We start from the raw sequence: 57,671 nt of genomic DNA, 5'->3' as shown, positions 1-57,671 counted from the left end.
TCTTAGAAAAAGTAAAAAAATTCAAAAAGCGCGAAAATTGTCCAAAAATTTCACTCATAACATCAATTTGCTGGATTTAGAGGAGCGAAAAGAACAAGATGAGTTTGCACATGATGTGGAACAGGCTTTAAAAAGTCAGCAACCAAGTTTTTTACAAGCTCAGACAGGTTTAGGCAAGACCTATGGTTACTTGCTCCCTGCTTTGGTTCAAACGAGCAAGCAAATTTTGGTAACGGTTCCTACGAAAGTGTTGCAAGATCAGATTGTGGCAAATGAAGGACAAAAGTTAGAAGAAATCTTTCATGTTTCTGTTCATAGCTTGAAAAGCCCTGCTAATTATTTAAAACTTGACTTCTTTTATGACAGTTTGCAGCAGGTAGATGACAATCGTTTGGTCAATCGTTGCAAGATGTTGCTTTTAGTTTGGCTCACAGAAACGGAATCTGGTGATTTGGATGAAATTAGTCAACGGCATCGCTATCAGACCTATTTTCAACAGGTGCTTCATGATGGCAAATTGAGCAAAAAATCCCTCTTTTATGATGCGGATTTTTGGCAAAAAGGTCAAGAAAAATCGAAATGCAGCCGTGTGTTAGTGACCAATCATGCTTATTTTTTGACGCGGCTAGAAGATGATAAATCTATAGCGGAAGATCGACTTTTGATTGTGGACGAGGCTCAAAAATTGTTTTTAGCTTTGGAAAATCTTTCTCGAAAATCTCTCAATATGACAAAATGCTTGCAGCAAATTCAATCAGAACTTGAAATAGCAGATACCATTTTGAAACGTCGTTTATTAGAAGATATTCAATTTGAGCTGGCTCATGCGGTGGAGCAATTCCAACACTACAAGAAAAATGAGTTAACGAAAGAAACCTGTTTCAAACTCCGACAAGATTTATCAGAGTCAGATCAAAGATCTCTTTCTGACTTACGCACTATTTTTGTCACAAAATACGACCAGTTCTGGTTAAAAGAAGAGCAGTTCGATGATTATCGAGTGACGGTGTTGGAAGCCGCTTGCCTAGAAGTGCTAGATTTTCGAGCTTTGCTGCCTGAAGAAGTTCAAGTCTTATTCGTTTCAGCCACGCTTGAAATCAGTAAAAAAGTGCATTTAGCGCATTTACTTGGTTTTGAAAATGCACCATTTTATCAGTTACCACAAAAGCAGAAACATCAGCAGAAAATATGGTTGGATAAGAATTTTCCAAATGTTGTAGACTTGGATGTGGACACTTATGCAGAATTGATTGTCAAATGGGTTCATAAATTAGCTACTCAGGAAGTTCCACTTCTCGTTTTATTTACATCGAAAGCGTTATTGTTAGCTGTTTCAGAACGCTTGCGCCTGCCTCACTTAGCCCAGTACAAGAATGGTGAAGCGGCTAATATTAAACGTCGTTTTGATAGAGGGGAAACGAGTATTTTACTAGGAGCGGGTAGCTTTTGGGAAGGGACAGATTTTTCTAGTCAGAAACAAATGATTGAAGTTATTACACGGATTCCATTTGACAATCCGAGTGATTTCTTTACGCAGAAGCTCAATCGCAAATTGCGGCAAGAAGGCAAGAATCCTTTTTATGATTATAGTTTACCTGTTGCGATTTTACGCCTAAAACAGGCTTTGGGACGTACAATTCGACATCAAGAGCAGCAGTCAGCAGTCGTCATTTTAGACAATCGCATGTTAACCAAACGTTACGGACGCCAAATTCAGACAGCCTTGGAAAAAATTGCTCCAATATCCGTCACAAGTATGAAAAAAATTCCAAAAGAAATCGAGCAATTTTTGAGGAAGAAATCTCCTTAACGTCAGCAGAGTAGAAGACTCAGTTAAAATGTAAACTGAGTTTTTTTGATAAAAGTACGAATTTCCTCCGCTGCTAGTTTTAAATTTTGTTATAATAGAAACAAAAAGAAAGAAGGTTCAATATGTATCAAAAATATCTTCCAGGAGTTGGTTTTGCTTTTGTACTAGCAGCAGTAGCAACTGTCTTGGGAAATTTCTTTCCCTTGATTGGCTCTAGTGTTTTTGCCATTCTTTTGGGAATTTTAGCCAATAATCTTTTTCAGATAAAGAAGATTTATCATGCTGGTCTAGCTTATTCAGGTAAGAAATTACTACAGTATTCCATTATTTTACTGGGGTTTAGTATGTCTATTGGTCGGGTTTCTGCTACAGGCATCTCCTCTTTAAAAATTAGCATTTTAACTATACTGATTGCTTTTATTTCAGCTTATGTGGTAGGACGTCTGTTGGGAATGGGCAAAGTTCTAACCACTTTAATTGGATTTGGAACGGCTATTTGTGGTGGTTCTGCCATCGCAGCAGCTTCGCCGATTTTAGAAGCAAAAGATGAAGACATCGCTTTATCTATTTCAACAATTTTTTTCTTTAACATTTTAGCGGTCTTTATTTTCCCATTTTTAGGGCATCTGATGCATATGAATAATGCAACTTTTGGAACTTGGGCAGGAACAGCTATCAATGATACGTCATCTGTTGTAGCAGCGGGCTACACTTACAGTCAGTCAGCAGGAGATTTAGCAACGATTGTGAAGCTCAGTCGTGCTTTAATGATTGTACCAGCTTGTCTCATCTTTGCAGGAGTCCGATATGTACGCTCACAAAACAGTCATCAAAAAGTCGATTTAAAGAAAATTTTCCCTTGGTTTATTTTGTGGTTTGTTGTGGCGTCTATTGTTACTAGTGTTGGGATTTTTCCAAGTTCGCTCGTTCCTGCAACGAAGTTCTTGTCACAGTGGCTCATGGCAATGGCTCTTGCTGGAATTGGTGCAAGAGTATCCTTTGGGCAATTTAGAAAAGCAGGCGCAGCGCCGTTGTTGACAGGAGTATTTGCTTGGTTTGCAGTTGCTGTATCTAGCTTAATTATTCAATACTTTTTCTCGTAAAAGTGCTTTAAAAGTGACTGACATTTATTACGTATGTTGGAGGAGATATGCCTTATCAAAAACGCTCGATTGATTCACGAGTGGATTATAGTTTAATATTACCGGTATTTTGTTTGCTTTTTATTGGTGTTGTAGCTATTTATATCGCTGTTAGTCATGATTATCCAAAAAATGTTTGGCCAATTGTAGGGCAGCAGATTGCTTGGATTGCTCTGGGAACGGTCATCAGTCTGGTTATCATGCTATTTAATACAAAATTTCTTTGGCAAATAACGCCATACTTATATGTGTTCGGATTGGCATTGATGGTGCTCCCGCTTATTTTTTATAGTTCAGAACTAGTCGCTTCGACAGGAGCAAAAAACTGGGTGACTATAGGACATGTGACCTTGTTTCAACCATCTGAATTCATGAAAATTTCTTATATTCTTATGCTATCGCGAGCTGTTGTTAATTTTTTACAGCGTTATAAAGATAGAGAGCGAAAGGTTCAATTGGACTTCTTCCTGATTTTTGAACTAGCCCTTTATACTTTACCCGTTCTGATTTTGTTGGCATTGCAGAGTGACTTAGGGACAGCTTTAGTTTTTATTGCCATCTTTTCAGGAATTGTCCTTTTGTCAGGTGTATCTTGGAAAATTATTGTACCAGTTGCTTTGACCGTTCTGGTTGTAGGTGGCGGCTTTTTACTTATCTTCATTTCAAAAGATGGGCGAGCTTTTTTGCACCAAATTGGGATGCCAACCTATCAGATCAACCGTATTTTTGCTTGGCTGAATCCGTTTGACTACGCTCAAACCACTACTTATCAACAGGCACAAGGTCAAATAGCAATTGGTAGTGGTGGTCTCTGGGGACAAGGGTTTAATGTATCCAATCTATTGGTGCCTGTACGTGAAAGTGATATGATTTTTACTGTCATTGCAGAAGATTTTGGTTTTGTCGGTGCAACGATTGTGATTGCCTTGTACTTGCTATTGATTTATCGTATGTTAAAAATTACGCTGAAATCAAATAATCAATTTTACACCTATATTTCTACTGGTTTTATCATGATGTTACTCTTTCATATTTTTGAAAATATCGGAGCAGTGACGGGAATTTTGCCTTTAACAGGAATCCCACTTCCATTCATTTCTCAAGGTGGTTCTTCGATTATTAGTAATTTAATTGGTGTCGGACTCTTGCTTTCGATAAGTTATCAAAATAATCTCTCAGATGAGAAACGCTCACATTATCCTACAAGGCGTAAAAAAGTAGTATTAAAACAATTAAAATAAAGGAGAAGAAGTATGACAAAAGTAGCTGTTATGTTAGCCAATGGCTTTGAAGAAATTGAAGCATTGACGGTTGTGGATGTTCTTCGCCGTGCAGGAATCCTATGTGACATGATTGGCTTTGAAAAAGCGGTAACAGGTTCTCACGGTATCGCAGTTCAAGCAGATAAAGTTTGGGCTGGAAAGTTAGATGATTATGAAGTGGTGATACTGCCGGGAGGAATGCCTGGTGCGACAAATTTGCGAGATGATGATCGTTTGATGTCAGCTCTACAGAAGATGCAAGAAGAAGGTAAGTGGATAGCAGCCATTTGCGCAGCACCGATTGCACTCAATCGTGCAGGAGTCTTAAAGAACAAACAATTTACCTGTTATGATGGTATCGAGTCAGATATTGATTCTGGTACTTATATCAAGCAAACAGTTGTTGTTGATGGGAAAGTGATTACCAGCCGAGGTCCCGCAACTGCTCTAACTTTTGCTTATGAGTTGGTTCATCAGTTAGGTGGAGATAGTGAGCAGCTTGCAACTGAGATGCTTTACAATGAGGTCTATGGTAATTGATTTTCTGGGATACTGAAACTTATTTGGAATTAACCAAGTAAGTTTTTTTATGGGAATTCATATCTAAAATAAGCTATCCTATCCCTTTTTACCGCCATTTTTTACAAAAATATGTTATAATAAAGAATATGGATTATCAAGATTATATTTGGGATTTAGGAGGAACTCTCCTCGATAATTATGAGACTTCAACGGCTGCTTTTGTAGAAACATTAGCCAGCTTTGGTATTCAAGCTGCCCATGATGATGTTTACAAGGCGCTAAAGATTTCAACTCCTTATGCAATTGCTCAATTTGCGCCCAACATTCCTGCATTTTTACAAACTTATAAAGTGAATGAAGCAAGAGAGTTAGCTCATCCAGTATTATTTGAAGGTGCTGCAGACTTGCTCAGAAATATCGTTGTACAAGGAGGGCGTAATTTTCTGATTTCTCATCGGAATGATCAGGTTTTAGAGATTCTTGATAAAACAGGGATTTCAGGCTACTTTACAGAAGTGGTGACTTCTAATCGTGGTTTTAAGAGAAAGCCAAATCCTGAGTCAATGCTGTATTTAAAAGATAAGTATCAGATTGAGAATGGGTTAGTCATCGGAGATCGCTCAATTGACACAGAAGCGGGTCAATCAGCTGGCTTTGCAACTTATCTCTTTGATGATATGAAAAATCTCAAGAAATTTATAAAAATATAGAAAAGGAATCGTATGTCAGAAGAGAATAAAGAACTGCAAGCACAGGATTATGATGCCAGTCAAATTCAGGTTTTAGAAGGTTTGGAAGCTGTCCGAATGCGTCCAGGGATGTATATTGGCTCAACTTCAAAAGAAGGACTGCATCATCTTGTTTGGGAAATTGTAGATAACTCAATTGATGAGGCATTAGCTGGTTTTGCAACACATATTCAAGTGTTTATTGAGAAAGACAATTCGATTACCGTTGTTGATGACGGTCGTGGAATCCCTGTAGATATTCAAGAAAAAACAGGTCGTCCTGCGGTAGAAACTGTCTTTACCATTCTTCATGCTGGAGGAAAATTCGGCGGTGGCGGGTACAAGGTATCTGGAGGATTGCATGGTGTTGGATCTTCTGTGGTTAATGCTCTTTCTACTCAACTTGATGTTCGGGTTTACAAGAACGGTCAGATTCATTTTCAAGAATACCGTCGCGGGCACGTCGTAGCGGATCTGGAGATTATCGGCGAGACTGATCGCACAGGAACAACTGTTCATTTTACACCAGACCCAGAAATCTTCACAGAAACGGTTGAATTTGATTTTGAAAAATTAAACAAACGGGTGCAAGAACTAGCATTCTTGAATCGTGGTCTGCGAATTTCTATTACCGATAAACGGGAAGGTTTGGAGCAAACAAAAGATTACCATTATGAAGGTGGGATTGCCAGCTACGTCCAATATATCAATGAAAATAAAGATGTTATCTTTGAAAATCCGATTTATACAGACGGAGAAATGGATGATATTACTGTTGAAGTAGCTATGCAGTATACAACAGGCTATCACGAAACTGTCATGAGTTTTGCTAACAACATCCATACTCATGAAGGCGGGACGCATGAACAAGGTTTTCGTACAGCGCTCACACGTGTCATCAATGACTATGCCAAGAAAAATAAACTTTTGAAAGAAAATGAAGACAACCTGACTGGTGAAGATGTCCGTGAAGGATTAACAGCTGTTATCTCTGTAAAACATCCTAACCCACAGTTTGAAGGACAAACAAAGACGAAGCTTGGAAATAGTGAAGTTGTTAAAATTACTAATCGTCTCTTTAGCGAAGCTTTCTCAGATTTCCTTTTGGAAAATCCTGCGGTTGCTAAGAAAATCGTTGAAAAGGGAATTTTGGCGTCCAAGGCTCGGATTGCAGCTAAACGTGCACGTGAAGTGACCCGCAAGAAATCAGGTCTTGAAATTTCAAATCTACCTGGTAAATTGGCAGATTGCTCTTCTAATGATCCGCATGAAACAGAATTGTTTATCGTGGAAGGAGATTCAGCAGGTGGTTCAGCGAAATCTGGTCGAAATCGGGAGTTTCAGGCTATTTTGCCAATTCGCGGTAAGATTTTAAATGTTGAAAAAGCCAGCATGGATAAAATTTTAGCCAATGAAGAAATTCGTAGTCTCTTTACCGCAATGGGAACAGGTTTTGGAGCAGATTTTGATGTGAGAAAGGCTCGTTATCAAAAATTAGTCATTATGACCGATGCCGATGTTGATGGTGCGCATATCCGAACCCTTCTTTTGACATTGATTTATCGTTATATGAAGCCTGTTTTAGAAGCGGGGTATGTCTATATTGCTCAACCGCCTATTTATGGTGTGAAAGTCGGCAGTGAAGTGAAAGAATACATCCAGCCCGGAGCCAATCAAGAAGAAGAGCTACAGTTGGCATTGGAGCGTTATTCTGAAGGGCGTTCTAAACCAAGTATTCAACGTTACAAAGGCTTGGGAGAAATGGACGACCACCAACTTTGGGAAACAACGATGAACCCAGAACATCGCTTAATGGCGCGTGTCTCAGTCGATGATGCAGCAGAAGCGGACAAGATTTTTGATATGCTAATGGGGGACCGTGTAGAACCTCGTCGTGAATTTATCGAAGAGAACGCCGTATACAGTACATTGGACGTTTAAAAAAATCTGAAAAAATTCACATTTACCAAGAAAATTATGATATAATAATCATGATTATTTTCAAGTAATATTTTGAAGGAGTTTTACATGTCTAATGGACTAATCATACTAATCATAGTGATAGCAGTTCTCTTGATTGTTGCTTACATAACTGCTGTCTTATTAAGAAAAAGAAATGATGCTTTACTTGCTAAGTTAGAAGATCGTAAAGAAGAGCTTTATAATCTTCCTGTGAATGATGAAGTCGAAGCGGTTAAAAACATGCATTTGATTGGACAAAGTCAAGTGGCTTTTCGTGAATGGAATCAAAAATGGGTTGATCTTTCTCTGAATTCCTTTGCAGACATTGAAAACAACCTTTTTGAAACGGAAAGTTACAATAATTCGTTTCGGTTTCTAAAAGCAAAGCATGGTATTGATAAAATTGAGAGCCAAATTGACTTGATTGAAGAAGATATTACTGCTATTCGCAATGCACTTGCTGAATTAGAAAAGCAAGAGTCTAAAAATAGCGGTCGTGTCTTGCATGCTTTGGATTTATTTGAAAAGTTGCAAGTGTCTGTGGCAAATGATACAGAAAGTTATGGATCAGCGCTTCCTGAGATTGAAAAGCAATTAGAAAAAATTCAATCTGAATTCTCTCAATTTGTGACCTTGAATTCATCAGGAGACCCTGTTGAAGCAGCGGAAATTTTGGATAAAACAGAGGATCACATCCTTGCTTTGACACATATTGTTGAAAAAATCCCAGATCTTGTATCAGAATTAGATCAAAAGTTACCAGAACAGTTAGAAGATTTGGAATCTGGTCATCGCAAATTGCTAGAATCTGGTTATCATTTTATTGAAACTGATATTGAATCTCGCTTCCAACAGATGCATACTAGTTTGAAACGCAACAGTGAAAACATTGCTAGTTTGGAATTGGATAATGCGCAATATGAAAATACGCAAATCCAAGAAGAAATGGATGCTTTATATGACATGTTCAACCGTGAAATCAAGTCACATAAAGTAGTTGTCAAATTAGTCAATAGTTTACCAGGTTATTTAGGTCATACAAAAGAAAACAATCAAAATCTTTTGACAGAGATTGCTCGCCTTTCAAAATTGTATCTCTTGACAGAAAGCGATACAAATCATGTTCGCCGACTTCAAAGTGAACTTTCTAGCTTGGATGATGTTGTTTTAGAAGCAATTGAAGATTCTTCAGAAAGAAAACAGGCTTATTCTGTTCTTCAAGAAAACCTTGAAACCATTCAAAAACGAGTCAAAGAAATTGAAGATGAACAATTAGTACTGAGTGAAAAATTGGCTAAAATTGAAAAAGATGATGCCAATGCTCGACAAAAAGTTACTATTTATATAAACAAATTGCACACGATTAAGCGTTATATGGAAAAACGCAATTTGCCGGGTATTCCACGGAGCTTCCTGACCACTTTCTTTACTGCAAGTGATAACACAGAAGCTTTAGTAGCAGAATTGGAACAATATCGTGTCAATATCGAATCAGTAAACCGTATGCTAGAGATTTTGACAAATGATATGAATGAACTGGAAAATGAGACTTATCGGATTGTTGAAAATGCTACTTTGACAGAGCAATTGTTACAATATTCAAATCGCTACCGTTCATTTGATGAGGGAGTTCAAACTGCTTTCAACCGTGCACTAGAGATTTTTGAAAATGACTTTGATTATCAAGCATCGTTTGAGGAGATCTCGCAAGCATTGGATGTAGTAGAACCCGGTGTAACCAATCGTTTTGTTACATCGTATGAAAAAACACGAGAAAATATCCGATTTTAAACTAAAACAATAAAGAGACAAGGTTTTATTCCCTTGCCTCTTTTTATTATGTTCTTTTCGTCAGTATCATGATGTTCGGTGTAAAATTGGAGACTAAAGTAGACAGTCGTGCTCCTTAATGCAATTACTTGCAAACGAATAGAATCTGGGAAGATGACATATAAGACAACAAAAAATCCCAACCATAGGCGATTGGGATTAGTCTCTTAAGAAGAGCCGATTAATGAGTAAAAGCAACACAAACACCTTCTGGAACAAAGAAGTCATGTGATAATTCTGTTAATTTTCCTGTTTCTGGGTCACGTTTGAAGACAGTCGCATTGTCTGAGTCTTGATGAGCTGCGATAATATACTGTTGATCTGGTGTAATATTAAAATCACGTGGATTTTTTCCATTAGTTGGTACGAATTCTACAAGTTCAAGCGTTCCGTCTCCTGCTACTTTGTAAACTGCAATTGAATTGTGTCCACGGTTAGATCCATAAAGGAAGCGACCGTCAGCAGATAAGCGAATAGCAGCTGTTCCATTAAATTCTGAAAAGTCTTCTGGTAAAGTGGAGATGGTTTGCAGGCGTTCAAACTGACCGTCACCATCGTAAATTAAAACTTCAATAGTAGAGTTTAATTCACAAATAAGATAAGCAATTTTGTAGTGAGGGTGGAACACAATATGACGTGGGCCAGCGCCGGGTGTCGCATGATAAGTCTCTAATCGATTTAGGCGTCCATAATCACTAATTTCATATGTCACAACTTCATCAGTTCCTAAATCACACGTAACCAGATACTTATCGGGTGTTAAATCTGCAAAATGCACATGAGCAGCAGCTTGGTTTTCATGAGGACCGTAGCCGATATGAACATCAGAATCAACTAATTTAAGGCTACCATTTTCTTGTCGTCTATAAACTAATACTTGTCCTTTATGGTAGTTTGCCCCGTAGACAAGGCTTCTTGCTTCATCTACACTCACATAGCATAGAGGAGCACCTTCGGCCACAACGTGATTGAGTAACTGTCCCGCTTTATTAAAGGCTGCAATGCCTCCCTCACCGTGTTCAGTTCCGACAGAATATAGGTTCTGTTGCTTGTCAAAAGCTAAATAAGTAGGATTTGGCTCTTTTGCAATAAGTGTTAAATTTGCCAGTTCTCCTGTGCTAGTATCAAAATCAGCTTTGTAAATCCCTTCTGAGCTACGACGTGTATAAGTTCCAAAATAAACTGTTTGTGTCATTATTCACCTCGAAATATTTGATACTTTTATTATAACACAAAAATAGATGAAATGGTTTTCACAAATGAAAGCCGCTGTCAGTTTTATGATGAAAAAATAGATAAAAAATAGATTCGAGATAGGATGGGAACAGATGACTTTGATACAATAAAAATAGATTTGCAGGTGGTTGTGCTAACAATTATGGTTGTCTGTTTGACTTCTGAAAAATGTTTAGTTTTTTGGAAGAAAGTTTTTATCCTGCATCACGGTTCAATCTTTGTAAGTTCACTATTTTGTTGTATAATAAAAGTAATCTTTACATTGATTAGCAGTCATTTAATTTTATATCTATATTTTAAGGAGTAAGAAATGCATAAGATTTTAGTAGTAGAAGATGACACTACGATTAATCAAGTGATTTGTGAATTTTTGAAAGAAAATCATTATGAGGTGACACCAGTTTTTGACGGGGCAGAAGCCTTACGTGAATTTGAGGAAAAATCGTTTGACCTCATCATTTTGGACGTTATGTTGCCCTCTATGAGCGGTCTGGATGTGTTGAAGGAAATCCGGAAGACGTCGCAGGTACCAGTTATGATGTTAACTGCACTAGATGATGAATATACTCAGCTGGTCAGCTTTAATCACCTTATCAGTGATTATGTTACCAAACCATTTTCGCCACTTATTTTGATGAAACGCATTGAAAATATTTTCCGGAGTACTGTGACAGAATCAGAGATTGTCGTTGGAGACTTACGTGTTTCAATTGACGATTGTACAGTTTATTGGCAAGAAGAGAAAATGTCTCCTACTAAAAAAGAATATGAAATTATCCAAGCTTTAGCTAAAAGAAAAAATCATTTGGTGACTCGGGATCAATTGATGAATACAATTTGGGGTTATAGCGAACTGGATAGTCGTGTTTTGGATAACCATGTAAAAAATATTAGGAAAAAAATTCCTGGAATACCTCTTAAAACCATTACTGGTATGGGTTATCAACTTGGAGGAGAAGAAGAGTGAGAATTGCTAAAAAGCATTTTCTTTTGACAGGAACAATAATTTTTATTGTCGTGACAACGGTTTTAACAACACTCTATTTTGTGATGCCTGTTTATTATGAGCAAGTCAAGCATCGAGAAGCTAAAAGTGAGTTCTTTCAGATTACTCAGCAAGTTCAAGGAAAACCGTCAGATGATATAGGAAAGCTTTTAAGTGACTACAATCGAAAGAATACACGCGTCTGGTTTAGTATATTAGATGTGAAAGGAAAACTTATTTATCCACATATTGATTTAGCTAATGAAAAGGGAGAATTCCAATTAACAATTTTACCTTCTGACATGAGTTTGAATAATCAAACTAAAAGTATGAGCAAGAAGATAAGAACGGCAGAAGGGACCACATTGACCTTACGTGGGGAATATTCGCTCCAACCAATATCGGATGCTACTTACGTGTTGTTAAGTCTTTATCCTTATATCTTATTCTTTTCGTTAACGTTAGGGGGTATAGTGGCTTTTCTTTATAGTCGATTTGCAACCAAACGCATTACAGATATTTCAGAGAGCACGCGAAAAATGGCAACTCTTTCTCCAGATGTGGCTTGTCCTGTCAAAGGGCGAGATGAAATTTCCACTCTCGCTCAAGATATTAACAGTCTGTATAACAATCTTTTGACAAGTATTGAAGCGCTGCGATTGGAAAATGAGAAAGTTGCTGAAAGTGAACGTGAGAAAGCAGAATTTCTACGGATGACTTCTCATGAGCTGAAAACGCCGATTACCAGCATGATGGGAATTGTGGATGGTATGATTTACGGTGTTGGTGACTTCAAAGATAAAGATAAATATCTGCATAAATGTCGTGAAATTTTGGAAGAGCAATCAAAACTTGTACAGTCTATCTTGGCAATTTCTAAGATTGAAATGCGAATAGAAGCTGAAGAAGAGGACTTTTCACTTAATCAGCTCTTGGAGGAAAACTTGAGCAGCTATAAAATGTTAGCTGATGTGAAAGGCTACCAATTTACTGTACAGTTAGAAGAGCTTCAAGTGCATGGGAACAAGACTTATTTGCTGAAAGCTATTAAAAATTTACTAGATAATGCTTTCCATTATACCTTAGCCGGCGGAGAGATTCTTTTAATGATTAAAGACAGTCAGTTAATCATTGAAAATGATGCAGAACATGTGTTGGATGAACAGCAAATCCAGCAAATATTTCAGCCATTTTATCGTCCGGATTACAGTCGTAACCGCAAAGATGGTGGAACAGGTCTGGGACTCTTTATCGTGCAACAGATTTTGGAAAATCATCATTTGCGCTATCGCTTTGAAGCTGTTGATGACAAACGAATGCGATTTACAATTTTTTTCTCAGATAAAGAAAGCTAAAAGTGGGAATCCGTTCATGAATTGAATGGATGACCGCTTTTTGTGTTTGACTCGGGCGCAAGAAGGAAATTCATAAAGGACTACCCTTTCTTCAAGAATTTTTTAGTGAAAAATGCTACAATGAGATAAATAAAGAAAAGGATGTCTGTATGGAACACAAAAAGAAGGATTTCAGCCTATCATGGTTTTTTCGGTGGTTTTTAGACAATAAGGCAATCACTGTTTTTTTGGTGACCTTATTGTTGGGGTTGAATATTTTTGTATTAAGCAAAATTAGTTTTATTTTTATTCCTGTTCTAGAATTTATCGGAGTTATCATGCTGCCGGTGATTTTAGCAGGGCTTTTGTATTATCTCTTAAATCCAATTGTAGATTTTATGGAGAAACATAAGATCAATCGTTTGGTCGCGATTACGATTGTCTTTATCTTAATTGCTTTGCTCTTGATTTGGGGATTGGCTGTGGCAATTCCAAGTTTGCAGCATCAGATAGTTAGCTTTGCCAAGAATTTACCAGCTAATTTGCAAAAGTTGAATAAAATAATTCAGGATTTTTTGGAAAATCGAATTTCTGATGATGTCAAGCCTCAATTAGAAGAGATTGTGAATAATTTTTCAGTTCAAGTGACGACTTGGGCAAGTAATTTTTCATCGAAAGCAGTGAATTGGGTAAGCACATTGATTAGTACGGCTTCGCAAGTGATTGTAGCCATTATCATCATGCCTTTTATCCTTTTTTATCTTTTGCGAGATGGAAAAAACTTAAAATCTTATTTGACAAAATTCATGCCAACTAAGTTTCGTGAACCAGTCGGACAAATTTTGACAGATGTCAATACGCAGCTTGCCAATTACGTTCGTGGGCAAGTAACTGTAGCTATTATCGTAGCGATAATGTTCATCATTTTCTTTAAAGTAATCGGGCTTCGCTATGCAGTGACACTTGGGGTGACGGCAGGGATTTTAAATTTGATTCCTTATTTGGGAAGTTTTCTAGCTATGCTGCCGGCTCTTGTTCTGGGGTTAATTGCTGGACCAATTATGCTCTTGAAAGTCATTGTGGTCTTTATTGTAGAGCAAACGATTGAAGGGCGGTTTGTGTCGCCATTAATTCTCGGTAGCCAATTGAACATTCATCCAATCAATGTTCTTTTTGTCCTTTTGACAGCGGGATCTATGTTTGGTATCTGGGGCGTTTTACTGGGAATTCCCGTTTATGCGTCTGCAAAAGTTGTGATTGCTGCTATTTTTAATTGGTATAAGAAAGTCAGCGGCTTGTATGAAGAAGAATTGGTAGATGAAACAGGAGAAGAAATTGAACAACAGTAAGAAAATGGTCGCTTCTTTGCAAAAGCAGGATTTGGCGCATGCCAATAAATATTTTGAAAGAGCTCTAACAAATGATACAGAGGAAGAATTACTTGAATTAGCCGACTACTTAGAAAGTATCGGCTTTTTCCCTCAAGCGAAGCGAATTTATGAAACATTAGCTCCTCATTATCCAGAAGCCTACATCAGTTTGGCGCAGATTGCTAGTGAAGACGGGCAAGTGGAAGAAGCGTTTGCTTATCTGGAAGAAATTACTTCTGATAGTGACTGGTATGTGACAGCACTCTTGGTCAAAGCTGATCTCTATCAAATGGAAGGCTTGCCAGATGTTGCAAGGGAAAAATTAGCCGAGGCAAAGCAATTATCTGATGAACCGTTAGTGACTTTTGGCATGGCTGAAATAGATTTTGAATTGGGAAATTTCAATCAAGCCATTAAGGAATACGCTAGCTTAGACAATCGCATGATTTATGAGCAGACGGGTGTTTCTACTTATCAGCGGATTGGTGTTTCCTATGCAAGTTTGGGAAAATTTGAAGTGGCGATTGAGTTTTTGGAAAAATCTTTAGAGATTGAATACGATGATGCTGTAGCCTTTGAATTAGCGACTATTTTGTATGACCAGAAAGAATATCAAAAAGCTAATCTATACTTTAAGCAAATTGATACGATTTCGCCGGAATTTGAAGGTTATGAGTATGGTTATGCTTTGTCGCTTCATGCAGAACATCAGACAGAAGAAGCATTACGCCTTACGCAGCAGGGCTTGTCGAAAAATCCATTTGATACACGTCTTTTGTTGCTAGCTTCGCAGCTTTCTTATGAGTTGCACGATGAGCGAAAGGCAGAAGATTACCTTTTGAAAGCAAAAGATAATGCGGAAGACTTGGAAGAAATTGCATTGCGTTTGTCTAATCTTTACTTAGAGCAAGAGCGTTTTGATGAAGTTTTGAAATTTGAGGAGCAAGACATAGACAATGTACTGACTAAGTGGAATATTGCGCGTGCCTATCAGGCTTTGGAACAGACAACAGCAGCTTTGGAGCGATATCGACTGTTGCTCTCGGATTTAAAGGAAAATCCAGAATTTTTAGAGCAATATATTTATCTACTTCGTGAAATGGGAGATTTTGAAGAAGCAAAACACCAAGCAGAGCATTATCTTCACTTGGTTCCAGATGATGTGGAGATGCAGGAATTGTACAATAGTTTGTAAAAAGAGTAACAAGCACAATCCTATAAGACGCATGGGAATTATGATATAATGATGAGCGTGATATTCAGGAAGGATGAAGAAAATGACTGAAAAATTTGGTGCGGATTTGATTGTGGATAGTTTAATCAATCACAAGGTGGATTATGTATTTGGAATTCCCGGTGCAAAGATTGACCGTGTATTTGATACCTTAGAGGACAAAGGCCCACAACTTATCGTTGCTCGTCATGAACAAAATGCTGCTTTTATGGCGCAAGGAATTGGGCGGATTACAGGAGAGCCGGGTGTCGTGATTGCAACGAGTGGACCAGGTGCTTCAAACTTAGCAACGGGCTTGGTTACGGCGACCGCAGAGGGCGACCCAGTGCTGGCTTTGGCTGGTCAGGTCAAACGCTCTGACCTTCTAAAACGCGCTCACCAGTCTATGGACAATGCTGCACTATTTAAGCCGATTACTAAGTATTCAGTCGAAGTGCAAGACGGCAATACTCTGTCAGAAATCATTGCCAATGCGTATCGTCATGCCAAGTCAGGAATGCCGGGGGCAAGTTTCATTTCCATTCCACAGGATGTGGTGGATAGTCAGGTACAAGTGAAAGCAATTAAACCGCTGACGGATCCGCAGCTGGGTTCTAGTTCTGTGGCAGACATTAACTATCTAGCGCAAGCGATTAAAAATGCTGTGTTACCGGTTCTTCTCTTAGGAAATGGCGCTTCAAGTGCCAAAGTGACGGCTTCTATTCGTCAGTTATTGGAGCAAGTACAGTTGCCTGTTGTGGAAACATTCCAAGGGGCTGGGATTGTGTCTCGTGAATTGGAAGAAGCTACGTTCTTTGGACGTGTCGGACTGTTTCGCAATCAGCCGGGTGACATGCTTCTAAAAAAATCTGACCTAGTCATCGCTATCGGCTATGATCCGATTGAGTATGAAGCACGCAACTGGAATGCTGAAATTTCTGCCCGCGTCATTGTGATTGACGTAGAGCCAGCAGAGATTGATACTTACTTCCAACCGGAGCGGGAGCTGATCGGAGATATTGCAAATACTTTGGATTTATTGCTGCCAGCGATTAACGGCTATCAATTACCAGAAGGCTCGCGGGAATATCTGCAAGTGCTGCGAGATAAAATGGACGGTGATGTGAAATTTGACCGCAGCCAAGCTGAAAAAGGTCGCCTACACCCGCTGGATATTGTCGAAGTCTTGCAGGAAAATACGACAGACGATATGACAGTTACTGTCGATGTGGGTACGCATTATATTTGGATGGCACGTTATTTCAAGAGCTATGAACCAAGGCATCTGCTTTTTTCAAATGGGATGCAAACGTTAGGAGTAGCATTGCCTTGGGCGATTTCGGCAGCCTTGGTTCGTCCCAATACAAAAATTATTTCTGTATCTGGAGATGGTGGTTTTCTCTTTTCGGCCCAAGAGCTAGAGACAGCGGTTCGCCTGCAATTGCCAATTGTTCATCTTATTTGGAACGACGGTCATTATAATATGGTGGAATTTCAAGAAGAAATGAAATATGGTCGTTCATCTGGAGTGGACTTTGGGCCTGTTGATTTTGTTAAATATGCAGAGAGTTTTGGTGCGAAAGGATTCCGAGCAACATCTCCAGCAGAATTAACACAGTTGCTCCAAAAAGCCTTAAAGGAAAATGGACCGGTTATCATTGATGTGCCAGTGGATTACAAGGACAGCAGTACACTAGGAGAAACGATTTTACCAGATGAGTTTTATTAAATTGAAACTGGGAAGGGCTCAAGACTATTTCAAGAGAGTTCAATTTCTCATTTTCTTGTACGGTTGATGTGTAGTTCAGTATTAGAAAGTAAAAGGCTGGATGTGAGACCTGCTTTTTTCAAGGAAAGATAGTAAAAATTGCCTAGGAGGAGAAATGGAAAAGCTTGTAACATTATTTCACTATAATACTTTGGGGGCTTTGATGGCGGGGCTTTACAAGGGGACGATGACGATTGAAGAATTGCTTCAACATGGCGATTTAGGGATTGGTACTTTAGACTCTATTGACGGAGAGCTGATTGTGCTTGACGGCAAGGCCTATCAAGCCAAGGGGATAGGAGCAAGTCCTGAAGTGATAGAAGTTTCAACAGATAGGACGGTTCCTTATGCTGCAGTGGCTTTTCACCGAGCAGAAGCGTGTTTTCGTCAGGACGTTGAGCTGACTGATGAAGCGTTGAAGAAGCGCATAGAAGCTAGCTATGTCGGGGAAAATCTTTTTCACTCAATTAAGATTCATGGTGAATTTAGCAGCATGCATGTGCGCATGGCTCCAAAAACCTCTCCGGGAAAGAAGTTCGCAGAAATCGCAGCTCATCAGCCTGAGTACCAGGTAGAACACATTTCGGGAACAATCGTTGGCTTTTGGACGCCAGAGCTGTTTCACGGTGTCAGCGTAGCTGGTTTTCATCTTCATTTTCTATCTGATGACCACCAATTTGGCGGACATGTTATGGATTTTGTCATGAAAAATGGAGAGGTTGAAATCGGAACGATTGCAGCATTGGAGCAGCGTTTTCCGGTTCAAGACCAAGATTTTCTCGCTGCCAAATTGAATGTGGCGGAGCTAAAAGAAGATATTGAGAAATCTGAATAAAAGGCGGCGGGGTAGGTTTAAGAGACTTACATACACCTTAAATAGTCTGAAATAGAATACAAAGGTTGGAATTCAGTTTCCAACCTTTTTTAGGTCTGTCGCCCCGGTCGACGGAGAGAATAAGACTTGTTTTAGTCTGTCGTCCCGGTCGACGGAGAGAATGGGAATTAGTTTAAACTGCCGCCCACGTCGACGACCTATCTAAGAACTGGTTCACTCCGTCTGAGGGTCGGATAGATTGTCAGAAAAGTGCTTCACTCCGTCCGAGGGTCAGATAGTTTGCCTAAGAACTGGTTCACTCCGTCCGAGGGTCAGATAGTTTACCTGAGAACTGATTCACTTCATCCTAGGGTCGGACAGCCTGCCAGAAAAGTGGTTCACTTCGTTCGAGGTTCGGACAGCCTGCCTGAGAATTAGTTTGCTTCATCCGAGGTTCGGACGTACGAAGAGTCGTCAGAAAAAGGTGCCAGTTAGTAGACACCTTACATCTTCATGGATTTAATTTTGGCTTCATCAGGAGTAACGCGTAGGGTCTTTTGCCCCGTGTAGGTTACAAAACCAGGTTTACCACCTGTTGGCTTGTTAAGTTTTTTGACTTCAATCATATCCACCTGAACGAGATTGGACAATCTCGCCTTAGAAAAGTATGCCGCCAATTCCGCAGCATCTGTCTTGACCTCATCACTTGGTTGCAGATTGCCTGTGATGACCACGTGACTGCCGGGAATATCCTTGGCATGAAACCAGAGTTCCTCTTTTTTCGCCATTTTAAAGGTCAACTCATCATTTTGCAGATTGTTTCGTCCAACCAGAATAACTGTCTGTCCATCAGTAGACAAATATTTCTCTGGTTTTTTCCGTTTTTGGATTTTTTCACGCTGACGTCGACGAATAAAGCCTGTCTGAATCAATTCTTCTCGGATTTCTGTAATTTCTGTGAGATTAGCTTGTGACAAAGCTGTTTCTACACTCTCCAAATATTGAATGGTTTCTTTAGTTTCTTCAATCAGTCCCGTTAAATGCTTGACCGCTTCTTTCAGCTTTTGGTATTTCTTAAAATAGCGCTGAGCATTTTGGTTAGGGGTCAAAGCTTTATCCAACACAATAGTAATTTTCTCGCTTGTGTAGTAATTGTCCAGTTCTACTTGGTCTTGATTGTTTGGAACTTGGTGCAAAAAAGTAGTGAGGAGCTCTCCTTTTTGGCGAAATTCCTCCGCATTTTCAGTCGCGACTAATTCCTGCTCTTGTTTTTTTAATTTCTTGCGATTTTTTTCTAATTCATTCTCCACTCGATGAATCAGTTCACTGGCTTGCTGATTAACACGGTCGCGTTCCGCCTTGTCTTGATAGAAAGCATCTAACAATTGTGATAAACTAGGAAATTCTTTTTGACTATCCTCAAAGAGAATGGGGGTAAATGACTTGCTAGTCAGGGTACCCTGAGTGAAGCTAGCGAAGAAGGCGCGGAAGATTTTTAACTTATCACTTGTTAAGCGCTGGCTGAGTTCGGCTGCTGTATCGCGCCCCAATCCTTGAAATAAGTTTTGTAAAGAACGGGCCGACAAATCCTCTGTATGCAAAATTTCAAATAATTTTTCATCAGAAATCGTAAACGGATTGCGATTATCTGTTTGAGGTGGAGTGACATAGCTTGAACCAGGCAGAATCGTACGGTAACTATTTTGAGAAAAGCCGACATGTTTAATAGCTTCAATAATATTGCCGCTTGCCTTATCCATTAGGATGATATTGCTGTGCTTGCCCATGATTTCGATGATAAGAGTTGCTGCCACGTTATCTCCAATTTCATTTTTATTGGAGACAGAAATTTCTAAAATTCGATCATTCTCGATTTGTGAAATGTTTTCAATTGTAGCGCCTTGTAGATATTTTCGCATAACCATGATAAATGTGGTGGGCACTGCTGGATTTTCAAAGGCGGTACGGGTTAGTTGAATGCGACTAAAAACAGGGTGAGCGGATAAGAGTAATTTGTGATTTTGCCGATTGCTGCGGATTTGCAGCACTAATTCCTGCTCAAAAGGTTGGTTGATTTTTTGAATACGACCATATAGCAACTCTTGCCGCAATTCCTCTGTCATGTGGTGTAAAAAAAATCCGTCAAAGGACATGTTTTTCTCTCCTTGAATGATACTAAAGAAAATTATAACAAAAAATAGCAAGAAAAGGTTGGAAAATTATTGTCAGAAAAGTTTGACAAAATACTTGACTTTTGTTTCAGAAACATCTAAAATAATATCAAATTAGAAAAGTAATAAAATAGTTGTTGGCAGAGAGCTTGTGGTTGGTGAAAACAAGTAGCAGCGTTTTATGAAATTGGGCTAATGGATAGAAGTTGAATTTGAAACGATAAAAATTCGGTGAGCACACCTTACAGTGCAACTTGTTGTTAGACAAGATAGAGATGTGGGAGAAGTCTATTATTTTTCCCATAATTGAGGTGGCACCGCGATTTACGCCCTCACACAAGATGAACTGTGTGTGGGTTTTTCTTTTATTGTTTCATTTCCCTTAAATGGAGGAAAAATATGTTTAAACGATGGCGACTCTGGCTTTTACTCGAATAAAAAATAGAAAAATATGAAATGGATAACAGATATGAAAAATAAACGGTTAATGGGAATGATTGCTCTTTTAGTGGTATTAGTTGTCGGAGGCATTATTTATTCTAGTGTAAATGGCGAGAAAGCACCGAAGACAAACAATACAACCAAAACAGTAAAAGTTGGTGTGCTGCAATATGTCAGTCATCTGTCACTTGATTTGATTTATAAAGGGATTCAAGAAGGATTGGCGCAAGAAGGTTATAAAGGCAAGAAGATCAAAATTGACTTTATGAATGCAGAAGGTGACCAAAGTAAAGTGGCAACGATGAGCAAGCAATTAGTTGCCAATGGCAATGACGTGCTGATTGGAATCGCAACGCCTGCTGCTCAAGGTTTGGCTAGTGCAACGAAAGACAAGCCAATCGTCATGGGAGCAGTGACCGATCCAGTTGGGGCGAATTTAGTAAAGGATTTGAAAAAGCCGGGAGGCAACATTACAGGTGTGTCTGACCACAACCCAGCTCAACAGCAATTGGAGCTCATCAAACAATTAACACCGAATGTGAAAACAATCGGCGTCCTTTATTCAAGCAGTGAAGACAATTCAAAAACGCAGGTAGAAGAATTTACAGCTTTGGCTGAAAAAGCAGGCTATAAAGTGCTTCCTTATTCTGTACCTTCTACCAATGAGATTGCTTCAACCATGAATGTGATGACAGGAAAGGTAGATGCCATTTGGATTCCAATTGACAACACCATTGCTTCGGCTTTTTCAACAGTCGTTTCCAGCAATCAAACGGCTAAAAAACCTATCTATCCAAGTGCGACCGCTATGGTAGAAGAAGGTGGTCTGGGTTCAGTGGTTGTCGATCAAAAAGATCTTGGAGTGGCGACTGGAAAAATGACGGCGAAAATTTTGAAGGGCGCTAAACCAGCAGACACAGCTGTTGAAATCTTTGCTACTGGCAAATCAGTTGTGAACAAAAAAGTGGTTGCTCAGTTAGGAATAACAATTCCAGATGATGTTCTGAAAAAAGCAGGACAAGTCATTGAGTAATCCGATTATAAGAAACGATATTTTAAAAGTTAGGACAACAGTATGATACTTTCAATTGTCTCACAAGGACTTGTTTGGGCTATTTTAGGCTTGGGGATTTTTATGACTTTCCGCATTTTAAACTTCCCTGATATGACAACAGAGGGCTCTTTTCCATTGGGCGGAGCAGTAGCAGTTACGCTGATTAGTAAGGGAATCAATCCTTTTCTAGCAACTGCTGCTGCCATTCTAGCTGGCTGTCTGGCAGGCATGGTAACAGGGCTTCTCTATACTAAGGGGAAAATTCCTACTCTCCTTTCAGGGATTTTGGTCATGACTTCCTGCCATTCTATTATGCTTATGTTAATGGGGCGGGCTAATCTTGGACTTCTTGGAACGAAGCAAATTCAGGACTTTCTACCGTTTTCTGGCGAATTAAACAATCTTCTGACAGGATTGATTTTTGTTAGCTTGGTAATTGCAGCATTGCTCTTTTTCTTAGATACAAAATTGGGTCAAGCTTATATTGCCACAGGAGATAATCCGGATATGGCAAGTAGTTTTGGCATTCACACAGGACGAATGGAGTTAATGGGTCTGGTGCTGTCTAATGGTGTCATTGCCTTAGCTGGCGCCCTTATTGCCCAGCAAGAAGGTTATGCGGATGTATCGCGTGGAATTGGTGTCATTGTTGTGGGGCTTGCTAGTCTCATTATCGGAGAGGTGCTTTTTACCAGCCTGACATTGGCAGAACGCCTATTGACGATTGTTGTCGGTTCTATTTTCTATCAATTCCTGATTTGGGGCGTGATTGCGCTTGGCTTTAATACCAGCTATCTTCGCCTTTATAGTGCGGTTATCTTGGCAATTTGTCTCATGATTCCGACTTTCAAAAATAAATTCTTTAAAGGAGTCAAGTTAAGCAAATGACAGCAATTGTAGAATTAAAAAACGCGACAAAAATTGTCAACATAGGTATTGAGGAAGAAAAAGTTATTTTAAATGATGTTTCACTGGATATTTTTGAGCATGACTTCATTACGATTTTAGGCGGAAATGGGGCAGGGAAATCCACGCTTTTCAATGTCATTGCAGGAACATTACCATTGACGAGTGGCAGCATTTATATTCTAGGTGAAAATGTGACCAGTTATTCACCAGAAAAACGGGCTAAGTATCTGTCACGCGTCTTTCAAGACCCAAAGATGGGAACGGCTCCGCGCATGACGGTGGCAGAAAACCTATTGATTGCTAAATTTCGTGGTGAAAAACGCCGTCTAGTGCCACGCCGTCTGAGCCATTATCGCAAAGAATTTCAGGAGACGATAGACAAAATCGGCAATGGTTTAGAAAAACATTTAGATACGCCGATTGAATTTCTCTCGGGTGGGCAAAGACAGGCTTTGAGTCTTTTAATGGCGACTCTCAAACGCCCTGAGCTGTTGCTTTTGGATGAACATACAGCAGCGCTTGACCCTAAAACAAGTGTGGCATTGATGAGTCTGACAGATGAATTTGTGAATCGTGACCAACTAACTGCTCTTATGATTACTCACCATATGGAGGATGCTCTTAAATACGGAAATCGCTTGATTGTCATGAAAGACGGACAAATTATCCAAGACTTACATCAAGAAGAGAAAGCGAACATGACGATTGCGGATTATTACAGCTTATTTGAATAAAAAAATTCCAATCTCCTAGCTGAGGTTGGAATTTCTTTTTTGCGCTTCTCTGATAGTGTTGGGAACCAGACGAATCCGCTTAATATCTGAAATACGAATAATCGTTGACATACTTTTCTGGAAGTTTTTGACAATCAATTGCTGGCGCTCTTTGTCATATTTGACAATATCACCCGTAAAACTTTTATCTGAAAAAATGACATGCACACCTGATTTTTTTTGCAAAGCTGTTTCAATCGTCTGCAAAATATTGGCGTTGTCTTCCTCTATCTCTTGTGTATCCTTTTTGTAATTGATAAATTCACTTGCTCGCTCTAAAATCATTTCGAGAAATTTTTTCATAGCTAAATTCTCCATAACTTGTTACAATATATTATATAACAAACTCGCTAAAAAAGTAAATTTTTTACGAATAAATCAAGAAAGAAGAAAAAGGAGACAAAAATGTCAGAATTCAAATTTGAGATAGAAGAAAAGTTATTGGTGTTATCAGAAAATGATAAAGGCTGGACGAAAGAGCTGAATCGTGTGAGCTTCAATGGTGCGCCAGCCAAATACGATATTCGTAGTTGGAGCCCTGACCATACAAAAATGGGGAAAGGGATTACACTTTCCAATGAAGAATTTCAAGTATTAGTGGATGCTTTTAAGGCTTAGTAAAGCGCAAATAGAATCAAGGTAAGAGAGTGAGAGACAGTCAATCTATAAATGGTAGCTATTGATGACTCTCTTTTTGTTGTAAAAAAATAAGAAAATTTTACACAAAAACTTGAAAATACGCTTTCAAAAGATTATACTATTAAATATAGAGATTGTATATATACATATAGTGAGTTTAGAATTTTAGGAGGTTTAGGATGCTTGAAATTCAAAATTTAGAAAAAAGTTTTGGGCAAAAACAAGTTCTATTTGGTGTTGATTTCAAAGCTGAATCAGGACAAATCCTTGGTCTGATTGGGAAAAACGGTGCTGGGAAAACAACGATTTTCCACAGCATTCTGCGTTTTTTAGAATACAGCGGTAGGATTTCTTTTGAGGGCAAAGCTATTTCTCAAGATACTTATCGGGAAATTGGCTATTTACCAGAAGAACGAAGTTTGATGCCTAAGTTGACTGTCTATGAGCAGGTGCGTTATTTGGCGAATTTAAAAGGTGTATCAAGTGCAGTTGTGAGAGAAAAATTGCCTCAGTGGATGGAACGATTGCAAGTTAAAGGAAAATTGACTGATAAAATCAAGAGCTTGTCAAAAGGAAATCAGCAGAAAGTGCAGCTGATTATTACACTTTTACATGAGCCAAATTTGATTATCTTAGACGAGCCTTTCAGCGGTCTTGACCCAGTTAATACGGAGATTTTAAAGCAAGTTATTATTGAAGAAAAAGAGCGCGGAGCGACCATTATCTTTTCTGATCATGTCATGACAAATGTGGAAGAATTATGTGATAAGATCATCATGCTTCGTGATGGTAAAGTCATTTTGGATGGTAGTGTACAAGAAGTTCGTAATCGCTATGGGAAAACACGACTCTTTGTATCTAGTCCGCTTTCTCAAGCTGAATTAGAGGCGCTTCCTCACGTAAGCAGAGCCAGTCTGACCAATCAAGGAACATGGCGATTGATATTAGATGACGAAACAGCTGGGAAGGACTTGTTTGACTTGCTGACTAAAGGACAATATATTGCAACTTTTGACCAACAAGCTCCAACAATTGATGAAATCTTTAAGTTAGAATCAGGGGTGGAAGTATGAAACAGACGTTAATTGTGATCAAAGAGACTTATCTTCGTCATGTCAAGTCATGGAGTTTTGTCTTCATGGTTCTTTCTCCTTTCATCTTTATTGGTCTTAGTTTTGGAGTTGGGTATCTTTCTTCCATGTCAAGTAGCAATTCTAGCCGTATTGCAGTTGTAACAGACAATGCACAAATCAAGGAAGTTTTAAAAGATAGCAAGAATCTGGACTTCGATTATAAAGATGAAGCAGCAGCCAAGAAAGCTATAAAAGACGGTGATGTCGAGGGGTATTTGCTGCTATCAGAAGCAAGCGGTCAAATTAAAGCAACCTATGTTGCTGATACAGGGATGAATGGCACTACAAAGGCAGCAATTTCACAGAAATTACTACAATTGCAACAGGTTGCAAATATTAGCCAAGCTAATTTATCAGCTAATCAAGTGAAGCTACTTTCAAGAGCTATTGATTTCAAAGAAGAAATTGATGAGAAGAAAGAAGCGAAGAAGGCAACTCAAACGATTGTCGCAACAGCAATTGGTCTTGTACTTTATATGATTCTCATTGTTTACACAAGCTCAACTGCTCAAGAAATTGCAAGCGAAAAAGGAACCAAGATTATGGAGGTTATTTTCTCCAGTATCAAGGCTTCTGAATATTTCTATGGTCGAATGGCAGGGATTTTTGCAGTTATCTTGACCCATGTCAGCATTTATGTAATCGGTGCAGTGCTGTTGCTTGCTTTTTCAGACCAGATTTCTTTTGTAAAAGAATTCTTAGATGCCAATCCAAATCTGATGAAGCATTTGGGAGAAGCAATTTCCTTTAATACTATTGCTTTCATCACCTTGAGTGTCTTTATGTTTGTGGTCTTATCTGCCTTTTTAGGATCAATGGTGACGAGAATTGAAGACGTTGGGAAAGCTGTTCAGCCTGTTGTGATGCTGATTCTCCTTGGATTTTTTGGAGTGACGGCTCTTGGAAATGCTGGTGACACGATCTTGTTGAAAGTTGGTTCTTATATTCCGTTTATTTCGACCTTCTTTATGCCCTTCCGTGCGATTAACGGTTATGCAAATGGGCTAGAAGCTTGGATTTCATTTACCATTTCCTTTGTCTTTACCTTAGGAATGACAGTTTATATCGGTCGGATTTACTCCAGTTTGATTTTGCAGACGGATGATATTGGCATTTGGAAGAGCTTCAAAAAAGCTTTAGCTTATCATTAAAAATTGTTCTCCACAAGTATTCTTGTGGGGATTTTTTCTTGATAAGGTATGCAGTCAATCGCTGTTGAAAAACTTTAAAAATGATATAATAAGACTATATTTTGACAAAAAGGATGCTCATGAAATTACTTTATACTGATATTCGCAATCCCTTAACGAAGATTTTGGTGAAAGAAGCAGAGCGCTTGGCACAAGCAGGCAAGCGCGTGTTTTATATTGCCCCCAACTCTCTTTCATTTGAAAAAGAGAGGGCTGTTTTGAGTCTTTTAGAAAACCACGCTTCGTTTGCTATTACAGTGACACGTTTTGCGCAGATGGCGCGTTATTTTGTCCTCAATGATGTGCAGCAAGGCAGACCATTAGACGATATTGGTTTGGGAATGCTCTTTTATAAGGTATTATCTGAAATGGAAGAGCATGATTTGCAGGTGTACGGAGGCATTCGGACGGATGTGCAGTTTATTCAGCAATTGGTTGAGCTTTTTCATGAATTGCAAGCTGCTCAAATGACCTTTGCGGATTTAGACTATCTAGATGAGGATGAGAAAAAAGCAGATTTGATCAAGATTTTACAGCTAGTGACGCATCAGCTAAATCAGAGTGAATTTATTTCTGAGTCAAATATTATGGTCTTTGCTAATCATATTACAGCAGGTGATGTAGATAAAGAATTGCAAGGATTGGCTTTGGTCATTGACGGTTTTACACGTTTTTCAGCTGAAGAAGCTTATTTGATCGAGCTTTTGCATAGCAAGGGTGTGGAAATCATTATTGGTGTTTATGCCAGTGAGAAGGCATACCGTGCAACTTTTCGAGAGGGCAATCTCTATCAGGCTAGCGTGGATTTCTTGCGCCATTTGGCAAATGAGTATGAAGTGAAACCTGAATATAGACCTGCAACGCAGCCAGATGATGCTTTTGGGAACATTTCAAAACTGCTAGAAAGCCGTTATGATTTCTCAGATGTTGAGTTGGAATTGACGGAGCAAGACCGCTCGCATGTACAGATTTGGTCGACTGTCAATCAAAAAGAAGAACTGGAATATGTGGCGAAAAGCATTCGCCAGCGAGTTCATGATGGTGCTCGCTACAAAGATATTCGCTTACTTTTGGGAGATGTGGAAGCCTATCGTTTGCAGTTAAAGACGATTTTTGATCAGTATCAGATTCCTTTTTATTTGGGGCGAAGCGAGTCCATGGCACATCACCCTTTGGTGCAGTTTATTGAAGCGTTAGTGCGTTTAAAACGCTATAATTTTCGGACAGAAGATTTGCTTAATCTTGTAAAAACAGGTCTTTATGGTCATTTAAAGCAAGAAGAACTAGACTTATTTGAGCAATATATTCGCTTTGCAGATGTAAAAGGGATTAGTAAATTTTCTAAAGATTTTACTCATAATCAGCATCAAAAATTTGACCTGATTCACATCAATCAATTAAGAAAAAAAATAGTCACTCCGCTTTTGGAGTTTTTAAAATCTCGCAGTCAAACAGCGACAGGTTTGCTTCAAAAATTTCATCAATTTTTAACAACAATTGCTTTTTCTCAGAATTTTGCTGGTTTGGTAGATTCTACGAATCCGCAAGATCAAGAACGGCAAGAAGAAGTTTGGAAAGCTTTTTGTCATGTTTTGGAACAATTTGCCAGTGTCTTTTCAGCCAGCAAGGTCAAGCTAGATGATTTTCTGACTCTAGTGCAGTCAGGAATGCTGTTATCCAACTATCGAACTATTCCAGCAACGGTGGACGTTGTGACCGTTCAATCTTATGATTTGATTGAGCCCTTGTCAAGTCCTTTTGTCTATGCTGTTGGTTTGACCCAAGACTATTTTCCAAAAAATTCCCAAAATAAGAGCCTTTTGTCAGACGAAGACCGACTACGATTAAATGAAGCGACTGATGCGCATTCGGAATTGCTGATTGCTGCTCAGGAAAATCTCCAGAAAAATCGTTTTGTTGCCTTGTCGCTTTTGAATGCTGCAACAGAGAGGCTTGTCCTCTCCACCCCTCAGATTGTCAATGAAATAGAGAACAACATTTCTCCATATTTGTTAGAATTGCATGAACAACCAATTGGGCTGCCGATTGAAGTGAAGCGTTTGCAGGCAACGAGTGATGATATTGGAACTTATCGAGCTCTGCTGGCAAGGGTTATTGAGTTGAATCAAGGGGATATTGATCGGGAGCGTTCTTTGACGGAGAAAGAGCAGACTTTTTGGTCAGTAGCTGTGCGGGTTCTGCGCAAAAAATTGGAAAGCGAAGGTATTTCGATTCCTAATGTAACGTCAAGCCTTGAAACAGAAACCTTGTCAACGCAGACATTGCAAGCTCTTTATCCGCCTCATCAGGCATTTCTACTGTCGACTTCAGCTTTGACAGAATTCTACCGCAATCAATATGCTTATTTTTTGAAGTATGTCTTGGCTTTGCAGGAAGAAATGACGATTCACCCAGATGCGCGCAGCCATGGAAATTTTCTGCATCGTGTGTTTGAAAAAGTCATGCAAGAGCAGTCTAGTGAGCCATTTGATAATCGCCTAGAAAAAGCCATTCAAGAAACCAGTCAGGAGGCAGAATTTAAAACTCTTTATACGGAAAATGCAGAAGCCTTGTTTGCTCACGAAGTCTTGCTGGACACAGCGCGTGCGACAGGGCGTGTTCTAGAAAGAAATGATTTAGTAGAAACCATTCAAGAAGAAGCTGTTTTCGGTCAAGAAGAAACAAATGTTCTAATCTTGTCAGACGGACGCAACCTTCAAATTCGAGGGAAAGTTGACCGGATTGACCGTTTGAGGATAGATGGCAGTCTAGGCGTTGTTGACTATAAATCAAGCGATACGAATTTTGATTTTCAGAAATTTTTCAATGGCTTAAATTCTCAATTACCTACCTATCTAGCAGCTTTGAAACAAGAGTCGTGGATGAATGAAGAAGAGCATGCTTTTGGCGCCATGTATTTGCAGATGACCAATCCACTTGTGCCTTTAGCCAAGACGAAATCGCAAGGCGACGCTGTCAAAGAAGCAATGAAGAACCTAGAATATAAAGGTCTGTTCTTGTCTGAGCAGGCTCGTCAGCTGAATGCTTTGTACGATAAAAAGAAAGTGAATCTGTTGAGTCAAGAGGAGTTGGAGACATTGTTGGCTTATAATGCACTCTTGTATCGCCGTGCTGCTGAGCAGATCTTGGCAGGGCATTTTTACATCAATCCTTATACGGAAAATGGCAGAAGTATTGCACCTTTTGTGGAGCAGTACAAGTCCATTACGGGATTTGAAGCTAACTTTCACCTCTCTAGCACCCGCCATTTGGTTAAGTTAGATAGCCACCCGACAGGTGAAAAGAAGCGTCAAGCATGGATAGAAAAGATGAAGGAGGAGTTAGAAAAATGAGACAGATTCCATTTTTGAGTCAGGAAGAAATCTATGCTTTGCAGGATCAAGAAGCACAGTCTGACAAAGCTCAAAAACGTACACCAGATCAAATCGAAGCCATTTACTCCTCCGGTCAAAATATCCTTGTATCTGCTTCTGCAGGCTCAGGAAAAACCTTTGTTATGGTGCAGCGGATTATTGACCAAATTCTGCGGGGAGTTCGCATTGACCAGCTCTTCATTTCGACTTTTACCGTTAAAGCAGCCAGTGAATTAAAAGAGCGCTTGGAGAAAGAGTTATCCAAGGTCTTGAAGGCAACAGATGATGAGGAGCTCAAACAGCACTTGGCGCAGCAATTAGCCGATATTCCGAATGCCGACATTGGAACAATGGACTCTTTTACCCAAAAGGTCCTCAATAAATATGGTTATCTCCTAGAATTGGCGCCAAATTTTCGCATTTTGCAAAATGCGAGTGAGCAGTTATTGCTACAAAACGAAGTTTTTGAGCAAGTTTTTGAAGAATTCTATCAATCTGATCAGGCTATTTTATTTAAAAAATTAGTCAAAAACTTTACCGGTCAAAGAAAAGATTTACTTGGTTTTCGAGAGCAGATTTATAAGATTTATGCTTTTTTGCAATCCACCAGTAGCCCAATCGAATACTTAGAACAAGATTTCTTGAAAGCTTACGCTCATGCGGATTTCCAAGAAGAAAAAGCGCAACTTTTAGCACAAACAAAAGAAGCCCTTTTTGACCTAGAAGAATTTTTCCAGTATCATTTGGCGAATGAAGCCAAGGAATTTCCCAAAGCAAAATACCTTGAAAATGTGCAGCGTGTGCTTGATTGTCTGGCAAGTTTACAAGGGCATTCCTCTGAGGAAGCCTATCTCACAACGCTCAATAACATTGTAGAAATATCGCGTGCCAGCAATGGAAAAGCCTTGACGAACAGCGGACGAAAAGAAGAATTAAAAGAAATTATTAACGCCTATAACGAAAAACGCAAAGAAAAAATTCAAGTTTTACGAGATTTGGCAGATCAATTTTATCGCTTTGAATTTCAAGTGACCTATCATGAGGAAGCCAAGGAAATCTTGCTTGTATTGCAGCAATTTATGAAATCGTTTGTGACAAGCTATCTACAACGGAAAAAAGAAGAAAATGCGTTTGAATTTGCAGATATCAGTCATTTTGCCATTCAGATTTTAGAAGAATTTCCTGATGTGCGCCACTTTTATCGGACAAAATACCATGAAGTCATGGTGGATGAGTATCAAGATACCAACCACACGCAAGAGCGGATGCTAGAACTGTTATCAAATGGGGGTAATCGCTTTATGGTGGGGGATATTAAGCAGTCTATTTATCGTTTTCGTCAGGCTGATCCGCAGATTTTTAATGAGAAATTTAAAACCTATCAAGACGATAGCCAGCAAGGGAAATTGATTGTTTTGAAGGAAAATTTCCGCAGTCATGTGGAAGTCTTGGAAGCCACGAATGATGTTTTCAAACGTCTCATGGATGAGGAAGTGGGAGAAATTGATTATAATGAAACGCATTATCTGGTAGCTGGAAATCCTGCTAAAAAAGCACCAAATCCACAATATCAGACGGAATTTCTCATTTATGACGGAACGCTTGAGACGGATAATGAGGAGAATGACAAGGATGTTTCTTCTGTTTCTGCAGGAGAAGTAGCGCTGGTCATTAAGGAAATTATCCGTCTGCACAATGAGGAAAATGTCCCATTTGAAGATATGACATTGCTAACGGCTTCGCGGACGCGCAACGATGTGATTTTATCTGAGTTTGCCAAATACGGTATCCCAGTCGTTTCAGACGGTGGCGAGGATAATTATTTGCAATCTGTAGAAGTTATGGTGATGTTGGATACCCTGCGTACGATTAACAATCCGTTCAATGATTATGCTTTAGTGGCGCTCTTAAAGTCACCAATGTTCACCTTTACTGAGGATGAATTGGCTCGTTTGGCCTTGCAAAAAAAGGTGACAGAAGCTACTTATGTTACTCATCAGGAAAATCTCTATGAGAAATTGAAAAATTCTCTGAGTGGGAACGGTCAACATCCCGAACTCATCACACCTCCTCTTTTAAAGAAAATCCAGCAGTTTCAAGAAATACTGCTGGATTGGCGAGAGTTTGCAAAAATAAATTCGCTCTATGATTTGCTTTGGAAAATTTATCAAGACCGCTTTTATTATGACTATGTAGGAGCCCTACCAAATGGAGCAGGGCGTCAAGCGAATCTCTACGCTCTTACTTTGCGAGCAAATGACTACGAAAAGATGAGTTTTAAGGGCTTGTCGCGTTTTATTGGGATGATTGATAAGATCTTAGAAACTCACAATGATTTGGCGAGTGTCGTCGTTGCGGCTCCGAAGCATGCAGTCCGCTTGATGACAGTTCATAAGAGCAAAGGTTTGGAATTTAAATATGTCTTTTTGCTTAATATGGATAAAGTCTTCAATCGTAAGGATAGTAGTTCTGCTTTGATTATCAGTCGTCAAAATGGCGTCGGCATCAAGTATGTTGCGGACGTAGTGGTAGACGTTGCTGATGAGCTGGCGCCTAATCATGTTCGTTTGTCTATCGATACTCTTCCTTATGAGCAAAATGAGCGTGAGATTCATTTGGCAAGTATTTCTGAGCAGATGCGTCTGCTCTATGTTGCTATGACGCGGGCAGAAAGAAAGCTGTATCTGGTTGGCAAAGGTCGTCAAGAAAGCTTGGAGAAAAAGACCTTCCCTGCTCCTGAAAATGGTCGTTTAGCAGCCTCCATTAGGCAAACTATGACAAGTTTTCAAGACTGGATTTGGGCTTTACAGACAGTCTTTGAGAAAGACGATTTAGCTTTTTCAACACAATTTGTGACGGATAGTGACTTAACAAGTGAGAAAATAGGTCAGTTAAAGCTGAAGGAACGGATTGTCGAGGAGAACTTAGCGCACAATCGCCAGTCTGAGGATATTCGCAGGGCTTTGGATATTTTGGAAAATGTGGACAGGCTAAATACTCAGTATCGAGCAGCCATCCATTTGCCAAGTGTTCGGACACCGAGCCAAATCAAGAAATTTTATGAACCGGTCATGGATACAGACGGTGTTGAGATTATGGAGAAAAAAACTCCAGATTTTATTGGAAAAACTTCTTTTGAACTACCTGACTTTGCTAAAAAAGCCCCTGTTATAGGAGCGCAAATCGGTAGTGCTGTCCATGAACTGATGCAGCGTATTCCTTTAAATCAACTGCCTACAATAGCTATTTTAAAGAAAATATTGGCTCAGGTTCAGGCAGAAGAAACTGTCAAAAAGAAGATTGATTTGCAAAAGATAGCTAGTTTCTTTGAGACAGAGCTTGGTCAACTACTCTTAAAGCAAGCAGATAAAGTTTATCGTGAAGCTCCATTTGCTATGTTAAAGCAAGATCAAGCGAGCGGACAGGATTTTGTAGTCCGTGGAATTTTGGATGGTTATCTCCTACTGGCTGATCGTATCGTTCTCTTTGATTATAAGACAGATCAATATACAAATCCAAGTGAATTAGTGGAGCGCTACCAAGCACAATTAGCACTTTACGCTGAAGCTCTTCGTCGTTCGTATGGTATTGAAAAAATAGAAAAATATCTAGTGTTGTTGGGCGGAGTTCAACTTCAAGTAGTAAAAGTAGACTAGATAGGATTTTTAGAGAATTGGGATGATGAATGCTCGCAATTCTTTTTTACAAAAATAGAATCCTCTATTTCCGAATATTTGAGTTGTAAAAAATAAAAAAGTTCACAAATCATCTTATTTTTTAGAAAAAGTTATTGAAAATTTCAGAAAAATACGGTAAACTAGTATGTAACCAGACGATGGAGGAATGATATTTGAAATTATATCCTGTTGTTGCAATTCAATCTTATAAACTAAATTAAAAGGCGGCTTTGTGTGGCCTTTTTTGTAAAGCTGTCTAGACCTTTATGAAAATTTTCATTTAAAAAAGTTTACTCTTTTATCGACTATTTAGTAGGAATGGAATGAAAAGTTCAAAATTTCAACAAAATCTAGTTATTTTTGCTAATAGTGGGCATTATTTGAAGAAATGTTCGGTTTTGAGAATTTTTTGTAATAATAATGGAAATTTACTTGAAAAGCAATAGGAGAAATAGTAAAATAGAATCATAGAAAACGCTTACAAAACGAGGTGAAAAAATGGATAGACAAGAAGCGTTGAGAACTTTTACCACAGGTGAAAATTTTCATTTGCAGCACTATTTGGGGGCTCATCAAGATGAAGTAGATGGGCAAAGTGGCTATACATTTCGTGTATGGGCACCGAATGCTCAGAGTGTGCATCTGATTGGAGACTTTACCGACTGGTATGAAAATCAAATCCCTATGGCACGTAATGAAGGTGGCGTATGGGAAGTGTTTACGGATTTACCTAAGGAAGGAGACATTTACAAATACAACATCAAACGAAGTAGCGGGCAAGAAATTTTGAAAATTGATCCGCTGGCAGTTTATTTTGAAAAACGTCCTGGTACAGGTGCAGTAATTCGGACGATTCCAGAAAAGAAATGGAAAGATGGTCTATGGTTAGCTCGCAGAAAACGTTGGGGGTTTTTCTCACGTCCAGTGAATATTTACGAAGCTCATGCAGGTTCCTGGAAGAAAAATGAGGATGGTAGCCCGTATTCATTTGCTCAATTAAAAGATGAACTGATTCCTTATTTGGTTAAAATGAATTATACTCATGTGGAATTCATGCCACTAATGGCGCATCCACTTGGATTGAGCTGGGGTTATCAGCTAATGGGATATTTTGCACTTGAGCACACGTATGGAACGCCTGAAGAGTTTCGTGATTTTGTTGAAGAATGTCATGTCAATAATATCGGAGTTATCGTTGACTGGGTGCCGGGTCATTTTACTATCAATGATGATGCCTTGGCTTATTATGACGGTACACCTACGTTTGAATATCAGGATCATGACCGTGCCCATAATTACGGCTGGGGCGCTCTTAACTTTGACTTAGGAAAGAATGAAGTGCAGTCTTTCTTGATTTCTAGTATCAAGTTTTGGATTGACTTTTATCACTTAGACGGAATCCGTGTGGATGCTGTTAGCAACATGCTCTACCTAGATTATGATAGTGGTCCATGGCAACCAAATATTGACGTGGGCAATCGCAACTACGAAGGCTATTACTTCCTTCAACGCTTGAACACGGTTATCAAACTGGCTCATCCAGATGTCATGATGATTGCAGAGGAAAGCACGAGTGATACAAAGATTACAGGTATGGCAGAAATGGGTGGTCTTGGATTTGACTACAAGTGGAACATGGGCTGGATGAATGACATTCTGCGCTTCTACGAAGAAGACCCAATTTACCGCAAGTATGATTTTAATCTAGTAACCTTTAGTTTTATGTATGCTTTCTCTGAAAACTTCTTACTGCCATTCTCTCATGACGAAGTGGTACATGGTAAGAAGAGTCTCATGCATAAGATGTGGGGAGATCGCTATAATCAATTTGCTGGTCTGCGAAATCTTTATACTTATCAAATATGTCACCCAGGGAAGAAATTACTATTTATGGGCAGCGAATGGGGACAATTCTTAGAATGGAAATGCGAAGAATCTTTAGAATGGCGTGATTTGGCTGATAATATGAATGCCAAGATGCAGCATTTCACTTCTCAGCTCAATCAGCTTTATAAAGAAAATCGCGTTTTGTGGGAAAATGACTTGAGTTGGGACGGTTTAGAGATTATTGATGCGGATAATACAGATCAAAGTGTACTTTCCTTTATTCGGAAAAATGACAAGGGAGATATGTTAGTTTGCGTCTTTAATATGGCTCCGGTAGAACGCAAAGACTTTACCATTGGTGTTCCGGTAGCAGCCATATATGAAGAAATTTGGAATACGGAATTAGAAGAATGGGGAGGTGTATGGAAAGAGTACAATCAAACAGTTCAGTCTCAAGAAGGCTTGTGGAAGGATTATCCTCAGATGTTGACCTTTACTTTGCCAGCATTAGGGGCAAGTATTTGGAAAATTAAACGTCGTGTGAAATCAGCAAATGGAAGTAAGAAGTCCAAAAAGGAGTAACAGATGAAGAATGAAATGCTAGCTTTGATTCTTGCCGGTGGGCAAGGAACACGCCTTGGAAAACTCACTCAAAGTATTGCCAAACCAGCAGTACAATTTGGTGGACGCTACCGTATCATTGACTTTGCTTTGTCCAATTGTGCCAATTCAGGAATTCATAATGTTGGTGTCATTACTCAATACCAACCATTAGCTTTGAATAGTCATATTGGAAATGGTTCTAGTTGGGGACTGGATGGTATTAACACAGGAGTATCCATTCTCCAGCCGTATTCAGCAAGTGAGGGCAATCGTTGGTTTGAAGGAACTAGTCATGCGATTTATCAAAACATTGATTATATTGATACTATCAATCCTGAGTATGTCTTGATTTTGTCTGGTGACCACATTTACAAAATGGACTACGATGATATGCTTCAATCTCACAAGGACAACAATGCCAGTCTGACGGTAGCTGTTCTGGATGTTCCTTTAAAAGAAGCTAGTCGTTTTGGTATTATGAATACAGATGCCAATAACCGCATTGTCGAGTTTGAAGAAAAACCAGCTGAACCTAAGTCTACTAAGGCTTCTATGGGGATTTATATCTTTGACTGGAAACGCCTGCGTAATATGCTGGTCACTGCTGAAAAGAGCAATGTAGATATGTCTGACTTCGGTAAGAATGTTATTCCAAATTATCTTGAATCCGGCGAAAGTGTCTATGCTTATGAATTTAAGGGATATTGGAAAGATGTTGGAACGATTGAATCACTTTGGGAAGCCAATATGGAATATATTGAACCAAACAATGCTTTAGATAGCCGAGATCGTCAATGGAAAATTTATTCACGTAACTTGATTTCCCCACCAAACTTCCTTGGAGAAAATGCTCATGTAGAAGATTCTTTGGTTGTGGACGGCTGTTTTGTAGACGGAACAGTTAAACATTCGATTCTTTCTACGGAAGCTCAAGTGCGTAAAGATGCAGTTGTAGAAGATTCTGTGATTATGAGTGGTGCTATCATTGGTCAAGGTGCAAAAATCAAACGTGCTATTATCGGTGAAGGAGCTATCATTTCTGATGGTGTAGAAATTGATGGGACAGACGAAGTACAAGTTATCGGATACAATGAGAAAGTGGGGGTACCATCAGATGAAGATTGATAAATATTCAGCAATTTTAGGAAATACAGTTGGATTTCATGATATGTCTACTTTGACAAATCATCGTCCAGTTGCCAGTTTGCCGTTTGGTGGGAAATATCGTTTAATTGACTTTCCATTGTCTAGCCTGGCCAATGCAGGGATTCGGAGCGTCTTTGGCATTTTCCAACAAGATAATATTAGTTCTGTCTTTGACCATATCCGTTCTGGACGTGAATGGGGGCTGTCTGCTCTTTTGAGTCACTACTATCTTGGTATTTATAATACGCGCGTAGAAAGTTCTACTGTTGGTAAAGAATACTACGAGCAATTATTGACCTACTTAAAACGTTCGGGCAGCGATCAAACGGTAGCATTGAACTGTGATGTTTTGGTGAACATCGACTTGAACCAAGTCTTCCACTTACATGGTACAACTGATCAACCGATCACAGTTGTCTATAAAAAATTACCAAAAGAAGAAATTTCCGAAGTCAATGCTGTTTTGGAAATTGATGAAACAGATCATGTGAAAAATCACTATCTTTTTGATGATAAAAAAGATCAGGATTTGTACAACATGTCAACGGATATCTTTGTTGTGGATACACCTTGGCTGATTGAAAAGTTAGAAATAGAAGCACAAAAAGAATTTCCTCAAAAATTACGTTATGTTTTACGTGATTTAGCTGCTCAGGAAAAAGCGTTTGCTTATGAATATACGGGTTATTTAGCAAATATTCATTCTGTCACTTCGTACTTCAATGCCAATATGGATATGCTTGATTCACAAAAATTCTATTCCCTTTTCTCTCCAAATCAAAAGATTTATACGAAAGTAAAAAACGAAGAGCCAACTTATTATGCAGTCGGTTCTAAGGTTTCAAATGCTCAATTTGCTTCTGGCAGTATTATTGAAGGAGAAGTGAGTGGTTCTGTCATTTCTCGTAATACTCGTATTAAAAAAGGAAGTCGTGTAAAAAACAGTATTCTTTTCCCACGTGTCCTTATTGGCGAACATGCTGTTGTAGACTATGCAATCTTAGATAAGGCTGTTGAGATTGCTGAGAATGTGACCGTTCGAGGAACAGTTGATAACCCAGTTGTTCTTAAAAAAGGCGAAAAAGTGACAGAGGATAGAATTCAATGAAAATTTTATTTGTAGCAGCAGAAGGTGCACCTTTTTCTAAAACAGGAGGATTGGGAGACGTCATTGGCGCTCTCCCTAAATCTCTTGTGAAAGCTGGTCATGAAGTGGGTGTCATTCTTCCATACTATGATATGGTGGATAAAAAGTTTGGCGACCAAATGGAAGACTTGTTCCATTTTGAAGTGAAGGTCGGTTGGCGCGGTCAATATGTCGGTGTGAAACGTACAGTTTTAAATGGTGTAACCTTCTATTTTATAGACAATCAATACTATTTCTTTCGTGGTCATGTTTATGGTGATTTTGATGATGGTGAGCGTTTTGCTTATTTCCAAATGGCTGCTGTTGAGTTGATGGAAAGAGTAGATTTCATTCCAGATGTATTGCATGTGCATGATTATCATACAGCGATGATTCCATTTTTAGTGAAAGAAAAATACCATTGGATTCAGGCTTATCATGGTATTCGGACTGTGTTAACCATTCACAATTTAGAATTTCAAGGGCAATTTTCTGATGGCATGCTCTGGGATTTGTTTGGAGTAGGCTATGAGCGTTATGCAGACGGTACCTTGCGTTGGAATAACTGCTTGAATTGGATGAAAGCAGGGATTTTGTATGCAGATCGGGTGACAACCGTATCACCAAGCTATGCGCATGAAATCATGACCCCAGAATTTGGATGTGGTTTGGATCAAATTTTACGAATGGAATCTGGTAAAGTATCAGGTATTGTCAATGGAATTGATACAGATATTTATAATCCAGAAACAGATGCGTTATTGGATCATCATTTTAATAAAGACGATTTATCTGGCAAGTTGGCAAATAAGCGTGCGTTGCAAGAAAAAGTTGGTCTGTTTGTGCGTGATGATGTACCTCTAGTAGGGATTGTATCACGTTTGACTCGGCAAAAAGGCTTTGATTTGGTTGTGGATCAGTTGCACAATTTATTGCAAGATGATGTACAAATCGTTCTTTTAGGTACAGGAGACCCGTCTTTTGAGCAATCCTTTGCTTGGTTTGGTCAAGCTTATCCAGAAAAATTATCTGCCAATATTACGTTTGATGTGAAATTAGCGCAAGAAATTTATGCATCTTGTGATATGTTCTTAATGCCAAGTCGCTTTGAGCCATGTGGATTGTCCCAAATGATGGCCATGCGTTATGGAACCTTACCTCTCGTACATGAAGTTGGTGGCTTGCGTGACACCGTTCAACCGTATAATGCCTACGAAGGAACAGGAACTGGATTTAGCTTTAATAATTTCTCAGGCTACTGGCTGAAATGGACGTTTGATATGGCTGTCAGTCTCTATCATAACGATAAAGAAGCATGGCAGTCGCTTCAAAAGCAAGCTATGGAGCGTGATTTCTCATGGGACACCGCTAGTCAGGCCTATAGCCATTTGTACCAATCTCTTTATTCATAGAAGGGAGTTTGCTATTCAGAAATGGAACTAACAAAAGAACAGTTTCTTCAAGATTTTAAAGATATTTTACATGAAGAACAGTTAATTAAGGTAGAAGATGCCACTCCGACAGAGCTGTTTCAAACCTTAGCACGTACGATTCGCAAATACATCACTCCTATGTGGTTGGAACGACGAAACAAATTAGTAGAAGACAATCAAAAAATTGCTTATTACTTTTCGATTGAATTTCTGCCTGGGCGAATGCTGGAAACCAATTTACTAAATCTTGTAATCCTCGATGTTGTCAAAGAAGGCTTTGACGAATTAGGTGTTGATTTTACGGCTGTCAAACAGGCTGAGCACGATATGGCGTTAGGAAATGGCGGTCTTGGTCGTCTTGCAGCAGCTTTTATGGATTCACTTGCAACCACAGGCTATCCGGGATTTGGCAATGGAATCCGCTATCGCTACGGACTTTTCAAACAAAAAATTGTAAATGGATATCAAGTCGAATTGCCGGATGATTGGTTTGGTAGTCTAGGAAACGTCTGGGAAACGCGGAAAGATCATGATGTTGTAGATGTTAAAATCTTTGGAAATGTCTATCTGCAAGCCAACAAAGAAGGGCGAATGCTTCCCGTTTATGAAAATTCGCAAACTCTCCGTGCAGTACCTTACGATGTACCACAAATTGGTTTTGGAAATGACGTTGTCAACAATCTTCGTCTTTGGGATATCGAAATTCCTGAAGAATATGAGCTAGAATATCCAACAATTGAAGCACGCCGCAAAGTACAAGATATCACAGCTATTTTGTATCCAGATGATTCAAGCTATGAAGGAAAAGAACTGCGCTTGATTCAAGAATATTTCATGACCAGTGCCGGCTTGCAGACGATTATCAAATCTTATCGGAAGCAAGGACTGCCTTTAGAGCAAATTCATGAAAAGGTATCGGTTCATATCAATGATACCCACCCAGCGGTTGCACCAGCAGAGTTTATGCGGCTTTTACTTGATGACTGTGGTCTTGAATGGACAGACGCTTGGAATGCAACGGTAAAGACGATGAGTTATACCAATCACACCATTCTTTCAGAAGCCTTAGAAAAATGGGATGCGGAACTCTTTAAAAATGTTCTCCCTCGTGTTTACCAAATCATTCTTGAAATTGATAATCGCTATGTCTCTGAAATGGCTGCGCGTGGCATTGACCCGCAAGTGATTGAGAACACTCGGATTGTCAAAGATAACCAAGTTCACATGGCGCATCTCGCGATTATTGGAGGTCATTCGGTCAATGGGGTGGCAAAACTTCATACAGAACTTCTCAAAGAAGATACGTTGCGTGACTTTTATGTCATTTATCCTGAAAAATTCAATAATAAAACAAATGGTATCATTCAACGTCGCTGGTTGCAAATTGCAGATGAACCATTGTCAAATGAGATTGATCGCTTGATTGGTAACGGCTGGCGGAAAAACATTCATGAACTTCGTAAGCTCTTAGACTACAAAGATGACCCACAAGTTTTGAGTGAATTTTATAATGTCAAGCAAGAAGCAAAGGTGCGCTTAGCAGCTTTCATCAAAGAATCTACGGGAGTAGAAGTATCAACGGAAGCTATCTTTGATGTACAAGTGAAGCGGCTTCATGCTTATAAGCGTCAATTGCTCAATTTGCTCCATATTCTTAAACTATATTGGGATTTAAAAGACAATCCTGATAAAGATATGGTACCACGTGTCTTCATTTTTGGTGCGAAAGCAGCGCCAGGTTATCATTTTGCCAAATCTGTTATCAAATTGATCAACGAAGTGGCTAATCTTGTCAATAATGATGAGAGTCTACAAGGCAAGCTAAAGGTTGTTTTCCTTGAAAATTATCGGGTCAGCTTGGCTGAACTCATCATTCCTGCTGCAGATGTGTCAGAGCAAATCTCGCTCGCTTCCAAGGAGGCTTCCGGCACATCTAATATGAAATTCATGATGACAGGCGCCATTACTCTGGCAACCCTTGACGGAGCCAATATTGAAATCAAAGATGAAGTCGGAGTTGACAATATTGTAATTTTCGGTATGGACAAAGATGAAGTCTATGACCATTATGCTCGTCATGATTACTACTCACGTGGTGTTTATGAAAGCAATCCTGTGGTTCGCCGTGTGGTGGATAGCTTTGTGGATGGAACTATTCCAAATGTCCGAAATGAAGGTTCTGAGATTTATGAAGCTTTGATTACGCACAATGACGAATACTTCCTTTTGGAAGATTTTGCTTCGTACGTAGCAGCTCAAGAAAAGATTGATCAACTCTATCGTGACAAAGAAAAATGGGCGCGCATGAGTCTTGTTAATATCGCAACGTCTGATAAATTCACATCAGATGATACGATTGAACAATACGCCAAAGAAATTTGGAACCTGAAAAAGGATTAAGTTAGGGGCTGGGATCTATCCAGCCTCTTTGTTGAAAAGTTGCTCATACTTCCTGTTTATTTGACCTATCTAGAGATAGAAAGACTATGTTTTTTTAGCAAAACAAAATTTAATAAATAGGAATCGCAGTTTCATATATCAATAGGTTAGCTAGTGGGATCAAGTTCGTTTTACTACTATTCTAAAACAACAATTGTTGAGGATAGCCTACTTTTTTGGAAATTGAAAGAAATCCGTATAAAACGTTTCCAAAAGACAAAAACATTTGACAAAAAGAATTTTTAGGACTAAACTAAGTAAGTAAATTTTAAACATAAAGGAGAATTCATCATGAATTTAACATTTTTTGGATTATGTCTTGCCTGTATGGGTGTTTCGCTCTCTGAAGGTTTTTTAATGGCAAATCTATTTAAATCAGCATCACGTCAACCAGAAATCATTGGTCAGTTGAGAACGCTCATGATCATGGGGATTGCCTTTATCGAAGGTACTTTCTTCGTAACACTTGCGATGTCATTCATCATTAAATAAGAAAAGAAAGTTATCCTTTAGAAAAGGGGGTGGAGTTCGTTGGAAGAAAGTATAAATCCAACTATCACTTTAGGTCCTGTGACTTTTGATTTGACTCTACTTGCTATGTCTCTTCTAACTGTATTTATCGTATTTGCCTTTGTTTATTGGGCTAGTCGGAAAATGACGCTGAAGCCTTCTGGCAAACAAAATGTCTTAGAATACCTCTATGATTTTGTTATTGGCTTTACAAAGGGAAATATTGGCGATAAATATATAAAGAATTATTCTCTATTTATCTTTTCCTTATTCCTTTTCGTTGCAGTAGCTAACAATCTTGGTTTGATGGCAAAAGTGCAGACAACCAATGATTATAATTTGTGGACATCTCCAACGGCCAATCTTGCCTTTGACTTAGGATTTTCATTTTTGATTACCTTAATTTGTCATGTTGAAGGGATTCGCCGACGGGGAGTGAAAGCTTATCTCAAGGCATTTGCGACACCTGCTGGAATGACTCCAATGAATATTTTGGAAGAATTCACTAATTTTGCCTCTCTGGCTCTGCGTATCTATGGTAATATTTATGCGGGTGAAGTTCTGTCTGGTTTGTTGTTAACTTTATCACAACAAGCTGCTGGTTGGTATCCAATTGCTTTTGTCTTGAATCTTGTTTGGACTGCTTTTTCAGTCTTTATTTCATGTATTCAAGCATATGTATTTACCATGTTGACATCTATGTATCTAGGTAAGAAAATTAACAGTGAGGAATAGAAGGGAGATAAGAGATGAATATTACTTTAGGTAGTCTTATTGGGGATTTTATCCTTGTAGCAGGCTCATTTCTTCTGTTAATCATTTTAATCAAGAAATTTGCCTGGGAGAATATCACAAGTACTTTTGAGCAACGCGCCAAAAAGATTTCAGATGACATTGATAGCGCAGAATCTGCTCGTCAAAAAGCAGAAGATTTAGCTCAAAAGAGAGAAAAAGAATTAGCAGGTAGTCGTCAAGAAGCGACAACAATTATTGAAAATGCTAAAGAAACTGCTGAGAAAAACAAGGCAGGAATCTTGGCGGATGCAGCTGATGAAGCTGGACGTTTAAAAGAAAAGGCTAATCAAGAAATCGCTCAAACCAAAGCAGAAGCCATGAACAGTATCAAAGGTGAAGTAGCCGATTTGACTGTAAATCTTGCTAGCAAAATTTTAGGTCAAAAATTGGATCAAGAAGCTCACAAAGAGCTCATTGACCGCTATATTGACAAGCTAGGAGATGCTTAATGGACAAAAAAAGATATGCGGTAATTGAAAAATATACCACACCTTTTGTCCAACTCGTGATTGAAAAAGGTCAGCAAAAAGATGTTTTTGAAAAGCTTCAGCAAATCAAAGACATTTTTGACAATACAAATTTAGCTGCCTTTTTATCAAATATTGGTGTTGTTGATACAGAAAAAGAAAGAAGCCTTCGCTATTTTCAAGGATCTGATTCATCCTTGATTGACAATTTTATTGAAGTTATTATTCACAATCATCGTGAAGATCTTTTTTATGATATTTTAGTAGAAAGTCTTCACCAGCTTGAAAAGATTAGTAATGAATTTGAAGTGACAATCAAATCAGTTCAAGTTTTATCGGAGGAGCAAAAATCTAAAATCATTCCGATTATTGAGCGAAAATTTGGATTGCAAGTTCGTTCTTTAAAAGAAGAACTGGATGCAAGCCTCATTGGTGGCTTTATCATCACAGCTAATAATAAGACAATTGATGCAAGTATTAAACGTCAATTACAAACAGTAAAAGAAAATTTGAAATAGAAAGTGGTGTGAATTTTGGCGATTAACGCACAAGAAATCAGCGCTTTAATTAAGCAACAAATTGAAAATTTCCAGCCAAATTTTGACGTCACAGAAACAGGGGTCGTCACATATATTGGTGATGGAATCGCCCGTGCTCATGGTCTTGACAATGCAATGAGTGGTGAGCTGTTGATTTTTGAAAATGGCTCATACGGTATGGCACAAAACTTAGAATCAACAGATGTAGGGATTATCATTTTAGGTGATTTCACAGATATTCGCGAAGGGGATACCATTCGTCGAACTGGTAAAATCATGGAAGTGCCTGTCGGAGATGCTTTGATTGGTCGGGTTGTGGATCCGCTCGGTCGTCCGGTTGATGGGCTTGGCGAGATCAAGACAGATAAGACGCGTCCAGTTGAAACACCTGCTCCAGGGGTTATGCAGCGGAAATCTGTATCAGAACCGCTTCAAACAGGTCTGAAAGCGATTGATGCTTTGGTGCCAATCGGTCGTGGACAACGGGAATTGATTATCGGAGACCGTCAAACGGGTAAAACAAGTATTTCGATTGATGCGATTTTGAACCAAAAGGGACAAGATATGATCTGTATCTATGTTGCTATTGGTCAGAAAGAATCAACGGTTCGTACGCAAGTAGAAACGCTTCGTCAGTATGGAGCGTTGGATTACACAATCGTTGTCACAGCCTCAGCTTCGCAACCCTCACCATTGCTGTTTTTAGCACCTTATGCAGGTGTAGCAATGGCAGAAGAATTTATGTATAATGGTAAACACGTTTTGATTGTTTATGATGATTTATCTAAACAAGCGGTTGCCTATCGTGAACTGTCGCTTTTACTTCGTCGTCCACCAGGTCGTGAAGCTTTCCCAGGAGATGTATTCTATCTTCATAGTCGTCTTTTGGAACGTTCTGCAAAAGTTTCGGATGAATTAGGTGGTGGTTCTATTACAGCACTGCCGTTTATCGAAACGCAAGCAGGAGACATCTCCGCTTATATCGCAACCAATGTAATTTCAATTACGGACGGTCAAATCTTCTTAAGCGACAGTCTCTTTAACGCAGGTGTTCGACCTGCTATTGATGCCGGTTCATCTGTATCACGTGTAGGTGGTTCTGCACAGATAAAAGCGATGAAGAAGGTTGCTGGAACCTTGCGTATTGACCTTGCTTCTTATCGTGAATTGGAAGCATTTACCAAGTTTGGTAGTGATTTGGATGCGGCAACGCAAGCGAAATTGAATCGTGGTCGTCGGACGGTAGAAGTCTTGAAACAACCTGTTCATGAACCATTACCAGTTGAAAAACAAGTCGTTATTTTGTACGCCTTGACACATGGTTTCTTGGATAGTGTACCGGTTGATGATATTCTTCATTTTCAGGCAGAATTGTTTGATTACTTTGATGCTCATCATGAAGACCTCTATGAAATCATTCGTACAACAAAAGACCTTCCAGAGGAAGCAGTCTTAGATGCTGCAATTACTGAATTTATCAATCAGTCTAGCTTCAAGTAAGAATAGAGGTGTCAGATGGCAGTTTCATTAAATGATATAAAAAATAAAATTGCATCCACAAAAAACACCAGTCAAATCACAAATGCCATGCAAATGGTATCTGCTGCTAAGCTAGGAAAGTCAGAAGAAGCGGCCAAGAATTTCCAAATCTATGCTTCTAAAGTCAGAAAGTTATTGACAGATTTGCTTCATGGGCATGAAGGGCAAAATTCCAAATACCACCCTATGTTGATTAGTCGTCCGGTGAAAAAAACAGCCTATATCGTTATTACATCGGATCGCGGCTTAGTTGGCGGTTACAATGCGACCATTCTCAAATCCATGATGGAACTTTTTGCAGAATACCATGATAAAGATGATTTCGTCATCATTTCAATTGGTGGTATGGGCTCGGACTTCTTTCGGGCACGCGGGCTTCAGCCTATTTATGAACTACGTGGTTTAGCAGATCAACCGAGCTTTGATGAGGTTCGTAAAATCATTAACAAAACGGTTGAAATGTACCAAAACGAATTGTTTGATGAATTATATGTTTGTTATAATCACCACGTCAATAGTTTGACCAGCCAAATGCGTGTTGAACAAATGCTTCCAATCGTGGATTTGGATCCAAATGAAGCAGATGAAGACTACGTTTTGAATTTGGAATTGGAATCTAGCCGAGATGTCATTTTGGATCAATTATTGCCTCAGTTTGCTGAAAGTATGATCTACGGGGCAATTATTGATGCGAAAACAACAGAAAATGCAGCTGGAATGACCGCGATGCAGACAGCAACAGATAACGCGAAAAAAGTTATCAATGATTTGACCATTCAGTATAATCGTGCTAGACAAGCAGCTATCACGCAAGAAATTACTGAAATTGTGGCGGGTGCAAGTGCACTAGAATAGTGTCACAGAAAATAAATATAAAGAGGAGAAAAGAATGAGCTCAGGCAAAATTGCTCAGGTTATCGGACCAGTCGTTGACGTTGCGTTTGCAGCTGGTGATAAATTACCTGAGATAAATAATGCACTTGTAGTCTATAAAAATGACGAAAAAAAATCGAAAATCGTCCTTGAAGTAGCTCTTGAGCTTGGTGACGGAGTGGTTCGGACTATTGCTATGGAATCAACTGACGGGTTGACTCGTGGCATAGAAGTCCTAGATACTGGTCGTCCAATTTCTGTCCCCGTTGGGAAAGAAACACTCGGTCGCGTCTTTAACGTTTTAGGAGATACCATTGACTTGGAAGCTCCTTTTGGTGAAGATGCAGAACGTCAACCAATCCACAAAAAAGCTCCAACTTTTGATGAGTTGTCTACTTCATCAGAAATCTTAGAAACAGGAATCAAGGTTATTGACCTCCTTGCACCTTATCTAAAAGGTGGGAAAGTCGGGCTTTTCGGTGGTGCCGGAGTTGGAAAGACAGTCTTGATTCAAGAATTGATTCACAACATTGCCCAAGAACACGGTGGAATTTCTGTCTTTACTGGTGTTGGAGAACGAACACGTGAAGGGAACGACCTTTACTGGGAAATGAAAGAATCTGGCGTTATTGAAAAAACAGCCATGGTTTTCGGTCAAATGAATGAACCACCTGGAGCACGTATGCGTGTGGCTTTGACTGGTTTGACCATTGCCGAATATTTTCGTGATGTCGAAGGTCAAGATGTGTTGTTATTCATTGACAATATCTTCCGTTTCACGCAAGCAGGTTCTGAAGTATCTGCCCTTCTTGGACGCATGCCTTCAGCCGTTGGTTACCAACCAACACTTGCGACAGAAATGGGACAATTGCAAGAACGGATTACGTCAACCAAGAAAGGTTCTGTAACCTCTATCCAAGCTATCTATGTGCCAGCCGACGACTACACTGACCCTGCGCCAGCTACAGCGTTTGCTCACTTGGATTCTACAACTAACTTGGAGCGGAAATTGGTGCAATTAGGGATTTACCCAGCAGTTGACCCACTTGCTTCTAGCTCCCGTGCCCTTGCTCCTGAAATTGTTGGAGAAGAGCACTATGCTGTAGCAGCAGAAGTGAAACGCGTCCTTCAACGTTACCATGAATTGCAAGATATTATTGCAATCCTTGGTATGGATGAATTGTCAGACGAAGAAAAGACTTTGGTTGCGCGTGCGCGTCGGATTCAATTCTTCTTGTCACAAAACTTTAATGTTGCTGAACAATTTACTGGGCAACCAGGTTCTTATGTACCAGTTGCTGATACAGTTCGTGGCTTTAAGGAAATCCTTGAAGGTAAATATGATCATCTTCCTGAAGATGCCTTTCGCGGCGTTGGTTCTATTGAAGATGTGGTTGCTAAAGCTGAAAAAATGGGATTCTAAGAGGTGACTTATGGCTCAAATGACAGTACAAATCGTTACACCTGATGGTCTTGTTTTTGATCATCATGCAACGTTTGTTTCCGTTAAAACTCTTGATGGAGAAATGGGGATTTTGCCGCATCATGAAAACATGATTGCTGTTTTGGCTGTCGATGAGGTCAAAGTGAAGCGGATTGATGAAGAAGATCATGTCAATTGGATTGCGGTGAATGGTGGAATTGTCGAAGTTGCTGATAATTTGATTACCATCGTTGCAGACTCTGCTGAACGCGCTCGTGATATTGACATCAGTCGTGCTGAAAGAGCAAAATTGCGTGCCGAGCGTGCCATTGAAGAAGCACAGGAAAAGCATTTAATTGACCAAGAACGTCGTGCCAGAATTGCCCTTCAACGTGCCATTAATCGAATTAACGTTGGAACAAGATTATAATACGAAAAGGCCAATTGGCCTTTTTATAATGGCTTTTTTGCTTTCAGTACCTGATTTGTGTCTGATAGTTTGCTCTCATCTATTTTTTTGGTATAATGGGGATATGATTCAGTTAATTTTTACGCTTAGTAGCCACATGATTTTTATTTTTCTTTCATTTCACTTGCTTTCTACTGTTGTGAATTGGGAAAGACTATTAAAGGTGAATGCTGACAATGCTCTTAAGATTCGATTTCTAATTTTATTGCTTAGTATTGCGTTAGGATTTTTGCTCAGTTCTTTCTTCCTCAGTCTCTATACATTGGGACGAGATGTGTTTAATAGTAATTTATAGGATAAGAAAAGAAATACAATAGGTGTTTTGGAGAAATATGGATAAAATTATTATACAAGGCAGTTCGAATCCATTAGTCGGTTCGGTTAAACCTGAAGGTGCCAAAAATGCTGTTTTGCCTTTGCTTGCAGCAACTGTTCTAGCGACGACAGGGAAAACAACTCTAACCAATGTTCCGGTTCTATCTGATGTATTTACGATGAACAATGTGGTTCGTGGATTGAATACAAAAGTGACTTTTGAACAAGAAGAGAACAGGATTACGGTGGATGCTACACAGCCGTTGAGCGAAGAAGCTCCTTATAAATATGTGAGTAAAATGCGTGCTTCTATCGTGGTATTAGGTCCGATTTTGGCAAGAAATGGTTATGCCAAAGTTTCTATGCCTGGTGGCTGTACGATTGGAAGTCGTCCTATTGACCTTCATTTGAAAGGATTGGAGGCAATGGGAGCTGAAATTAAGCAGACGGCTGGATTTATTGAGGCCAAAGCTAACCGATTGCATGGAGCTCATATTTACATGGATTTTCCAAGTGTGGGTGCGACGCAAAATATCATGATGACAGCAACTTTAGCGGATGGTGTAACAGTGATTGAAAATGCAGCGCGCGAACCGGAGATTGTTGATTTAGCTGTTTTATTGAACAAAATGGGGGCGAAAGTTCGTGGTGCTGGTACAGAAACATTAACCATTACTGGAGTTGAGGAGCTGATGGGGACAAGTCACAGTGTAGTACAAGACCGCATTGAAGCCGGGACTTTTATGGTAGCCGCTGCTATGACTGGCGGTAATGTCCTTGTGCAAGATGCTATCTGGGAGCATAATCGTCCGCTCATCGCGAAATTGATGGAAATGGGTGTGTCTGTTACCGAAGAGGATAAAGGGATTCGGATTCGTTCCGATTTGTCTAAACTAAAAGCTGTCAATGTAAAAACTCTTCCTCATCCAGGTTTCCCAACAGATATGCAGGCGCAATTTACAGCCTTGATGACGGTTGCCAAGGGTGAGTCTACTATGATTGAGACTGTTTTTGAGAATCGTTTCCAACATCTGAAAGAAATGCGTCGGATGGGCTTGCACTCAGAAATTATGTGGGACACAGCTCGTATCGTCGGTGGTCAAGCCTTGCAAGGGGCAGAGGTGATGTCAACAGACTTGCGTGCGAGTGCCGCGCTGATTTTAACAGGCTTGGTTGCAGAAGGTGAAACAAAAGTAGGACAGCTAGCTCATTTGGACAGAGGATATTATCAGTTCCATAAAAAGTTGTCTAACTTAGGTGCTTCTATTAAGCGAGTGAAGGAAGAAGACGATGAATAATGATTTGAAATACGTTGGAAAACAAGTTGGAATTGTTCTAGCATTCTTGTTGCTTGGTTTGATTTTGTTTGCACTTGGCTTAGTTGTTGGCTACGGTGGAAAAAATCCATGGGCTATTTTATCGCCAGATAAGTGGCAGGAAATCATCAGCAAATTCACAGGACAATAATCTTAATAGTAAGAAGAGGTCGAAATAAAAATTGACCTCTCATTTAAATAATGTTCGATTACACGCAGTAGTTGCGTGACTTCCAGTTATTGAGCGGATCAGTTTTTAGAAGTTAATAACTTTGAGGGAGTGAGACAAAAGTCATGATTTCGTAGCAATAGACTTTGTAGTCTCACCCCCTCCTATTTATTTAAAAGGGAGGAGAAATGGTGAGAAAGAAATCCAACCAGAAAGTAACACAAAGTGTAGCTGGTCTGGTTATAGCACTGGTTCTTGCGCTAGGAGGTTATTCTTTTAGCAATCATCATAGTAGTCCGAAGCCTTCTGACAGCACTGCTGTTAATCGAAGCATTCGGACGAATCATGCAGCACCCAGTCAAGAATTAGCACAGAGCGTTGTAATAGAATCTGTCAAACGACAGCTCAAAGGGAAAATCGAGTGGAATGGCGCAGGGGCTTTTATTGTCAATGAGAATAAAAATGATTTAGATGCTAAAGTGGGCAGTATTCCTTATGCGGATAATAAGACAAAATTGGTCAGAGGTCGAACTGTTCCGACGGTAGCAAATGCTCTTTTGTCTAAAGCTACTCGTCAGTATAGGAATCGTGAAGAAACAGGTAATGGTTCAACAACTTGGACACCTGCTGGCTGGCATCAGGTGAAGCATTTATCGGGTGAATATCATCATGCAGTTGACCGTGGACATCTGCTAGGTTATGCCTTGATTGGTAACTTGAAAGGCTTTGATGCTTCGACTAGCAATCCTAAAAATATTGCGCTGCAAACGGCTTGGGCCAATCAAGCAAATACTGGTCATTCTACGGGTCAAAATTTTTATGAAACAAAGGTACGTAAGGCACTAGACAAAAATAAACGAGTTCGGTATCGGGTGACTTTAATTTATGCTAATGAACAGGATTTGGTGCCGGTTGGTTCGCATATTGAAGCTAAATCAAGCGATAGTAGCTTGGAAATAAATGTCTTTGTTCCCAACGTACAGACAGGACTTCGGCTAAATTATCAAACAGGAGAAGTGACTGTTACCAACTAGATTATTGCTAGTGTTGCATTTATATCATCTTTTTGTTATACTATTTTTACATGAGGTCGGACAAAACGTATCTCAGCCTCTATCTAATTTGGTAATAAGCGAATGACGCAGTAGGTGATTGGACTCTTTATTCGCTTTTCAAGCTCGAAAGAGCACCTAATCACCCTTGAGGGGGTGGGACTACGAACTTAAATTTTTTAAGATAAGTTCTGTCCCACTCCTATTTTGTCTAAAAGGTACGTTGGTGCTTTTTTATTGTGGATTTGTTTTATGAGGAGAAAGACAAACTATAAGAGTTGTCAATAGTTTGTTCTAAATTTTTTAGAAAACTTTAGAATGTGTTTTAGACACGACAAAAAGCCTTTTAAAACGACTGTTTTAAAAAGTTTTTCATCTATGTTTTTGTTGGTTTATCTCAGTTTATCCTCGTCAAAAGTTTCATTATTCTTAAGCAGATAAAACAGCACTCGAATGAGCTTCTTAGCGACGTGAGAAATAGTGACATTGTAGTGTTTTCCCTGCGCTAATTTGGTTTTAAAATAAGCTTTAAACGCAGGGGAGTATCTAGCTACTTTAATGGCAGCTTGTATGAGTGCCCAACGTAGGTGTGATGAGCCTCGTTTGACCATTTTCCCTGAGCATCTAGTTGTCCAGATTGGTAGATAGCTGGTTCTAACCCTGCAAAAGCTTGGAGTTGAGCTGAATGATTAAAAGTATTAATATTTCTGATTTCAGCTAAAATGACAGAACCAAGACGATTACTAATGCCTGGTACTGTAGTGATGACCGAGTTGAGCTCAGCCATCAACTCATCAATCTTCTTTTCAGTTTGTTTGATGAGTTTTTCGTAGTGTTGGATATTCTTAATAATTTCAATCAATTCAAATTCACGAGCCAAAGAAGTTGTGCCAATGGAATTTGGAGCTAGTTCAAGAATATCCAATGCATGTTTAGCTGTTAATCGTTTAATCTCAATAAGTTTATCAAAGCCAGCCGTTACCATTTTCTCGGGAGAAGGGAAACGTTTGAGTAACTCATAGACATAATCAGAGTGCTTCGTAACGACCTGATGTAGTTCCGGGAAAATAATATCTAAACACTTGGTATATTGGACTTTCCAATCTGATTGATGTTTCTTTAAACGATTCATGTGACGTGTCATAATTTTAAGTTCTTCTTGCTTGTTGTCATGCATAAATAGGGCACGATTAGGGTCTGAAAGTAATTTAAGAGCTATTGTACGTGCATCTTTCTTATCCGTTTTTGTTTTACGAAGTGAGATAGACTTTGTGAATTCTTTGATGAGTAAGGGATTATAGGTGTAAATCTGATAATTGTTTTGATGTAAGAATGTTAAGAGATTTAAGGCATAATGTCCAGTATCTTCCATGGCGATAAGACAGTTCTGGTTGAGTTGTTTCAAGGTATTATGAAGTAGTTCAAATCCTTGTTTACGGTTTGTAATAGTGATGGGTTTTAACACCATTTTCCCTGTATTATCAATAACTGTCACATCGTGTTTGTTTTTAGCGACATCAATGCCAACATAGAGCATAAAAGTACCTCCAGATATTAAGTATTAAGCCCACTTGGTATCCACTTACTTTTTGCCTTGTTACCTTACTGAAGATTAAACGTCTAGCGTTATCAAACTCATTACCAATGAAAACAAAAAGCTGTGGTTAGAGCCTTTCTGAAATCGTCAAGCGATTGGAGACAACAAACTAATCCACAGTGGCTTTTTCCAAGTATAACACTTGGGCTTTGGCAGTAGCTAACTGCACTAAATATAATATAAGGAGAAACATGAAGTATATTTGGTCTTATTTGAAAAAATATCCTAAATGGTTGATGCTGGATTTCTTTGGTGCTGTCTTCTTTGTCGTGGTGAATCTCGGCTTGCCGACTGTTTTGGCACGAATGATTGACGAAGGGATTAATCGAGGAGACAGCAATCGTTTGTATTATTGGGCGATTGTGATGCTCATTGTCATTTTGCTAGGAGTCTTTGGACGGATTGTCCTTGCCTATGCTGCTGGGAAATTAACGACGAGTATGGTACGGGACATGCGCAATGATGTGTATGATAAATTGCAAGAGTATTCGCATCATGAATATGAGCAAATTGGCGTTTCGTCTTTGGTGACACGGATTACCAGTGATGCCTTTGTTCTCATGCAATTTGCAGAGCAATCCTTAAAAATGGGAGTCATTACGCCTATGATGATGATTTCTAGTGTGATGATGATTTTTGTCACCAGCCCCTCTTTAGCTTGGATTGTTGCGATTTCTGTGCCCTTCCTCGGCATTGTCGTTTGGTATGTGGCGACAAAAACACGTCCTCTATCCGAAAAGCAACAAAAAACGTTAGATAAAATCAATCAATACGCGCGTGAAAATTTAACAGGTCTGCGTGTCATTCGAGCTTTTGCACGAGAAGAATTTCAAGAAGAGCGCTTTGCTTCACAAAATGAAATTTATGCGGATAACTCCAATCGCTTATTTAAATTAACTGGTTTGACAGAACCACTCTTTGTTCAAATTATCATTGCCATGATTGTTGCCATTGTCTGGTTTGCTTTAAAACCACTTGGTACAGGAGACTTGCAAATTGGGGATTTGGTTGCTTTTATCGAATACAGTTTCCATGCTTTGCTGTCTTTCTTGTTGCTATCTAGCTTGTTTACCATGTATCCTCGTACAGCTGTTTCAAGTGAACGCTTGAAAGAAGTAATGGAAATGCCAATCTCAATCAATCCAAATGAAGATGGTGTTACGGAGACAGACAGTCACGGTTATTTAGAGTTTGATAATGTTACTTTTGCTTATCCTGGTGAGACAGAAAGCCCAGTGCTACATGATATTTCGTTCAAAGCGGAACCTGGTGAAACGATTGCTTTTATCGGCTCGACCGGCTCAGGGAAGTCCTCATTGGTGCAATTGATTCCGCGCTTTTATGATGTGACTTTAGGAAAGATTTTAGTGGACGGAGTGGACGTGCGTTCTTATAACCTAAAAGCGCTTCGGCAGAAGATAGGTTTCATTCCACAAAAAGCTCTGCTCTTTACCGGCACAATCGCAGAAAACCTTCGCTATGGGAAAGAAAATGCTAGTCGTGAGGAATTGGCGCAAGCAGCAGATGTGGCACAAGCAAGGGACTTCATTGAAAGCAAGGAAGAACGCTTTGAGACGCATTTGGCTGAAGGGGGAAGCAATCTCTCAGGTGGGCAAAAGCAACGCCTTTCTATCGCACGTGCTGTCGTGAAAGAACCAGATATTTATATCTTTGATGATTCATTTTCTGCGTTGGACTATAAGACCGATGCCATTCTTCGAAGTCGACTTAAAGAAGTTACGCAAAATGCTACTGTATTGATTGTAGCACAACGCGTGGGAACCATTATGGATGCAGATCAGATTATTGTTCTGGATAAGGGAGAAATCGTCGGGCGCGGAACACATGAAGAATTGTTGCAACAAAACGATATCTATCGCGAAATTGCTAATTCTCAGCTTAATAGTCAATCACTAACAGAAGAATAGGAGGGAAAGATGAAACAACATAGTTTTATGCGCTTGTGGAGTTACTTAAAAGTTTATAAACTCTCAGTAATCCTTGCTATCTTTTTGAAGGTGGTGAGTATTGTGATGAGCGTGCTAGAGCCTTTTGTACTTGGTCTTGCTATTACAGAATTGACACGAAATGTGCTGAACATAGCCAAAGGAGTCGAAGGCGCCAGTATAAACACAACATATGTCTTTGGGGTAATGGCACTTTACCTTTTGCGTGGTTTGTTCTATGAAATTGGGGCTTACTATTCTAATTATTTTATGACCAATGCAGTGCAAAATACAGTACGTGACATGCGCAATGAGTTGAGTTCTAAAATTAATCAAATTCCAGTTTCTTACTTTGATAAGCATCAATTTGGAGATTTGCTAGGGCGCTTTACCAGTGATGTAGAGACTGTTTCAAATGCGCTTCAACAGTCATTCCTGCAAGTTGTCAATGCGGTTTTGACTATTACCTTGGTTATCGGAATGGTCTTGTATCTCAATTTTCAACTGGCTTTGATCGTGATTGCCAGCATTCCTTTGACCTATTTTGGTGCGAACTTTATTTTGAAGAAATCGCAGCCTTATTTTAAAAAGCAAGCAGATGCGCTGGGTGCTATGAACGGATTTGTGCAGGAAAATCTGAGCGGTTTTAATGTGCTGAAACTTTATGGCCGTGAAGAAACATCTTCAGAATATTTTCGCGGAATCACGCAAAATCTCCAAGAAGTTGGCTTCAAAGCTAGCTTTATTTCTGGTTTGATGATGCCAATTTTGAACGCCGTTTCAGATTTGACCTATCTGATTGTAGCGGTTGTTGGTGGTCTGCAAGTCATTTCTGGACAATTAACGATTGGGAACATGCAAGCATTCGTACAATACGTGTGGCAAGTAAACCAGCCAATCCAAAACTTAACGCAACTGGCTGGGCAATTGCAGAGTGCTAAGTCTTCGCTAGATCGTGTCTTTCAAGTCTTGGATGAACCAGACGAAGTGACGGATGTAAAAGAGCACTTGGAGCATGATTTGACAGGTCAGGTCAGCTTCAAGCATGTTGACTTTCAATACGTGGAAAACAAACCGCTCATTCGAGACTTCAACTTAGAGGTTAAGCCGGGCGAAATGGTGGCGATTGTCGGTCCGACTGGTGCTGGAAAGACTACCCTCATCAATCTACTGATGCGTTTTTACGATGTAACTGCCGGTTCAATTTCTGTTGATGGTCATGATATTCGCAATTTGTCTCGCCAAGAATACCGCAAACAATTTGGTATGGTCTTGCAAGACGCTTGGCTTTATGAAGGAACAGTCAAGGAAAACTTGCGCTTTGGAAATCTGAATGCGACAGATGAAGAGATTGTGGAAGCTGCCAAAGCGGCTAATGTCGATCATTTCATTCGGACGCTTCCAGGTGGCTATAATATGGAAATGAATCAGGAATCCAGCAATATTTCGCTGGGGCAAAAACAATTGCTGACCATTGCGCGAGCATTATTAGCCAATCCAAAAATCTTGATTTTGGATGAAGCAACCTCGTCCGTTGATACACGCCTAGAGCTCTTGATTCAAAAAGCGATGAAGAACCTCATGCAAGGACGAACAAGCTTTGTCATTGCTCACCGCTTATCGACGATTCAAGAGGCGGACAAGATTTTGGTTCTCAAAGACGGGCAAATCATTGAGCAAGGAACTCACGAATCGCTTTTAGCTGATAAAGGTTTCTATTACGACTTATATACAAGTCAGTTTGCTAAGAAAGAAGCCTAACGAATAAAGGAGCAAAAGAAAACTCCAATTAAACAATAAAAACACGAACCCTGTCTTGACTAGCAGTTAGCTAATCTGGACGAGTTCGTGTTTTTTTATCTTTGGTGACATAAAGCTAAAATGCAATTGCTCTGTCTCACAACTATAAATGGTTGAAATTATAACACTCAAAGGAATGAAAAGTGCTAAGATGAGCAAAGAAAGCATTGCCAGATTTCTATTGACAAGTTGTTCCATATGAATCACAAACAAACCAGAAACGATAGCGGAAAATAAAATTAAAACGATACTAAGCAAATACGCATTGAAGAGTCGCCTTGGCTCTATATAAAACAAGACAAGAAAAAGAAGAGCAGGAAGAAGCCAAATAAGATGCAATACCATAATGTGATAACAATCCTTTCAAACAGATTCCTTTTTAGTATAGCATAAAAGTTCCTGTAAAAAAGTAGATTTAAAAAACAATGGACTTAAAAATTGAAATATTATTAAAAAATATGGTATAATATTTTTATGTCTTGGGGTCGTTACGGATTCGACAGGCATTATGAGGCACATTTTGCGACTCATCGAGCGGATGTAAAGCGCCAGTTAAATATAACTGCAAAAAATAATAATTCTTACGCTTTAGCTGCCTAAAAAACAGCCAGCGTGACCAGATTCGGATCGCTCGTGTTCGATGACCGGTCTTAATAATAGCGAGATACGATTAAGCCTTGTCTAGGGGCTTGATAAGAGACTGATAGACTCGCTTGGCTTGGGCTTGAGTTATGTGTCAAAGCGAAGTTAAATCCAATACATAACCTATGGTTGTAGACAAATGTGTTGGCAGGTGTTTGGACGTGGGTTCAATTCCCACCGGCTCCATTGTTAAATATGGAAGATTACTCAAGAGGCTTAAGAGGCTGTGTTGGAAACGCAGTAGGCGTGTGAAAGCGTGCGTGGGTTCGAATCCCATGTCTTCCGTTTTGTTACAAAACGCTCGTTAG

At 39.3% G+C, this 57,671-nt stretch carries 43 protein-coding genes, 1 tRNA gene, 1 other RNA gene, 2 pseudogenes and 1 other annotated feature (1 of these 48 cut by a window edge); of the genes and pseudogenes, 42 read left to right on the top strand and 5 right to left on the bottom strand.

The annotated features are described in order from the left end of the window. The 7 genes from HMPREF2876_RS03650 to ezrA form a co-directional block, all read left to right on the top strand. Positions 1 to 1,810, top strand: the 3' portion of a protein-coding gene (locus HMPREF2876_RS03650) for a bifunctional DnaQ family exonuclease/ATP-dependent helicase (protein ID WP_024051925.1). It extends 650 nt beyond the left edge of the window; the window shows 1,810 of its 2,460 coding nt (coding positions 651–2,460); the start codon falls outside the window, past its left edge; its stop codon occupies positions 1,808 to 1,810. Between the two features lie 122 nt (positions 1,811 to 1,932). Beyond that, a complete protein-coding gene (locus HMPREF2876_RS03645) occupies positions 1,933 to 2,913 on the top strand; it encodes a YeiH family protein (RefSeq protein WP_070584218.1) in 981 nt (326 codons plus the stop codon). A gap of 47 nt (positions 2,914 to 2,960) precedes the next feature. Next, a complete protein-coding gene (locus HMPREF2876_RS03640) occupies positions 2,961 to 4,193 on the top strand; it encodes an FtsW/RodA/SpoVE family cell cycle protein (protein ID WP_070584216.1) in 1,233 nt (410 codons plus the stop codon). Positions 4,194 to 4,205: 12 nt separating this feature from the next. Continuing rightward, complete coding sequence (locus HMPREF2876_RS03635) at positions 4,206 to 4,754, top strand: DJ-1 family glyoxalase III (RefSeq protein ID WP_024051923.1); 549 nt, start codon at positions 4,206 to 4,208, stop codon at positions 4,752 to 4,754. A 128-nt stretch (positions 4,755 to 4,882) separates the two neighbouring features. Then, on the top strand, positions 4,883 to 5,446 hold the full coding sequence (locus HMPREF2876_RS03630; RefSeq protein WP_024051922.1) for an HAD-IA family hydrolase: 564 nt from the start codon (positions 4,883 to 4,885) through the stop codon (positions 5,444 to 5,446). Between the two features lie 12 nt (positions 5,447 to 5,458). Next, a complete protein-coding gene (gene gyrB / locus HMPREF2876_RS03625) occupies positions 5,459 to 7,405 on the top strand; it encodes a DNA topoisomerase (ATP-hydrolyzing) subunit B (protein WP_024051921.1) in 1,947 nt (648 codons plus the stop codon). Positions 7,406 to 7,492: 87 nt separating this feature from the next. Further along, positions 7,493 to 9,217, top strand: a complete 1,725-nt coding sequence (gene ezrA, locus HMPREF2876_RS03620; protein ID WP_070241601.1) for a septation ring formation regulator EzrA — start codon at positions 7,493 to 7,495, stop codon at positions 9,215 to 9,217. 220 nt (positions 9,218 to 9,437) lie between these two features. Here ezrA and HMPREF2876_RS03615 read toward each other — a convergent pair whose 3' ends face one another. Then, positions 9,438 to 10,451 (bottom strand): lactonase family protein, encoded by a 1,014-nt coding sequence (locus HMPREF2876_RS03615; RefSeq protein ID WP_003039903.1) that lies wholly within the window; start codon positions 10,449 to 10,451, stop codon positions 9,438 to 9,440. Positions 10,452 to 10,802: 351 nt separating this feature from the next. Between HMPREF2876_RS03615 and HMPREF2876_RS03610 the strand changes: the two genes are divergently transcribed. From HMPREF2876_RS03610 to budA, 6 genes are all read left to right on the top strand, one after another. Further along, the gene (locus HMPREF2876_RS03610; RefSeq protein ID WP_003025323.1) at positions 10,803 to 11,459 is read left to right on the top strand and encodes a response regulator transcription factor; all 657 of its coding nucleotides are present in this window, start codon (positions 10,803 to 10,805) and stop codon (positions 11,457 to 11,459) included. Beyond that, positions 11,456 to 12,832 carry a sensor histidine kinase gene (locus HMPREF2876_RS03605; RefSeq protein WP_070584214.1) on the top strand — a complete coding sequence of 459 codons (1,377 nt, stop codon included), beginning with the start codon at positions 11,456 to 11,458 and terminating at the stop codon, positions 12,830 to 12,832. The genes HMPREF2876_RS03610 and HMPREF2876_RS03605 overlap by 4 nt, the downstream gene beginning before the upstream one ends. A 149-nt stretch (positions 12,833 to 12,981) precedes the next feature. Then, positions 12,982 to 14,160, top strand: coding sequence for an AI-2E family transporter (locus HMPREF2876_RS03600; protein ID WP_024051917.1), 1,179 nt, complete (start codon positions 12,982 to 12,984; stop codon positions 14,158 to 14,160). Further along, positions 14,147 to 15,376, top strand: coding sequence for a tetratricopeptide repeat protein (locus HMPREF2876_RS03595; protein WP_042754028.1), 1,230 nt, complete (start codon positions 14,147 to 14,149; stop codon positions 15,374 to 15,376). Before HMPREF2876_RS03600 ends, HMPREF2876_RS03595 begins: the two co-directional genes overlap by 14 nt. An 82-nt stretch (positions 15,377 to 15,458) precedes the next feature. Then, positions 15,459 to 17,123: an acetolactate synthase AlsS gene (gene alsS, locus HMPREF2876_RS03590; RefSeq protein ID WP_024051916.1), complete on the top strand. Its 1,665-nt coding sequence runs from the start codon at positions 15,459 to 15,461 to the stop codon at positions 17,121 to 17,123. 154 nt (positions 17,124 to 17,277) lie between these two features. Further along, positions 17,278 to 17,997: an acetolactate decarboxylase gene (budA, locus tag HMPREF2876_RS03585; RefSeq protein ID WP_003037491.1), complete on the top strand. Its 720-nt coding sequence runs from the start codon at positions 17,278 to 17,280 to the stop codon at positions 17,995 to 17,997. A 482-nt stretch (positions 17,998 to 18,479) separates the two neighbouring features. Here the strand turns inward: budA and fbp62 are convergent, their stop codons facing one another. Continuing rightward, positions 18,480 to 20,129, bottom strand: coding sequence for an Rqc2 family fibronectin-binding protein Fbp62 (fbp62, locus tag HMPREF2876_RS03580; protein ID WP_024051914.1), 1,650 nt, complete (start codon positions 20,127 to 20,129; stop codon positions 18,480 to 18,482). A 118-nt stretch (positions 20,130 to 20,247) separates the two neighbouring features. After that, positions 20,248 to 20,484, top strand: a binding site (T-box leader). Positions 20,485 to 20,616: 132 nt separating this feature from the next. On the opposite strand from fbp62, the gene trpX reads away from it, so the two are divergent. From trpX to HMPREF2876_RS03565, 3 genes are read left to right on the top strand one after another with little or no spacing between them, the layout of a single operon-like run. After that, positions 20,617 to 21,621: a tryptophan ABC transporter substrate-binding protein gene (trpX, locus tag HMPREF2876_RS03575; RefSeq protein WP_024051913.1), complete on the top strand. Its 1,005-nt coding sequence runs from the start codon at positions 20,617 to 20,619 to the stop codon at positions 21,619 to 21,621. 42 nt (positions 21,622 to 21,663) lie between these two features. Continuing rightward, positions 21,664 to 22,530, top strand: a complete 867-nt coding sequence (locus HMPREF2876_RS03570) for an ABC transporter permease (RefSeq protein WP_024051912.1) — start codon at positions 21,664 to 21,666, stop codon at positions 22,528 to 22,530. Further along, positions 22,527 to 23,285 carry an ABC transporter ATP-binding protein gene (locus tag HMPREF2876_RS03565; RefSeq protein ID WP_070241605.1) on the top strand — a complete coding sequence of 253 codons (759 nt, stop codon included), beginning with the start codon at positions 22,527 to 22,529 and terminating at the stop codon, positions 23,283 to 23,285. The genes HMPREF2876_RS03570 and HMPREF2876_RS03565 overlap by 4 nt, the downstream gene beginning before the upstream one ends. 15 nt (positions 23,286 to 23,300) lie before the next feature. Here HMPREF2876_RS03565 and HMPREF2876_RS03560 read toward each other — a convergent pair whose 3' ends face one another. Further along, a complete protein-coding gene (locus HMPREF2876_RS03560; protein WP_003028044.1) occupies positions 23,301 to 23,642 on the bottom strand; it encodes a hypothetical protein in 342 nt (113 codons plus the stop codon). 87 nt (positions 23,643 to 23,729) lie between these two features. Between HMPREF2876_RS03560 and HMPREF2876_RS03555 the strand changes: the two genes are divergently transcribed. From HMPREF2876_RS03555 to HMPREF2876_RS03455, 22 genes are all read left to right on the top strand, one after another. Continuing rightward, positions 23,730 to 23,942: a YdbC family protein gene (locus tag HMPREF2876_RS03555; RefSeq protein WP_003025304.1), complete on the top strand. Its 213-nt coding sequence runs from the start codon at positions 23,730 to 23,732 to the stop codon at positions 23,940 to 23,942. A 200-nt stretch (positions 23,943 to 24,142) separates the two neighbouring features. Then, positions 24,143 to 25,036, top strand: coding sequence for an ABC transporter ATP-binding protein (locus tag HMPREF2876_RS03550; protein ID WP_024051910.1), 894 nt, complete (start codon positions 24,143 to 24,145; stop codon positions 25,034 to 25,036). Further along, positions 25,033 to 26,247, top strand: a complete 1,215-nt coding sequence (locus HMPREF2876_RS03545) for an ABC transporter permease (protein ID WP_070584212.1) — start codon at positions 25,033 to 25,035, stop codon at positions 26,245 to 26,247. Before HMPREF2876_RS03550 ends, HMPREF2876_RS03545 begins: the two co-directional genes overlap by 4 nt. A gap of 119 nt (positions 26,248 to 26,366) precedes the next feature. Then, positions 26,367 to 29,639: an ATP-dependent nuclease subunit B gene (gene rexB / locus HMPREF2876_RS03540; RefSeq protein ID WP_024051908.1), complete on the top strand. Its 3,273-nt coding sequence runs from the start codon at positions 26,367 to 26,369 to the stop codon at positions 29,637 to 29,639. Further along, the gene (addA, locus tag HMPREF2876_RS03535) at positions 29,636 to 33,316 is read left to right on the top strand and encodes a helicase-exonuclease AddAB subunit AddA (protein WP_070584237.1); all 3,681 of its coding nucleotides are present in this window, start codon (positions 29,636 to 29,638) and stop codon (positions 33,314 to 33,316) included. Before rexB ends, addA begins: the two co-directional genes overlap by 4 nt. Before the next feature lie 519 nt (positions 33,317 to 33,835). Then, positions 33,836 to 35,746 carry a 1,4-alpha-glucan branching protein GlgB gene (gene glgB / locus HMPREF2876_RS03530; RefSeq protein ID WP_070584210.1) on the top strand — a complete coding sequence of 637 codons (1,911 nt, stop codon included), beginning with the start codon at positions 33,836 to 33,838 and terminating at the stop codon, positions 35,744 to 35,746. A 3-nt stretch (positions 35,747 to 35,749) separates the two neighbouring features. Further along, entirely contained in the window at positions 35,750 to 36,892 is a 1,143-nt protein-coding gene (locus HMPREF2876_RS03525) for a glucose-1-phosphate adenylyltransferase (protein ID WP_024051905.1), read from the top strand. After that, positions 36,882 to 38,021, top strand: a complete 1,140-nt coding sequence (gene glgD, locus HMPREF2876_RS03520; protein WP_070584208.1) for a glucose-1-phosphate adenylyltransferase subunit GlgD — start codon at positions 36,882 to 36,884, stop codon at positions 38,019 to 38,021. The genes HMPREF2876_RS03525 and glgD overlap by 11 nt, the downstream gene beginning before the upstream one ends. After that, on the top strand, positions 38,018 to 39,451 hold the full coding sequence (gene glgA, locus HMPREF2876_RS03515; protein WP_024051903.1) for a glycogen synthase GlgA: 1,434 nt from the start codon (positions 38,018 to 38,020) through the stop codon (positions 39,449 to 39,451). Before glgD ends, glgA begins: the two co-directional genes overlap by 4 nt. A gap of 21 nt (positions 39,452 to 39,472) precedes the next feature. After that, positions 39,473 to 41,872 carry a glycogen/starch/alpha-glucan phosphorylase gene (locus HMPREF2876_RS03510; protein ID WP_070584205.1) on the top strand — a complete coding sequence of 800 codons (2,400 nt, stop codon included), beginning with the start codon at positions 39,473 to 39,475 and terminating at the stop codon, positions 41,870 to 41,872. 330 nt (positions 41,873 to 42,202) lie between these two features. After that, positions 42,203 to 42,403 carry a F0F1 ATP synthase subunit C gene (locus HMPREF2876_RS03505; RefSeq protein WP_024051901.1) on the top strand — a complete coding sequence of 67 codons (201 nt, stop codon included), beginning with the start codon at positions 42,203 to 42,205 and terminating at the stop codon, positions 42,401 to 42,403. Between the two features lie 39 nt (positions 42,404 to 42,442). Continuing rightward, positions 42,443 to 43,156: a F0F1 ATP synthase subunit A gene (gene atpB / locus HMPREF2876_RS03500; protein WP_024051900.1), complete on the top strand. Its 714-nt coding sequence runs from the start codon at positions 42,443 to 42,445 to the stop codon at positions 43,154 to 43,156. Between the two features lie 14 nt (positions 43,157 to 43,170). Next, positions 43,171 to 43,665 (top strand): F0F1 ATP synthase subunit B, encoded by a 495-nt coding sequence (gene atpF / locus HMPREF2876_RS03495; protein ID WP_070241609.1) that lies wholly within the window; start codon positions 43,171 to 43,173, stop codon positions 43,663 to 43,665. After that, a complete protein-coding gene (locus HMPREF2876_RS03490; RefSeq protein WP_070241610.1) occupies positions 43,665 to 44,201 on the top strand; it encodes a F0F1 ATP synthase subunit delta in 537 nt (178 codons plus the stop codon). Before atpF ends, HMPREF2876_RS03490 begins: the two co-directional genes overlap by 1 nt. A 15-nt stretch (positions 44,202 to 44,216) precedes the next feature. Then, entirely contained in the window at positions 44,217 to 45,722 is a 1,506-nt protein-coding gene (gene atpA, locus HMPREF2876_RS03485) for a F0F1 ATP synthase subunit alpha (RefSeq protein WP_024051897.1), read from the top strand. Positions 45,723 to 45,737: 15 nt separating this feature from the next. Next, entirely contained in the window at positions 45,738 to 46,616 is an 879-nt protein-coding gene (locus HMPREF2876_RS03480; protein ID WP_024051896.1) for a F0F1 ATP synthase subunit gamma, read from the top strand. Positions 46,617 to 46,650: 34 nt separating this feature from the next. Continuing rightward, the gene (gene atpD / locus HMPREF2876_RS03475; protein WP_024051895.1) at positions 46,651 to 48,057 is read left to right on the top strand and encodes a F0F1 ATP synthase subunit beta; all 1,407 of its coding nucleotides are present in this window, start codon (positions 46,651 to 46,653) and stop codon (positions 48,055 to 48,057) included. Between the two features lie 10 nt (positions 48,058 to 48,067). Further along, complete coding sequence (locus tag HMPREF2876_RS03470; protein WP_003069748.1) at positions 48,068 to 48,487, top strand: F0F1 ATP synthase subunit epsilon; 420 nt, start codon at positions 48,068 to 48,070, stop codon at positions 48,485 to 48,487. 103 nt (positions 48,488 to 48,590) lie between these two features. Beyond that, complete coding sequence (locus HMPREF2876_RS10125; RefSeq protein WP_081333905.1) at positions 48,591 to 48,821, top strand: DUF1146 family protein; 231 nt, start codon at positions 48,591 to 48,593, stop codon at positions 48,819 to 48,821. Between the two features lie 37 nt (positions 48,822 to 48,858). Further along, on the top strand, positions 48,859 to 50,139 hold the full coding sequence (murA, locus tag HMPREF2876_RS03465; RefSeq protein WP_024051893.1) for a UDP-N-acetylglucosamine 1-carboxyvinyltransferase: 1,281 nt from the start codon (positions 48,859 to 48,861) through the stop codon (positions 50,137 to 50,139). Further along, positions 50,132 to 50,308 (top strand): DNA-directed RNA polymerase subunit beta, encoded by a 177-nt coding sequence (locus HMPREF2876_RS03460; protein WP_024051892.1) that lies wholly within the window; start codon positions 50,132 to 50,134, stop codon positions 50,306 to 50,308. The genes murA and HMPREF2876_RS03460 overlap by 8 nt, the downstream gene beginning before the upstream one ends. Positions 50,309 to 50,514: 206 nt before the next feature. Then, on the top strand, positions 50,515 to 51,360 hold the full coding sequence (locus HMPREF2876_RS03455; RefSeq protein WP_070584204.1) for a DNA/RNA non-specific endonuclease: 846 nt from the start codon (positions 50,515 to 50,517) through the stop codon (positions 51,358 to 51,360). A gap of 410 nt (positions 51,361 to 51,770) precedes the next feature. Here the strand turns inward: HMPREF2876_RS03455 and HMPREF2876_RS03450 are convergent. Beyond that, a pseudogene (locus tag HMPREF2876_RS03450) lies at positions 51,771 to 52,915 on the bottom strand (IS110 family transposase). 251 nt (positions 52,916 to 53,166) lie between these two features. On the opposite strand from HMPREF2876_RS03450, the gene HMPREF2876_RS03445 reads away from it, so the two are divergent. Both HMPREF2876_RS03445 and HMPREF2876_RS03440 read left to right on the top strand, forming a co-directional pair. Beyond that, the gene (locus HMPREF2876_RS03445) at positions 53,167 to 54,903 is read left to right on the top strand and encodes an ABC transporter ATP-binding protein (protein ID WP_070584202.1); all 1,737 of its coding nucleotides are present in this window, start codon (positions 53,167 to 53,169) and stop codon (positions 54,901 to 54,903) included. A gap of 9 nt (positions 54,904 to 54,912) precedes the next feature. Further along, on the top strand, positions 54,913 to 56,682 hold the full coding sequence (locus HMPREF2876_RS03440) for an ABC transporter ATP-binding protein (protein ID WP_070241613.1): 1,770 nt from the start codon (positions 54,913 to 54,915) through the stop codon (positions 56,680 to 56,682). Positions 56,683 to 56,826: 144 nt separating this feature from the next. On the opposite strand, the pseudogene HMPREF2876_RS11055 reads toward HMPREF2876_RS03440, so the two are convergent. Then, positions 56,827 to 57,066, bottom strand: a pseudogene (locus HMPREF2876_RS11055) (hypothetical protein); the annotation flags it as partial. A 136-nt stretch (positions 57,067 to 57,202) separates the two neighbouring features. On the opposite strand from HMPREF2876_RS11055, the gene ssrA reads away from it, so the two are divergent. Both ssrA and HMPREF2876_RS03425 read left to right on the top strand, forming a co-directional pair. Beyond that, positions 57,203 to 57,552: a transfer-messenger RNA gene (gene ssrA / locus HMPREF2876_RS03430) on the top strand. An 8-nt stretch (positions 57,553 to 57,560) separates the two neighbouring features. Next, positions 57,561 to 57,648: transfer RNA gene (locus HMPREF2876_RS03425), tRNA-Ser, on the top strand. Positions 57,649 to 57,671 lie beyond the last annotated feature (23 nt).

The organism is Streptococcus sp. HMSC073A12, from assembly GCF_001812815.1.
In the GTDB taxonomy this organism is placed as follows: domain Bacteria; phylum Bacillota; class Bacilli; order Lactobacillales; family Streptococcaceae; genus Streptococcus; species Streptococcus vaginalis.
This window is presented reverse-complemented; position numbering and strand designations above follow the sequence as displayed.

What these genes read in the sequence shown, in the direction of transcription:
- HMPREF2876_RS03645 (WP_070584218.1), top strand. Translation starts at nt 1,933, where the DNA reads ATGTATCAAAAATATCTTCCAGGAGTTGGTTTTGCTTTTGTACTAGCA.
- HMPREF2876_RS03640 (WP_070584216.1), top strand. Translation starts at nt 2,961, where the DNA reads ATGCCTTATCAAAAACGCTCGATTGATTCACGAGTGGATTATAGTTTA.
- HMPREF2876_RS03635 (WP_024051923.1), top strand. Translation starts at nt 4,206, where the DNA reads ATGACAAAAGTAGCTGTTATGTTAGCCAATGGCTTTGAAGAAATTGAA.
- HMPREF2876_RS03630 (WP_024051922.1), top strand. Translation starts at nt 4,883, where the DNA reads ATGGATTATCAAGATTATATTTGGGATTTAGGAGGAACTCTCCTCGAT.
- gyrB (WP_024051921.1), top strand. Translation starts at nt 5,459, where the DNA reads ATGTCAGAAGAGAATAAAGAACTGCAAGCACAGGATTATGATGCCAGT.
- ezrA (WP_070241601.1), top strand. Translation starts at nt 7,493, where the DNA reads ATGTCTAATGGACTAATCATACTAATCATAGTGATAGCAGTTCTCTTG.
- HMPREF2876_RS03615 (WP_003039903.1), bottom strand. Translation starts at nt 10,451, where the DNA reads ATGACACAAACAGTTTATTTTGGAACTTATACACGTCGTAGCTCAGAA.
- HMPREF2876_RS03610 (WP_003025323.1), top strand. Translation starts at nt 10,803, where the DNA reads ATGCATAAGATTTTAGTAGTAGAAGATGACACTACGATTAATCAAGTG.
- HMPREF2876_RS03600 (WP_024051917.1), top strand. Translation starts at nt 12,982, where the DNA reads ATGGAACACAAAAAGAAGGATTTCAGCCTATCATGGTTTTTTCGGTGG.
- alsS (WP_024051916.1), top strand. Translation starts at nt 15,459, where the DNA reads ATGACTGAAAAATTTGGTGCGGATTTGATTGTGGATAGTTTAATCAAT.
- budA (WP_003037491.1), top strand. Translation starts at nt 17,278, where the DNA reads ATGGAAAAGCTTGTAACATTATTTCACTATAATACTTTGGGGGCTTTG.
- fbp62 (WP_024051914.1), bottom strand. Translation starts at nt 20,129, where the DNA reads ATGTCCTTTGACGGATTTTTTTTACACCACATGACAGAGGAATTGCGG.
- trpX (WP_024051913.1), top strand. Translation starts at nt 20,617, where the DNA reads ATGAAAAATAAACGGTTAATGGGAATGATTGCTCTTTTAGTGGTATTA.
- HMPREF2876_RS03570 (WP_024051912.1), top strand. Translation starts at nt 21,664, where the DNA reads ATGATACTTTCAATTGTCTCACAAGGACTTGTTTGGGCTATTTTAGGC.
- HMPREF2876_RS03565 (WP_070241605.1), top strand. Translation starts at nt 22,527, where the DNA reads ATGACAGCAATTGTAGAATTAAAAAACGCGACAAAAATTGTCAACATA.
- HMPREF2876_RS03560 (WP_003028044.1), bottom strand. Translation starts at nt 23,642, where the DNA reads ATGGAGAATTTAGCTATGAAAAAATTTCTCGAAATGATTTTAGAGCGA.
- HMPREF2876_RS03555 (WP_003025304.1), top strand. Translation starts at nt 23,730, where the DNA reads ATGTCAGAATTCAAATTTGAGATAGAAGAAAAGTTATTGGTGTTATCA.
- HMPREF2876_RS03550 (WP_024051910.1), top strand. Translation starts at nt 24,143, where the DNA reads ATGCTTGAAATTCAAAATTTAGAAAAAAGTTTTGGGCAAAAACAAGTT.
- HMPREF2876_RS03545 (WP_070584212.1), top strand. Translation starts at nt 25,033, where the DNA reads ATGAAACAGACGTTAATTGTGATCAAAGAGACTTATCTTCGTCATGTC.
- rexB (WP_024051908.1), top strand. Translation starts at nt 26,367, where the DNA reads ATGAAATTACTTTATACTGATATTCGCAATCCCTTAACGAAGATTTTG.
- addA (WP_070584237.1), top strand. Translation starts at nt 29,636, where the DNA reads ATGAGACAGATTCCATTTTTGAGTCAGGAAGAAATCTATGCTTTGCAG.
- glgB (WP_070584210.1), top strand. Translation starts at nt 33,836, where the DNA reads ATGGATAGACAAGAAGCGTTGAGAACTTTTACCACAGGTGAAAATTTT.
- HMPREF2876_RS03525 (WP_024051905.1), top strand. Translation starts at nt 35,750, where the DNA reads ATGAAGAATGAAATGCTAGCTTTGATTCTTGCCGGTGGGCAAGGAACA.
- glgD (WP_070584208.1), top strand. Translation starts at nt 36,882, where the DNA reads ATGAAGATTGATAAATATTCAGCAATTTTAGGAAATACAGTTGGATTT.
- glgA (WP_024051903.1), top strand. Translation starts at nt 38,018, where the DNA reads ATGAAAATTTTATTTGTAGCAGCAGAAGGTGCACCTTTTTCTAAAACA.
- HMPREF2876_RS03510 (WP_070584205.1), top strand. Translation starts at nt 39,473, where the DNA reads ATGGAACTAACAAAAGAACAGTTTCTTCAAGATTTTAAAGATATTTTA.
- HMPREF2876_RS03505 (WP_024051901.1), top strand. Translation starts at nt 42,203, where the DNA reads ATGAATTTAACATTTTTTGGATTATGTCTTGCCTGTATGGGTGTTTCG.
- atpF (WP_070241609.1), top strand. Translation starts at nt 43,171, where the DNA reads ATGAATATTACTTTAGGTAGTCTTATTGGGGATTTTATCCTTGTAGCA.
- HMPREF2876_RS03490 (WP_070241610.1), top strand. Translation starts at nt 43,665, where the DNA reads ATGGACAAAAAAAGATATGCGGTAATTGAAAAATATACCACACCTTTT.
- HMPREF2876_RS03480 (WP_024051896.1), top strand. Translation starts at nt 45,738, where the DNA reads ATGGCAGTTTCATTAAATGATATAAAAAATAAAATTGCATCCACAAAA.
- atpD (WP_024051895.1), top strand. Translation starts at nt 46,651, where the DNA reads ATGAGCTCAGGCAAAATTGCTCAGGTTATCGGACCAGTCGTTGACGTT.
- HMPREF2876_RS03470 (WP_003069748.1), top strand. Translation starts at nt 48,068, where the DNA reads ATGGCTCAAATGACAGTACAAATCGTTACACCTGATGGTCTTGTTTTT.
- HMPREF2876_RS10125 (WP_081333905.1), top strand. Translation starts at nt 48,591, where the DNA reads ATGATTCAGTTAATTTTTACGCTTAGTAGCCACATGATTTTTATTTTT.
- murA (WP_024051893.1), top strand. Translation starts at nt 48,859, where the DNA reads ATGGATAAAATTATTATACAAGGCAGTTCGAATCCATTAGTCGGTTCG.
- HMPREF2876_RS03460 (WP_024051892.1), top strand. Translation starts at nt 50,132, where the DNA reads ATGAATAATGATTTGAAATACGTTGGAAAACAAGTTGGAATTGTTCTA.
- HMPREF2876_RS03455 (WP_070584204.1), top strand. Translation starts at nt 50,515, where the DNA reads ATGGTGAGAAAGAAATCCAACCAGAAAGTAACACAAAGTGTAGCTGGT.
- HMPREF2876_RS03445 (WP_070584202.1), top strand. Translation starts at nt 53,167, where the DNA reads ATGAAGTATATTTGGTCTTATTTGAAAAAATATCCTAAATGGTTGATG.
- HMPREF2876_RS03440 (WP_070241613.1), top strand. Translation starts at nt 54,913, where the DNA reads ATGAAACAACATAGTTTTATGCGCTTGTGGAGTTACTTAAAAGTTTAT.